Annotated in this window: 40 protein-coding genes and 1 pseudogene (1 of these 41 running past the window's edge); 29 read left to right on the forward strand and 12 right to left on the reverse strand. The window is 53.8% G+C overall.

Annotation, left to right across the window (positions count from 1 at the left end; all coding sequences use genetic code 11):
- The first annotated feature begins 1,219 nt into the window (after positions 1-1,219).
- Positions 1,220-1,375: a hypothetical protein gene (locus FH603_RS19580; RefSeq protein ID WP_186739395.1), complete on the forward strand. Its 156-nt coding sequence runs from the start codon at positions 1,220-1,222 to the stop codon at positions 1,373-1,375.
- Positions 1,376-1,732: 357 nt separating this feature from the next.
- Here the strand turns inward: FH603_RS19580 and FH603_RS19585 are convergent, their stop codons facing one another.
- The gene (locus tag FH603_RS19585) at positions 1,733-4,822 is read right to left on the reverse strand and encodes a glycosyl hydrolase (RefSeq protein ID WP_186739396.1); all 3,090 of its coding nucleotides are present in this window, start codon (positions 4,820-4,822) and stop codon (positions 1,733-1,735) included.
- Positions 4,823-5,281: 459 nt separating this feature from the next.
- On the opposite strand from FH603_RS19585, the pseudogene FH603_RS29290 reads away from it, so the two are divergent.
- Positions 5,282-5,951 (forward strand): annotated as a pseudogene (locus FH603_RS29290) (integrase core domain-containing protein).
- 412 nt (positions 5,952-6,363) lie between these two features.
- Here FH603_RS29290 and FH603_RS19600 read toward each other — a convergent pair.
- Together FH603_RS19600 and FH603_RS19605 are read right to left on the reverse strand one after the other, a co-directional pair.
- The gene (locus tag FH603_RS19600; RefSeq protein WP_186739397.1) at positions 6,364-8,046 is read right to left on the reverse strand and encodes a hypothetical protein; all 1,683 of its coding nucleotides are present in this window, start codon (positions 8,044-8,046) and stop codon (positions 6,364-6,366) included.
- 13 nt (positions 8,047-8,059) lie between these two features.
- Positions 8,060-9,307, reverse strand: coding sequence for a hypothetical protein (locus tag FH603_RS19605; protein ID WP_186739398.1), 1,248 nt, complete (start codon positions 9,305-9,307; stop codon positions 8,060-8,062).
- A gap of 252 nt (positions 9,308-9,559) precedes the next feature.
- Here FH603_RS19605 and FH603_RS19610 point away from each other — a divergent pair, with 252 nt between their 5' ends.
- Positions 9,560-10,183, forward strand: coding sequence for a hypothetical protein (locus FH603_RS19610; RefSeq protein WP_186739399.1), 624 nt, complete (start codon positions 9,560-9,562; stop codon positions 10,181-10,183).
- 4 nt (positions 10,184-10,187) lie between these two features.
- On the opposite strand, the gene FH603_RS19615 is transcribed toward FH603_RS19610, so the two are convergent.
- Complete coding sequence (locus FH603_RS19615; RefSeq protein ID WP_186739400.1) at positions 10,188-11,576, reverse strand: Nramp family divalent metal transporter; 1,389 nt, start codon at positions 11,574-11,576, stop codon at positions 10,188-10,190.
- Positions 11,577-11,695: 119 nt separating this feature from the next.
- Between FH603_RS19615 and FH603_RS19620 the strand changes: the two genes are divergently transcribed.
- The 3 genes from FH603_RS19620 to nfi all read left to right on the forward strand — a co-directional run bounded on the left by FH603_RS19620 (position 11,696) and on the right by nfi (position 15,194).
- The gene (locus FH603_RS19620; protein ID WP_186739401.1) at positions 11,696-12,829 is read left to right on the forward strand and encodes a helix-turn-helix domain-containing protein; all 1,134 of its coding nucleotides are present in this window, start codon (positions 11,696-11,698) and stop codon (positions 12,827-12,829) included.
- Between the two features lie 76 nt (positions 12,830-12,905).
- Positions 12,906-14,447, forward strand: a complete 1,542-nt coding sequence (locus tag FH603_RS19625; protein WP_186739402.1) for a S41 family peptidase — start codon at positions 12,906-12,908, stop codon at positions 14,445-14,447.
- Between the two features lie 60 nt (positions 14,448-14,507).
- Positions 14,508-15,194: a deoxyribonuclease V gene (gene nfi, locus FH603_RS19630; protein WP_186739403.1), complete on the forward strand. Its 687-nt coding sequence runs from the start codon at positions 14,508-14,510 to the stop codon at positions 15,192-15,194.
- A gap of 57 nt (positions 15,195-15,251) precedes the next feature.
- Here the strand turns inward: nfi and FH603_RS19635 are convergent, their stop codons facing one another.
- Both FH603_RS19635 and FH603_RS19640 read right to left on the reverse strand, forming a co-directional pair.
- Positions 15,252-15,545: a chaperone modulator CbpM gene (locus tag FH603_RS19635; RefSeq protein WP_186739404.1), complete on the reverse strand. Its 294-nt coding sequence runs from the start codon at positions 15,543-15,545 to the stop codon at positions 15,252-15,254.
- A 10-nt stretch (positions 15,546-15,555) separates the two neighbouring features.
- Positions 15,556-16,458 (reverse strand): DnaJ C-terminal domain-containing protein, encoded by a 903-nt coding sequence (locus tag FH603_RS19640; RefSeq protein ID WP_186739405.1) that lies wholly within the window; start codon positions 16,456-16,458, stop codon positions 15,556-15,558.
- A 208-nt stretch (positions 16,459-16,666) separates the two neighbouring features.
- Here FH603_RS19640 and FH603_RS19645 point away from each other — a divergent pair, with 208 nt between their 5' ends.
- Positions 16,667-18,697, forward strand: coding sequence for a hypothetical protein (locus FH603_RS19645; RefSeq protein WP_186739406.1), 2,031 nt, complete (start codon positions 16,667-16,669; stop codon positions 18,695-18,697).
- Between the two features lie 4 nt (positions 18,698-18,701).
- Here the strand turns inward: FH603_RS19645 and FH603_RS19650 are convergent, their stop codons facing one another.
- The 3 genes from FH603_RS19650 to FH603_RS19660 form a co-directional block, all read right to left on the reverse strand.
- Complete coding sequence (locus tag FH603_RS19650; RefSeq protein ID WP_186739457.1) at positions 18,702-20,522, reverse strand: glycoside hydrolase family 2 TIM barrel-domain containing protein; 1,821 nt, start codon at positions 20,520-20,522, stop codon at positions 18,702-18,704.
- A 170-nt stretch (positions 20,523-20,692) separates the two neighbouring features.
- Positions 20,693-21,109 carry an NAD(+)--rifampin ADP-ribosyltransferase gene (arr, locus tag FH603_RS19655; protein ID WP_394366361.1) on the reverse strand — a complete coding sequence of 139 codons (417 nt, stop codon included), beginning with the start codon at positions 21,107-21,109 and terminating at the stop codon, positions 20,693-20,695.
- 874 nt (positions 21,110-21,983) lie between these two features.
- Positions 21,984-22,415, reverse strand: a complete 432-nt coding sequence (locus FH603_RS19660; RefSeq protein WP_186739408.1) for a hypothetical protein — start codon at positions 22,413-22,415, stop codon at positions 21,984-21,986.
- 424 nt (positions 22,416-22,839) lie between these two features.
- Between FH603_RS19660 and FH603_RS19665 the strand changes: the two genes are divergently transcribed.
- The 8 genes from FH603_RS19665 to FH603_RS19700 all read left to right on the forward strand — a co-directional run bounded on the left by FH603_RS19665 (position 22,840) and on the right by FH603_RS19700 (position 33,891).
- A complete protein-coding gene (locus tag FH603_RS19665) occupies positions 22,840-23,535 on the forward strand; it encodes an RNA polymerase sigma-70 factor (RefSeq protein ID WP_186739409.1) in 696 nt (231 codons plus the stop codon).
- On the forward strand, positions 23,532-24,533 hold the full coding sequence (locus FH603_RS19670) for a FecR family protein (protein WP_186739410.1): 1,002 nt from the start codon (positions 23,532-23,534) through the stop codon (positions 24,531-24,533). The genes FH603_RS19665 and FH603_RS19670 overlap by 4 nt, the downstream gene beginning before the upstream one ends.
- A 34-nt stretch (positions 24,534-24,567) precedes the next feature.
- Complete coding sequence (locus tag FH603_RS19675; protein WP_186739411.1) at positions 24,568-27,993, forward strand: SusC/RagA family TonB-linked outer membrane protein; 3,426 nt, start codon at positions 24,568-24,570, stop codon at positions 27,991-27,993.
- 13 nt (positions 27,994-28,006) lie between these two features.
- A complete protein-coding gene (locus FH603_RS19680; RefSeq protein ID WP_186739412.1) occupies positions 28,007-29,476 on the forward strand; it encodes a RagB/SusD family nutrient uptake outer membrane protein in 1,470 nt (489 codons plus the stop codon).
- 71 nt (positions 29,477-29,547) lie between these two features.
- Positions 29,548-31,260, forward strand: coding sequence for an FAD-dependent oxidoreductase (locus FH603_RS19685; protein WP_186739413.1), 1,713 nt, complete (start codon positions 29,548-29,550; stop codon positions 31,258-31,260).
- A 255-nt stretch (positions 31,261-31,515) separates the two neighbouring features.
- On the forward strand, positions 31,516-31,914 hold the full coding sequence (locus FH603_RS19690) for a response regulator (protein WP_186739414.1): 399 nt from the start codon (positions 31,516-31,518) through the stop codon (positions 31,912-31,914).
- Positions 31,915-32,186: 272 nt separating this feature from the next.
- Positions 32,187-33,260, forward strand: coding sequence for a saccharopine dehydrogenase family protein (locus FH603_RS19695; RefSeq protein ID WP_186739415.1), 1,074 nt, complete (start codon positions 32,187-32,189; stop codon positions 33,258-33,260).
- Between the two features lie 151 nt (positions 33,261-33,411).
- The gene (locus tag FH603_RS19700; protein WP_186739416.1) at positions 33,412-33,891 is read left to right on the forward strand and encodes a D-Ala-D-Ala carboxypeptidase family metallohydrolase; all 480 of its coding nucleotides are present in this window, start codon (positions 33,412-33,414) and stop codon (positions 33,889-33,891) included.
- An 85-nt stretch (positions 33,892-33,976) separates the two neighbouring features.
- Here FH603_RS19700 and FH603_RS19705 read toward each other — a convergent pair whose 3' ends face one another.
- Entirely contained in the window at positions 33,977-35,353 is a 1,377-nt protein-coding gene (locus tag FH603_RS19705) for a PQQ-dependent sugar dehydrogenase (RefSeq protein WP_186739417.1), read from the reverse strand.
- A gap of 149 nt (positions 35,354-35,502) precedes the next feature.
- On the opposite strand from FH603_RS19705, the gene FH603_RS19710 reads away from it, so the two are divergent.
- From FH603_RS19710 to FH603_RS19725, 4 genes are all read left to right on the forward strand, one after another.
- Positions 35,503-37,188, forward strand: coding sequence for a PA14 domain-containing protein (locus tag FH603_RS19710; protein ID WP_186739418.1), 1,686 nt, complete (start codon positions 35,503-35,505; stop codon positions 37,186-37,188).
- Positions 37,189-37,224: 36 nt separating this feature from the next.
- Positions 37,225-37,563 (forward strand): tRNA-binding protein, encoded by a 339-nt coding sequence (locus FH603_RS19715; protein WP_186739419.1) that lies wholly within the window; start codon positions 37,225-37,227, stop codon positions 37,561-37,563.
- Positions 37,564-37,603: 40 nt separating this feature from the next.
- Positions 37,604-39,655: a plastocyanin/azurin family copper-binding protein gene (locus FH603_RS19720; protein WP_186739420.1), complete on the forward strand. Its 2,052-nt coding sequence runs from the start codon at positions 37,604-37,606 to the stop codon at positions 39,653-39,655.
- Positions 39,656-39,748: 93 nt separating this feature from the next.
- On the forward strand, positions 39,749-40,327 hold the full coding sequence (locus tag FH603_RS19725) for a hypothetical protein (RefSeq protein WP_235985236.1): 579 nt from the start codon (positions 39,749-39,751) through the stop codon (positions 40,325-40,327).
- 26 nt (positions 40,328-40,353) lie between these two features.
- Here FH603_RS19725 and FH603_RS19730 read toward each other — a convergent pair whose 3' ends face one another.
- The gene (locus FH603_RS19730; RefSeq protein WP_186739421.1) at positions 40,354-41,106 is read right to left on the reverse strand and encodes a LytR/AlgR family response regulator transcription factor; all 753 of its coding nucleotides are present in this window, start codon (positions 41,104-41,106) and stop codon (positions 40,354-40,356) included.
- On the reverse strand, positions 41,103-42,866 hold the full coding sequence (locus FH603_RS19735; protein ID WP_186739422.1) for a sensor histidine kinase: 1,764 nt from the start codon (positions 42,864-42,866) through the stop codon (positions 41,103-41,105). Before FH603_RS19735 ends, FH603_RS19730 begins: the two co-directional genes overlap by 4 nt.
- Before the next feature lie 298 nt (positions 42,867-43,164).
- On the opposite strand from FH603_RS19735, the gene FH603_RS19740 reads away from it, so the two are divergent.
- The 10 genes from FH603_RS19740 to FH603_RS19785 all read left to right on the forward strand — a co-directional run.
- Positions 43,165-44,550, forward strand: coding sequence for a M28 family metallopeptidase (locus FH603_RS19740; protein ID WP_186739423.1), 1,386 nt, complete (start codon positions 43,165-43,167; stop codon positions 44,548-44,550).
- Between the two features lie 162 nt (positions 44,551-44,712).
- Positions 44,713-46,224 carry a vanadium-dependent haloperoxidase gene (locus tag FH603_RS19745; RefSeq protein ID WP_186739424.1) on the forward strand — a complete coding sequence of 504 codons (1,512 nt, stop codon included), beginning with the start codon at positions 44,713-44,715 and terminating at the stop codon, positions 46,222-46,224.
- A 442-nt stretch (positions 46,225-46,666) separates the two neighbouring features.
- Positions 46,667-47,935: an aminotransferase class V-fold PLP-dependent enzyme gene (locus tag FH603_RS19750; protein ID WP_186739425.1), complete on the forward strand. Its 1,269-nt coding sequence runs from the start codon at positions 46,667-46,669 to the stop codon at positions 47,933-47,935.
- A gap of 36 nt (positions 47,936-47,971) precedes the next feature.
- Positions 47,972-49,963, forward strand: coding sequence for an alpha/beta hydrolase family protein (locus FH603_RS19755; RefSeq protein ID WP_186739426.1), 1,992 nt, complete (start codon positions 47,972-47,974; stop codon positions 49,961-49,963).
- A gap of 112 nt (positions 49,964-50,075) precedes the next feature.
- A complete protein-coding gene (locus tag FH603_RS19760; RefSeq protein WP_186739427.1) occupies positions 50,076-50,540 on the forward strand; it encodes a hypothetical protein in 465 nt (154 codons plus the stop codon).
- 250 nt (positions 50,541-50,790) lie between these two features.
- On the forward strand, positions 50,791-51,975 hold the full coding sequence (locus FH603_RS19765; RefSeq protein WP_186739428.1) for a pyridoxal phosphate-dependent aminotransferase: 1,185 nt from the start codon (positions 50,791-50,793) through the stop codon (positions 51,973-51,975).
- Between the two features lie 116 nt (positions 51,976-52,091).
- A complete protein-coding gene (locus FH603_RS19770) occupies positions 52,092-53,663 on the forward strand; it encodes a flavin monoamine oxidase family protein (RefSeq protein WP_186739429.1) in 1,572 nt (523 codons plus the stop codon).
- A gap of 37 nt (positions 53,664-53,700) precedes the next feature.
- Complete coding sequence (locus FH603_RS19775) at positions 53,701-54,708, forward strand: Hint domain-containing protein (protein ID WP_186739430.1); 1,008 nt, start codon at positions 53,701-53,703, stop codon at positions 54,706-54,708.
- Between the two features lie 266 nt (positions 54,709-54,974).
- Complete coding sequence (locus FH603_RS19780) at positions 54,975-56,417, forward strand: DUF1800 domain-containing protein (RefSeq protein ID WP_186739431.1); 1,443 nt, start codon at positions 54,975-54,977, stop codon at positions 56,415-56,417.
- Positions 56,418-56,453: 36 nt separating this feature from the next.
- Positions 56,454-57,671: the 5' portion of a DUF1501 domain-containing protein gene (locus FH603_RS19785; protein WP_186739432.1), read on the forward strand. 15 nt of this gene lie beyond the right edge of the window; 1,218 of the gene's 1,233 nt are visible here — the first part of the coding sequence; the start codon lies at positions 56,454-56,456; its stop codon lies off the right edge, out of view.

The following is a 57,671-nucleotide window of genomic DNA, read 5'->3' on the forward strand; positions in this document are numbered from 1 at the left end:
ATGGCATTGCTCTGCGCTTTTTCCGCTCTCTGGAGAAAGTCTACGTCCTCGTGTATTTTATCTGCATACTTCATAGAACAAAAATACGCTATCTGTGATTTGAATTAGTATTATATAACGGATATAGAAAATGTACAAAATTTAGATTTATCAAAACCTTGTACATTTTACAGAAATCTCTTGAAGAATGGATGTCTACTTTAATCTACCTAAAAACATTTAAGTTCATGATTAGACGCTTGTTATTGATTTACTGCATGGGTTGCCTACTGACGTCGTGTGTATCTAATTATATTGCTTGGAGTACTAATGATAACATAAAGAAAGTAACACTTGGCATGAGCAAAGAGCAGGTCATCCAGCTTTTAGGCAAGGATTACATAGTATCTTCCTCCTCTAAGGATGAAAGGGGTAATCAAATCGAAGTGCTCGCCTACAAGAGTGCCGTTTATGAAGAATACCGGCTCAAGTTTGTCAATGCTCAGTTAACCGAGTGGAACCGAGAGTTTACAAATAAGTATCTCGTAAAAGACCCTTCTTGAAAGATTAATAACAAATTTCTAGGAATCGTATAATTTAGCCGATAAGTATAAAATTTCACTCTCCTTTAGTTGTGTCGTAACTACAGTGGCTGTTGGAAAAGTTGGTGGAGACCTTTACTGGCAACCAAAACCGGTTGTTTGGGGAGTGGATTTAGCGTAAACTTGGTACATCTGCCAGACGCCATGACGCACTGTTCAAGTTTTGCAACAGCCACGCCACTTTTACAACAAAAATAGAAGTAAGGCTATGACTAAAGATCAATACAATTTTAGAGCTAGATGGTTTTTGGCCACCACGATTGTATTAACATTCATTCTAGCTCTTAACTGGAAGGCCATTACTGTATTTGTCGCTCAGGTAGCTCCAAATGTAGTAGGCTATTATTGGATAAGCTATGCTATACTACTCAGTCTATGGGCTGTCGGATTCTATTTTGCTATAAAGGGCCTGTTAGCCAAGCAGTAGAACCCGCAAATTGAATTGATTTAAGTTTTGCAGTTATACAGACTCATTACCAATTCTATCTTAAATCTTATTATATAAAGTTAGTGGCTGTTGCAAAAGTCTCAGAACTATTTGTTGAGCCAGCTATGATCCCCAACGATGAATAGTTTTAGGCCATGAAATAGCAGGCAGAACCGTTCGGTCAAGCGTCTAACCGACTTTTGCAACAGCCATGCCACGCCGTACAAACGCCCAATGGCAGGGAAAAGCCGGCGGTGATTTCGCCAGCCATACCTGCCGTGGCCAGAGTATTGGCTACGACAACTCCGGCCAGACCCCGGCTGGTGTTTTTAAAAACTCTCTTCTCGATAGCTGGTTTTGGGATTGATTCATGGTGCTGGATTAAGAGGGTAATGGCCTAACCGCGTTGAATAGGGTATATTTGTGAATGGTATTAGAAGCAGTTGGCTGCAAACATTGTGGGCAAACATGACAAGTTAAACCGCACCGGCCTTTCGGTTTGAGGGCCGGTACGGTCTGTCGTGGTCCATGACACCACAATCGGCATATTTATCATTCAGTTTTTCTTCGCCGATAAACGCAGTTAAGCCACTACCCATATCTTGATTGAGGATGTATTTAGTATGACGGGATACGATTTTTTACCTCCCCCAACCAATGCGTTGGACCGCCCCTACAGGAGCCTCCTCAAGGGTGGTCTGACGCATTGGTTGGGGGGAATTGGTTAAGGTTTGATGATTTTTACGGTTAAAGACTCATTTAGCGTATTGACACGTAGTAAATAGATGCCGGGTCTTTTGCCCAAAGGCAGTACATGATGCTCTATTTGAGCGGCCTGATCTACCTTTTTTTCAAGTACGGTTGCGCCGTTTATGGTAGTTAGCGTCATCCACACCGCAGCCCCCGCTGCACCCTGAATGTACATCTGGGCATTTTCTCCGACCACTGGATTTCCCAGCACTGAAACCTGTAAAGGAGTCGTATTTTCTTCAGCTGCCAGACGTGAGCTACTGAGCACAGCCGGTTCGGCCCCAAATACCAATTGATCTCTGTAATAGATCGTTACGTGACTATTGGTATCCATCGCTGCCGTTGGCTTATACGAATAGTCGTTGTCCTCGTTGAATGTAGACCAGTCTGCTTTAGCAATTCGATATTGAATATCGCCGGTATTGCTTGCTGGATATAGCATGCCTACCGTTGGCTTGACATTTAGTTGCAAATAGGTATCGCTCTTGCTTCGACCCATGTTCCGCATAAACTGACCTGTTACGTTGGCGTTGCCCAGCTTGGCGTAGTCCATGAAAAAATTCAGATTCTGCGTTCCTTCGGCCGTAAACCAGTAGCGCACCGATAAATCACCGTAGGAAACGGGTACGTTACCCTCGTTAACAATGCTCATAAATGTGTTGATCGAGCCGTTATTCGTTGCACTGTTCCGGTTCTGCGTCAGTGCTTTCAGTTTCACGACCGACGGAACCACATCGGGTTCAATACCCCAAATCAATTGCGCTACACCATCTGAACTGGTACGGTATAACGTGATGTGGTTGTTGATGACGAAAGTCGTTGCCGCCTGATATGAATAGTCGTCTTTCTCACTCAGGTTCTTATAATCGCTGTTGACAAACCGTGATTGGATTAATCCTGAATTACCAACCGCCAGATTACCCGCCGACGGATCAAAGCTGTATTCGAGATACCCAGTAGCGCCGTTACGTGGATATGGGAGGGCCACATACCTGGTTTTGATTTTGTTGCCGCCGACTTGGGCGTAATCAACGTAAGCATTGATACCCGCGTAATTTTCAGCCGTAAACCAATACCGGACCGTAAGCTCACTATACGGGACTGGCGTTGATCCTTCATTGATCAGCATCAAATTTGGCCGGATCGTCGTGTTGGTAGCATTGCCTTTGTCGGCATCCTGATACTGCACTTTTAGCGTAACGATTGGCCGCCAATCCGGGAGTTCATCCCGCGTGATCACATCCTCATCCATGAATACCGCTTTCAGGAGATCAATCGGCTGTTTTTTGATATAATCCGTTCCTGTCCAGACCGCAAACCAAGACCACCATGTAGCAAATCCACGAATTTTGTCGGGGTTTGGCAGATTACCCGTTTCGGTTAATGCCACAAGTTTTTTACCGTTGAACTGCGCTTGTGCATTCGCCCAGTTGCCACTCAAGTTGGCCGTTGGGTCCGCATAAATATCTTCGCCAACTACATCAACGTATTGATCACCAGGGTACCAGTCGGGATTGATTGTATCCGTACCCGTATATACCCAGATCAGGTTATGCAACTGGTGGTAATTGGTCAGTCGATTATACATCAATTGCCAGAGATCTTTGAACGGACCCGCCCCTTTCGCTCCCCACCAGAACCAGCCGCCGGGGGCTTCGTGCAGCGGGCGCCAGAGAACTGGTACGTCGGCCGCCTGAAATTTTTTGAGTTGCAGCGCAATGGCGTCGATGTCACTGAGCAAGAGTTGGTAACGGGTGCTGTTTTTATCGGCCAGAGCAGCAGCCAGATCGAAGGTCGTAGCCTCGGTATAAAATCCCCGCCACCAGAGTTGATCGGGTGCTTGATTGATCAGATCGGTCGGCGCATTCCAGTGCCACATCAGACTGATGATCCCCCGACCTTCGCCTTTCTTCGCCCAGTCAATAATGGCTTCGCTGCTACGTATGGGCGTCGTGCCGAACTGCACCCGGCTGGGCGAATAATCGATCAGGTCGAACGAACCAATAGCCGGTTCTTTCCCCGTCTTTTCCAGGACATATTCTACATCATCCTGTTGACCCGACAGTACTTTACTGCCATACTGGTCAACCAGATACGAAAACAGTCCCTTCGTCGACAGCGTAGCCTGCGCATCGACCAAAATTTTAGGGGGTTTGATCGGCAAAGAGGGCGTTGTTGGCGTCAGTTGAATGTAGTCGATGTCGAAGTATCCCCACCCTCGATAAATGGTGATCGTGTTCAGACCCGCCGTCAACAGAAATTTTCCGACGTTGGATGATCTATATCCACTAAGCGTTTCTGTTAAGGTAGCGTTTCCTTTCTCTTCATTCACCTGAAAGTCAATGCCTTTATCACCGTTAGGAGACGCGTAGCCGATGGACAGATCGTATAGTCCCGCCGTGGCGTTGAACGTAATACTCACCTGATCCGTCGCGTTATCTAAGCCCGTTACGTAGCCCGTTCCCGAAAATCCAGAAGCGGCACTTGCCACATCCACGCCCGTCAGATCGCCCGCTTCGGCTTCGGCCCGCCCATTGACCAGTGGCACGACGGTGGGCGGTTTGACCGAGGCTGGCGTGAGCACAATAAAGTCGATGCCGTAGTAACCCCAGTTCTTGTTGATGGTAATAGTGTTCTGCCCGTTTAGCAGTTGAAACGAACCAATCACAGCAGCCCCAAAGTTAGTACCGGTTGCTTTCAGATCCTGTTCGCTGGTTGAACCGTTTACCGTCAACCGGGTCTTTTTATCGTCGTAAGGTGAGTAATACCCAATGGTGAGTTGATAACTTCCTGCCGGAGCTGAAAACGTGAAGACCATGTTATCGCCCCCGTTGCTGTCATCATCGAATCCCCAGGCATAGCCCGTGCCGGAATAACCAGGTTGATCCTGTACTATCTGCACGCCATTGAGTGCCACACCCTGGGTAGCTTCGGCTTCCAGTTTAATCGGATCAGCGGCAAATACCAAGGAGGTACTGTTCAGCAAAACCATCAGGAAAAGAGCGAGAATCGCTGTCAGCTTTCGAGTCGTTAACAGAAAATGATTTAGTAAAAAGGTTTGCATACCGTTTGAGGTAAAAGTTAGGAATAGGAAAAATAGAATTTTATTTAGCAAAAGTAGGACTAGCCAGGATGGAGATAGAATAAGGAAAACCCTACTTTTTTAAAAATTAGGGGAAACCCTATATGATGAAGTAAAACTTAACTCCTTTATTAATTATTAAACTAGCAAGTACATTACCATGAAGTGCACGATTATTGCCTTTCTGAACTTATCATTCGTGCTGCCAGGTAGCTTCTTGGACGTATGCAATCTTCAAGCATAAATTGCTCGGAACCCCATTGACCCACTGGCCAAAAAGGAAACCGATGCTCTTTATTACAACTTACATCGGCTGGCTAAAAAGCTGATGTCCCCCCAGAAAAGCGTTCCAGTAGAAAGTAGAGAAAATCGGGCGATTTGGATTAACTTAAATCAAACAAATCGTCATGAAGAAAACGAAGTTCAACGAAGCGCAACGGGGTGGCCCGAGCCATCGTCTTTGCTCTCAAACAATCCGAGACTGGAGTAGCCGAAGTATGTCGCAAAATGGGCATTAGCGAGGCTACCTATTACAATTGGATTGGATCGCCGAAGCGAGAAGAAATATGGCGGATTGGGTGTTGCCGAACTGCACCGATTACGCCAGCTGGAAGAAGAAAACTGTCAGTTGAAACAGCTAGTGGCCGACCTGAGCCTGGACAAACAAATGCTTCAGGATGTGCTCAAAAAAAAGCGTTAACAGGGCCGCCCTTTAGGTTTGTGGTGTAGTAAGATTTCAAGATTTGGTAGTTTACCCAAAAGTAACAGGGAGGGCTTCCCTACAGGGCCGCAGAGGTTTTTATCTCAAAGTTTCTGGACAAGTGGGCTTATGATAACAAAGTGACCCTGGACTTTTCAAGATCTGGAAAGCCAACGGATAATGCGTTCATCGAGTCATTTAACGGTAGTTTCCGGCAGGGTCGCCTGTGCGGATGAGTGCTTAAACGCTCACTGGTTCTTATCGCTGGATGATGCTCGGGAAAAAATTAAACACTGGAGGCAAGAATATAACAGCTTCCGACCCCACAGCTCTCTTGGTAGCTTAACCCCAGATGAAGTTGGAAAGGGGAAGGAAAAGTCAACAAATGAACGTCCGATCCTCAATCTTTGACTGGAACGCTTTTCGGGAGGACCTCAAATCCCAGAAAAAGTCAGCTAGGCTTGTTCTCATTTGTGGGGATTCTACCTCGAGTAATTCTTTGACTGGCTGCAAGAAGTAACAAGCCAATGGAAGCACTAACATCGCCGAGGGAATATATTTTCCCCGCTCAATGGCAATAAGGGTTTGTCGGAAAATCGCCTGCGGGCCCTGGCTAACCGAGACACCCATATAATTTATTGCCAATCTGGTTTAGCCACGTAGTTGCCCGTTGATATAGCCCGGCCGTCATTACCCGCAGACAAAGGATACACTCAGCTTTTTCCTTCGCTTTATTAATGGGTGAATAAGTCTATAACGTAGACCGACTTATTCACGGTTCTACAACACGACTGCCCCATGTTGACGATAGAGAGCCGTTTGTTTACAGCAACGGGTCGTTCACCTGGGTGTCGAAAACGCCCGTCAGCACCTGCCCGTTGCGCTTTACCTGCACCCAGATCCGGTAGTGGCCGGCGCGGGGAAACGCATACGGGAACTCAACCATGTTGTTCACCGCCATGGTATGATTCATCGGCGGCATAGCAGCCATCAGTAGTTTATTCTTTTCTCCTTCAGGCAAGGTTTTCAGGCGGGACACATACCGATCGATACTGTCGCGAAAGCGCTGAGCATCCGGATACTGAAAGGTGCGGGCCGTGTCGGCAAGACGTCCCGTAAGCGACCCTTCGGCGGCCATCGAGTAGGTGCCAACCGGGTGCAGGTGGATATACACTGAGCCATCCGAACGCAGAATGACTGCATGGCCACCCATACCTAGATAAGGCTCCAGCGGGGCCGCTTTCCCGGCCGCATCGGCAACGGCAAACTTCAGATTGTACAGCTTACCCGATTCCAGCACCGCCCCGGGCTTATCCATCCAGAGCATCGACGAGCCATCGGCCAGTTTGGTACTCGCGCCCGGTTTGCCGCAAACCACCATGTCGTTATCCAGATGCGGGCCATTTTCGGCGCCGGCCTTCACGCCCATCGGTGTGGCTACAAGCCAGCTATCGTCCGTATCGAGCGGTAGGTAGGCCGACGATGGCTGGCCCGGCACCTGAATGGTGTCGGTCAGGGTTTCGGCGTAGCCCGACCGGTACACGATATCCGAAAAGAGCAGATACGTACCGGCGGGCAATGGAGGAAGTGTGGCGTTGTAGGTCAGCGTATCGCTCCGGTTGGGATGCAGGTGCGCAAACGCATCGAGACCCGGCGTCCGTACCACAAACGTATGCATCAGCTTGCCGTGGTCGGGAATGACAAAGCTTATCTGTCGGCGTTTCTGCCAGTTCGTACCAAAGCCAGTCGTATCCAGCCGAATCGTGAGTTGTTGCCCACCGGCCGCCGGTACCACGCTGGCTTTGATCGGAAGCGGCCTGTACAGCTGCTCGTTCTTGTACGATTCGGCCGAACTGGTCCACCACGACCGCCAGCCAGTCAGCAGCAGCGCCAGCACAACGGCACCAACCCCCATCCCCACTACCCGCCGGCGTTTCAGCGTTGGTGGTGGGGTCTGGCCGGGAGCGGCAATACCGTCGGCATTGCTGGCACCGATAATGGTGATCAGCATGACAATGAGCAGTAGACCCATCAGGGCCAGCCCGATCCCGGTTCCCTGGGGCATGGTCCGAACGGCAGTAGCAACGGCCATAACCGGAACCACAACCTTTACAGGCCCGTCAGGACCAGCTATAGCCAGTTCGACACTGGATGAACCCGATTCCATCAGCCATACATCGCCTTCATAACGGTTCGCGTCAAGGCGCGTCAGTTCATCGTACGTTGGTGCCCCTTTGTCGCCCGAATCGAAGTAGATAGGTCGCGCTTTAATCCGATTCACGCGCCCCTGTTCGACAAAGACCGTAACGGTTGCGGTGCCGGGCACGACATCGGGCGGCTGAATACTTACGAGCACCTGATAGGTACCCGCTTTTCGCTGGACGATAACGCCCGAGCTACCCACGTGGGCATCGGCATTGATTGACCCCGCGACGAAAAGGAGAAGCATATAGAGCCGTAGCAACCACACGGCCCGCTGTTTATTCAAATAGTTTATGGCGTTCATGCTGATTGTTTTCTTATCTGGCTATCCGTTTCATCCAGTCCCCCCAGAACAAACCAATCCGGGCCGACAGCGTGGCAAATACCAGCGCCTTCCCGAAACCAAGGGCGAAGTCAGCCACCGGTTCCAGATTCCAGGGACCATAATCGTAGCGGTACTTCCAGTCGACCGGACTGTCGTATGACCAGGTATAGGACAGAAAGAACCCGTTCCGGGCGTAGGGCGATTTGAGCAGAAACTCACCAAACGGCCATTGAACCGCCAGCAGAATACTCATGAACACAACCGCCAGGAGTCCGGCCAGCACCCAGTCGTTGAGCTTGCGGCCCGTCAGCGGGTTGTCGAAACGGTGCATCAGCCAGTCCATCGCAAAAGCGGGTATGACCAACAAGGGCGGGAAAAGAAACGGCTGGTAGGTGGTGATCGGGTTCAGGACCGGTCCCAGCCGGGGTGTTGCCGGAAAATATTGGAGCACCCAGCTTGGCCCCAGCAAAAACAGCATGAACAGCAGCGCGATGGTCGTTATCGGCCAGCGCAGCAACGACGCCCGGCCTACGGCCAGCAGGTAAAGCGGCAGGATAATGGCCGCCGTCATATAATAAGCCACTTCATGCGTTTCATGCCGGCCCATGGACTCGGCAAACAGAGAAAACAGCATCGTGAGCAGCAAACCGGCCGATATGGCAAAAAGCCATTTCAACCGGCCTACCCGGCGGCTGGCGATGGCATCCTGTACCGGGGACTCCATCCGGTACTTGTTCTGTAACGCCAGCACCCCCACAATAGCGCCAAACTGCACCGTCATAATACCGATGGCCAGAATGGTGTGGGGCGGGGTCAGAATCTCAACGTCGAGGCCGTAGGTATTATGCCACCAGTCATCGAACGGGGCCGAAGTCAACATGGCCAGCGCACCCCACACGCAAAACATAGCCCCCAGGGGCGCATAGAAAACACCCCAGAACGGTACCGATACCGCCCGGCCAGGATGATTCCGGTTCAGGGTAAGGCTCAGGATCTGATAGGCCGAGAACAACCCGGAGACGACGGCACCGACATAGATGACCAGGTGCGGAGGAGCAAACAGGCCGTCACGACCGATACTCATATGCCACATAATGTCCCAGAGCAAGCCCATTATGACGCAGAACGACGAGAACACGACAGCATACACGTACACGGGGATGCCTAAGCGCCAGTCCGTTGCGGAAATATCCGATGAATCCCGGGCAGGCTGGAATGAAGAAGGAATAGCCGACTGCATGAGAAAAAAGTTTGTTTGAGGAATGATGCAGAAAAGTACAAAAAGGTTGCGCCCTATGATTGAAAAAAGCAAAGTGAATGGTAATAAATCGGGGTTGAATACGCTATGCATACTGCTATCAACCGTAAGGAAAATACCCTTTCTGATGAGCCAGTTGGCCCGGGAACGAATCATTTATGAGTTAACGGGACAACAAAAAGACTGATTTACAGCGTTATTTGTAGACACGCTCTATATTACCCATTCATTCAGATGTCGTCACTGCTCACTTTTCTCCGAAATAAATCCGTCCAGACAAAGAGTATTATTCTGGGAATTAGCTTGTTGATGAGTGCCTGCATACCCGATTTTCTGGTATCCAATCCCGATTGGGTCGTTATCGAAGCCGGGGATCATGAATCACTGCCCAAACGTAAAGTGGGCGTACTCTTCAGCCCCGGCGAAGTGTCGGCTACGGTCACCTTCGACAGTTCGTGTATTTACGACCTGGGGAAAGTAGACGAGCAGGACTGGAATAAAGTGATTGGGCTGGGTTTCGTAGGCTCCAAGAACCAGGATATTACCGTAGGTACACCACCCCACCAGATCGATGGTGCGCGGGTAGGCTGGCGGTGGAACCCGGCGCGGGGCCGCATCGACCTGGGAGCCTACGCGTATGTCGATGGCAAACGCATCGATTTCAAAGTGGGCGAAACAGCCCTGAACACCCCCACAAAACTGGTCATCAAGATCGATTATAACCGCAAGATGTACCAGATTCTCGGTGGACAACCCATCCCATTTACGCACAACAAAACGTTCGGCTACAAGACCGGGCTTTACTTCGGCGGCAACCAGCCCGCTCCGCATCAGATACGGGTCAGAATTGTTGAGTAACGGCTTAGCCCATCAACTGCCAGACACCGTAAACGCTTACGCCCAGAATGGCCAGCACACTGAGCCAGAGCCACAGGTCGTAACCCAGGGTCGGCTTGAGGCTTCCGGGCAACTCACGGTACCGGAATTGCAGCGCGGCCCAGATCACGACCAGCAGCAGCACCGAGGTAGCCGCCCCGCCCAGCAACACCATCAGCACGGGCAGTTTTATCACCAGAAACAACACACACCATAAGGCCGGGAAACCCCACGACAGGGTAGCCAGCGTCTTTTTTCGCACGACCGGATCATCGAACCGGACCCAGCCCAACTGCCCGAACGCATCCGCAAAAATCCGCGACCAGCTCGCCGTAGCCGTGAACAGCGTTGAGTATAGCACAAAGAACGCCCCCACCAGAAACAACCCTTTCGCGCCCGGCCCCAGCGTAACCGTAAACAGGCGCGACAGCGTTTCAACCATCGCGTACCCTTCCGGAATGTGTCCGCCCGCGTGTAGCAACGACGCACCCAGCAGGTAAAAAGCTGCCGTCACGGTGGTATAGACAACCATGGCGCACAAGGCGTCGAGCGTCATGACCCGAATCCAGCCTTTGGCCCGCTCAGCCCAGACGGCCGTACCATCATTTGGGCCCGTGTAAGCTGCGTACCCTTTTTCAATGCACCAGTACGTGTAATACATGATTTCGTCGCCCCCAACGCCGGTGATTCCGAAAGCCGCAATAGCCACACCTACCGTAGCTTTCGGCAGTGAGAACGTTAGCCCCCCGGCAAGTTCGGCTCCACTGATGGCATAATCGGTACGCTGCAGCAACAGTAGCGATAACAGGATAAGACCGGTAAACAGCAGGATCATGACCAGCGACCCCCGCTCAACCCAGTCATACTGCCCGCCATAGATGAGCAGCCCCGCCGAAGCCGCCGACAGTATAGCCCAGAGCGTCGTGGGCACCGCCGGAAAAGCCATGTTCAACACCAGCGCCACCCCGCCCACGATGCCGCCCACCTGTAACACTTTCAACGTCTGCAAACTGAGCCACAGCCAGATGGTCCAATGGCCGCGACCCAGCCGGAGCCCCGGCAAGCGGTTGAGCGACTGCATGGTGGGCTTGCCGGTATAAATAGCATTTTTACCGAACTCGAGCTGGAGCGCCACCTTCACGAAACAACTGACCAGAATGACCCAGAACGCAACGAAGCCCGCTTTGGCACCCAGCGCCGTTGTCGCGATCAGTTCCCCCGACCCGACAATGGCCGCCGACAGGATGAAGCCAGGACCGAGGTGGCGAAACTGTTTAAGAAACGTAGTTGGTGCCGATTGAATACGGTCGGTCGTGAGGGCGTACAGGTCGGGGGGCGGTAGCGTTGCGGGGGTATTAGGCTGATTCACAGGCATAGGAGCGACGAGTTGACTGACGTGTATCATTGAAAGGACATCCTACTAAATTCATACGCAGAATTGGCCGATGCCGCCTAAATTTGGCAACAAACCAGGCTCACTGGATTACACTCCGTATGACGATCTCCCCCTTTGATCTGATCTTGCTCCTCGGTTCTGCACAGGGATTTATTCTGGCGACGCTCCTTTGGATCAACCAGAAAGGCAACCGCTTATCGAACCGGCTGCTGGCTGCGTTGATTGGCCTGCTGGCGTTGATGAGCTTGGCCGTGGGCATACCCGTTGCTAACCGCTGGGTGAGTTTTGCGCTGGATTTACTACCCCTCATCATGGCCATGCCCCTGGGGCCGCTCATCTATTTTTATATAAAGTCCATGCTCGATCCCACGTTCCGGCTGGGTCGGCCCGAACGGCTGCATTTTTATCCGGTCGTGCTGGATTGGGGATCAAAGCTGATTGGCTGGGTGTTTGTTTCCGGTTGGCTTCTCGGTTTTTTTCGACCAGAACAAGGACCAGTCTGGGGCCATATCATGAATGAATATGATACGTATGCCGACATTCCCCGCTGGCTATCGGTAACGACCTATCTGCTTATCACGAGACACCTGTTAAATCAGAACCAGCCCACCGACAACAGCGGACAACAGCAAAATCTACGCTGGCTTCGGCAATACGTCACTGTCTTTCTGGTTTTTCAGACAATCTGGCTCATCCATCTGGTACCCTACATCATTCCTGCTTCGCGGGGTCCGCTGCTGGATCGCTTTGGCTGGTATCCGATCTATATTCCCATTACCATCATGATCTATTGGTTAGGGCTGAAAGGCTATCTGCATGCCCGAAATAGCCCGGTCGATGGAACGGCTCCCAAAATCGGTGCTATGTTTATCCCCGCCGAAACCGTTGAAAGGGCAATCCGTTCGCTAACGACGGCCATGCAAACCGACAAACTCTACCTGGACCCGGAGCTAACCGTCGAGAAGGTTGGACGGCACGTGCAGTTGCCACCCAAGACGGTGTCGTTCGTGCTGAATCATCATCGCCAAAAAAGCTTCAATACATTTGTTAACGAGTACCGGATCGAGGCTGTCAAGCACCGGTTGGCCGATTCGGCCAGCGAGCGTCTGACACTGACAGGGGTTGCGTTCGAGTGCGGGTTCAATTCACAGGCTACGTTTCAGCGGGCCTTCAGGCAGGTAACAGGCCAGTCGCCGAAACAATATATCGGGCAGCAGACAGCAGCATCCTGAAAATCACCGCTCAAATCTGGATTTGAGTAGATTGACGCGTTGCTTTTGGCCTGTTTTGGCATAAAATCAACGAAATATGAAATCACTCATTTCCTTTTTACTCGTATGCCCCTTCTGGAGCAATGCCCAGCCCGGGACTGATTCGTTGTCCACCAGAATCCTGCAACCGGCCGATATGCAGACCGATTTCCGCTACCTGCGCCGACTGCTCGAAGAAACACATCCGGCTCTGTATCGCTACACTCCTAAAGCCCAGATGCAGGCTAAAATGGATAGTATTGACCAAAGCCTGAGGCAACCGACGCCGTTCTACGCGTTTTTCAAGACGGTGGCTACCCTTATGGCTGACATTCGTTGCGCCCATACCCACGCACTGCCTCAGAAAAACTGGCGTGAGCAGTTCAACACTACCCAGCGAACAATACCTTTTTTCCTGTTTCCCTCCCAAAGCCGCCCGTTCGTCCTGTTGAATGGAACCACTGACCAATCAATAAAACCCGGCTTCGAATTACTGACCATCAACGGCCAATCAATGGAGGCCATACGGCAACAACTGTTTCGCTATTACTGGGCGGACGGATACATCGAATCGTCCAGATCAGTTACGCTGAAAGGAGAACTATTCGCCTTGTTCTATTACTGGTTCATCGGCCAGCCCGATACCTTCGCGCTCACGTTCCGTAGCCCGGCGGGTGATACCGTGCGATTCGAGACACCTGCGAAGCCATTCGGCTCCTCATTAAAAGTTATGAAAAAGAACCCCGTCAATAAACAGATGGTGGCGTGGTACATTACGAAAAAAGAAAAGCACCCCTGGCGGGTATATTTTCCCGATACACTCGCCAGCACAGCTTATCTGCGGCTCGACGGCTTTGGGGGTGAAGGCGCGAAAAACGGAGCACAGGCGATTACCGTTTTTCGGCAATTTATGGACAGGACAATGGCTAAAATTCAGAAGAAGCAGATCGAAAACCTGATTGTCGATGTCAGGAGTAATACGGGCGGCTGGGACAGTCAGGGTATCGAACTGTTCACGTACCTGATGAAAACTGACTCGGCCGTACCTTACTACGCCCGCCAGCATAGTGTTACAGATAGTTCTGAGTTTATCCAGTTCTCCGACCTCTCCGAAGCGGACCGGAAGAATGTTAAGAACGAGTTGATTCCTGAGCCTGATGGTACGTTCACGCTTAAACAAGGCAGCGACACTCGTGAGCCGAAACGCTACTCACCCAAATCCAATCGATTCCGGGGCCAGGTGTACATTCTGATGGATGGGGCCAGTGTGTCTACAGCGTCAGAGTTTCTGGCCGTGGCTCACGCCAATAAAGTAGGTGTGTTCATAGGCGAAGAATCGGGCGGAGCCTACGAAGGTGGTAACGGCAGCAGTTTCATCAATCTCGAACTGCCAAAATCGGGGATACAGGTCAGTACGCCGTTAGTATACTACAACAACGCGGTACCGGAACCCACCATAAAAGGTCGTGGTACGATGCCTGACCACAACGTGCCTCTTACAATCGACAATGTACTGAACCATACTGCCCCCCATTACGATTTCGTACGGAAGCTTATTCAGCGTCAACTACCAGCAGCGCCTACGAAGGCGACAGAATAAATTTCTTATCCAGTACGTGGCAGGTGGCGTTAAGGTAAAACAACTATTAATGCCCTACGCATGGCCAACTACCAACACCTCCACGACTGGAACCTGTCTCCTACCGAGGCTGTGATCCTGCAAAACCAGTTACGTACTCAGGTTCGTATACAACCGCTGACAACAACGCCCAAAACCATTGCAGGCTGCGATATATCGTTTAACAAGTTTGAGGAAACGGTCTACGCGGGCGTTGTGGTGATCGATCTGGAAACGATGGAAACCATTGAGGAAGCGGGCGTGGTCAGCACGGCGCCGTTCCCGTATATTCCGGGCCTGCTGTCGTTCCGCGAGATCCCATCACTACTCGAAGCCTGGGCAAAGCTAACCATCGAACCGGACGTGGTCATGTTCGACGGCCATGGCACCGCCCACCCCCGCCGGATCGGGATTGCGTCGCACGCGGGCCTGTTTCTAAATCGGCCCACGTTCGGCTGCGGCAAATCGGTGCTGGTAGGCAAGTATGAGGAACCGGCTCTGGAACGCGGCAGCTGGTCGCCCATGACACATTACAAGGACGTTATCGGGGCCGCCTTACGGACAAAGAACAAGGTTAACCCGGTCTACGTCTCGCCGGGAAACCTGATTGATCTGGAAACGGCCATCGCGCTGACGTTACAATGCGACGGCGGCTACCGTATTCCTGAACCCACCCGCCGGGCACATAACCTGGTGAACGCACTACGGAAAGGGGAAAAGGTGATGTGATAGGGGTGTGAGGGGTGTTGGGTTCTGGAGCATCAGCCCGCACCCGGCCTCACCGCTCTACCCCTCGTAGAACCGCAGCCGGTTTTGCAGGGAGACGACCTCGCTTTTGAGGTTTTCGAGTTTATCCAGCAGGTCGGAAACAACGTCCAGATCATCGGGATGAATGTCAAGCTCCTGATGCAGCCGAACAAGTTTTTCCAGTTGCGGCAGTTGACCGGTTTCGACGTAGAGCGAGTCTTCGATCGTTGTGGTGACGATCAGATCCTGGCTGACGAGGGTTTCGACAAAGGTGATCTCGACATTATGATAGACACAAAAGTCGCGGACGAGTGTCAGGTGTTGAGGTTGCATGGGGCGGAGGTTAAAGAGTTGACAGTTGCCGGAATAGTTCTTTTTGCGCGTCGGTCAGGTTCGTAGGCAACGTTATTTGCCAGGTAATGTACAAATCGCCGAAGGAGCCTTCCTGCTTATAAACAGGAAACCCTTTTCCCTTCAACCGGACCTTCGTCCCCTGTTGAGTCTCGGGCTGAACGGTCAGTTTCACCTTCCCATCCATCGTTTCTACCACCCGACTGCCACCCAGCAGAGCTGTATAGAGGTCGATCTCTTCATTGACATACAGATCGTTGCCCATCCGCTTGAACCGGCTGTCGTCGGCGATGACGAAGGTGATATACAGATCGCCCGCCGGGGCTCCGTTAAGGCCCGGCGCGCCGTAGCCTGCCAGTTTTATTTTCTGGCCGTTTTCAATGCCGGCGGGCACCGTGATGCGGATGTTTTTCCCGTCCAGGGTAAGCGTCTGTTTGTGGGTTTGGTAAGCGTCGCGCAGGTTGAGGTGGAGTTCGGCCTGGTAATCCTGCCCCCGGAACTGAGTCTGGCGCCCCCCGCTCCGGTCACCGCCCCCCTGCCCGAACATGGACGAGAGAAAATCAGAAAAATCAGCCCCACCGAAGCCCTCCGAAAAATCGTCGCCGGAACTACCCTGTGTATACGACTGACGTTGCTGTTGCTGCCGACGCGCCTGTTCAAATTCCTCGGCATGTTGCCAGTCTTTTCCATACTGGTCGTATTTCTTCCGCTTCTCCGGATCGCTTAGAATCTCATTGGCCTCGTTGATCTGCTGAAATTTTTTATTGGCGTCCCCGTCGTTGGGGTTCAGGTCGGGATGGTATTTCCGGGCCAGTTTCCGGTAAGCTTTTTTTATGTCTTCGTCCGAAGCTGTTTTGGTGAGGCCCAGCACAGCGTAGTAATCGATAAAGTCCATACGGTATGAGCATTTCTAGTGGATACAAAGCCGATCTATCAACAGAAAACGGTGCGTTTCACTGAAACAGCTACCGGCTGAAAGGTACAACCGGATGGTATACGTCAACCAATTTGTTGGCTGTTTTTATGGATAATTCTCTCAAAAACCGGGTGATGATCCCCGCCAGAAAGACTATCTTGCCTCACAACGTCAGTCCAACGTTTTCGTGCAATCGTCTACCCCGCCTACGTTTTCGCAACAGGCTCGAAACTACATCATTGCGTTTTACCAGACCCAGCGCAACGCCTTTGTCGTTATCATCACCCTGCTCATTGGTTTTTATGTCCTGAACGTGCCCGATCAGGCCGAGGACATGATACAGGCGGTGATCGATACGGGTATCACCAGCCGCCTGTTTCTGTACATCATGCTCAGCGTGTTCGTCTGGAGTTGCGTCGTATACTGTTGTACGCGCATGATCCTGCATATTTCGCCCGTTGGTCTGCGGCTGAACGATGCGGCAGACTGGCTGCTGCGATGGCTCCCCAAATTTGGCGGTATCCTGCCTACGCTCATACTGACCTTCGCGTTCTGGCAACCGGCCCATCTGCACTCATACCTGCTCCTGCTCGAAAGTGGCCTGATGCTGGCCCTTTTCCTGTGGGTAGAACGGCGCGTGCCGGTTTTCAGGCTGCCCCGGAACTGGAACTTCTCCAATCGGTATACCAGCTTCAAACAGGATATCCGGGAGTTGTGGCGCCATCCCCTGGGTCGGCTAACGCTTAAAAGCGGCTTCGTCCTGACCGGCTTTCTGCTGCTGCTGTTCAGCCTGCCGGTAGAGTGGGAAATTGCCCGGCGGCTCCGTCCAACGGCGGTCGTCATTTTCGGCATCTCGCTGCTTACCTTCTGGGGCAGTCTCATCGTGTACTTCAACGATTACCGCTACCGGCCGCTGGTCCTGATCGTAGGTGCTTACCTGATCGTGATCAGTGCCTGGAACGACAACACCGCCGTTCGGCGAGCCATTAACGGGGTGCCGCCGATTAGAGACCGGCCAACTGTTGAAGAACACTTTGCCCGATGGGTAAAAAATCGACGTCAGGAAGATCGGGACACCATTCCGCTGGTGCTGATCGCGGCCGAAGGCGGAGGAACGCGCGCGCTGAACTGGACCGCCGAAACGCTCATCCGGCTCGACTCCATCATTCCGGGCTTCAGCCGACACGTATATGCACTGAGTGGCGTCTCGGGCGGGGGCGTCGGTACGGTATTTTACACCGCTTTTCTGCGCGACATACCCCAGCAGCAACGCATCAGCCACTTCGACCGGTTCAGGAATATTATCCGGGACGATTACCTCTCGGGGGTGTCGGCAGCCCTGCTTTTCCCGGAGTCGATACAGCGGGTTTTACCCGTTGCCGTTCCCGCTCTGGAACGGGGTAAGTGGCTCGAAGACTCCTGGGCCGACTCCTACCGCGATAACCTGGCGCTACCTACGCTCGACCAGTCGCTGACCCAGCTATACCAGACGCCAGCGGGCTATAACTACGATTTGCCATCGTTGCTGCTGAACGGAACCCTGGCCGAGTCGGGCCAGAAAACCATCACCTCCAACCTCAAGCTCAACCCGCGCTACTTCAACGATGTGGTGTCAACGATCGACGTACTCGGTGCCGACGTGCCGCTAAAAACGGCCGCGTCCCTGTGCAGCCGGTTTCCGGTGGTTACCAACGGCGGGCTGATCCAGAAAGACACCGTTGACCAGCGCGGGCGTAAACGCCCATACGGCGGACACGTGGTGGATGGTGGCTATTTCGACAATTCGGGTGTTGAAACCTGTATTCAACTGCTCAACAACCTCGTTCCGTCTATCCGGCGGCTGGATACGACCGAGCGGGTCACGATCATCCCGTACATCATCTTCATTCAGAACAGCAATACGGTTGGTCAGCTATCCAGAAAGCGGTCTATGCTTCAGGTGTTACGGATACCGCTGCTCGGCTTTTTCAATGCCTGGGACAACGGGTCCGTCACCCGCGACAACATGTTCAACTCGTTCATGGATCGGTTCACCAACCCAAAAACCAATTACCTGACCCTGCGTCTGGCCTACAACGCGAACTACCCGCTCGGCTGGTTCCTGTCTGACAGCGTAGCCCGGGTCCTGAGCCAACAGGCACAGGACTCCATCAGCCTGCGCAACCGCGAACTGGTCCGGCTCAAGAACGCGTTTGTCAGGACCCGCCCTGTTCGGTGATCGTTTACCCGTTTGCGCGCGATGCCAGCAACCCGGCGGGTACCATCAGCTCACCCGTCTGGAAGTCGATGAGCCCGTTGCGTTCGTCTTCGATGTTGGTCGCCTGGGTATACACGTCTCCGGCGATACTGCGCTGGCGTAGTTCCTGCTTGAATAAACGAATGCGGTCGGTACGGTCGTCGGCATCGGTCGGACCGCCGTAATCGGCAAATCCAAAGCCGCCCCACTCGCTGACGAGCAGCGGCACCTGACGCCGGTAGAAAAACGGATCGCCCACAACCATCGGAAAAGCCGCGACACCGTCCAGCTCACCCCGCGTCAGGCGGTCGAGCAGGTCACGCCACCGGTCGATGTCGGGCGTGTACAGGTGAGCGGTCATCAGATCAGACTTCAACCGGCCTTCGCAGGAAACATGGTGCCAGCCATCATTGTCGACAACCAGAAACTGTGGATGGTGTATCTGCATGTAATGGTACATATCGGTGATGTAGCGCCGGGTTTCGGCATTGGTAGCGATATCCTGAGCGCCCCAGTCTTCATTGTAAAGGCTCCATATAACGATAGACGGATGCGTTTCCATCAGCGCCAGCATCCGTACCAGTTCAGTCTGGTGTTTCTCGCGGCTCCGCATGTTGGAGCTGTGCGGGCTGGGCACTTCTACCCACAGCAACAACCCCATCTCATCGGCCAGGTTATAAATTCGGGGGTCGACGCCCGCAATATGGACCCGCACCAGGTTACAGCCCAACTCGCGCATGGCGTGGAAATGACGCTTTATCTCCTCCAGTGTGGCCGTACCCGGCTGATACAGAATACCATCCAGGTAAATGGATTTTCCGTTCAGATAAACGCAGCAACCCCTGGCTTCCACCTTGCGTAAACCAAAGTGGGTTTCGATAGGTGCTCCGTAGCCATCGGCATCAATAAGCTGCCCTACCAGCCGGTACAGGGTAGGCGACCCCGGTGACCATAGTTCGCTCCCCGGCACTTCAATAACCACGCGCTGCTGTTTCTGACCCGCTTCCAGCTGCAACGAAAAATCAGACTGGGCCAGTGGCTCCGTATGCCCTTCGCCCCTGGCAAATACCTGCAATCGAATGGTATACAGACCGGGGTCATGGATGCGGGTGGTCAGGTTTACCCGTACCAGCTCGTCCTCCACCATACTCACGATGCCCACCCGCGAGCGCAGGCGGTTACGGCCAACAGTTTCTATCCAGACGCTGCGAACCGCGCCCGTCGACGTCTGGTACCAGATGCCGCCCCGTTTATAGACGTGCGACTCCTGTTTACCCCGTGGAATGTCGGCATCCATCGAATCGGCAATACGTACGGTCAACCGGTTAACAGGCCGTAGGTTCTCGGCATGAAGTTCATAGGAAAACGAGGTGTATTCACCGTAATGAACAGACTCACCCTCAATCGTTTCCAGTAGAACACCGTTGAGCCAGACCCGGGTTTCGTAGCCGCAGGCACCAAACGTAAGCTGAAACATAGACTTACCGTTGGCTACACTTTCCAGCATCGGCATGTCAAATTCCCGCTCATACCAGACCACTACAGTATCGTGCCACGATGTTTGGGTAGCGTCTTTGGCTTCGGCCAGGTGTTCTTCGACGGTGCCGGGCCAGTGGGCGGTTCGCCCGTAGGTATGCCCCAGGTGCCAGCCTTCGCTCATACCCCGGTCGTTGATATCGAGCGCGAACTGCCACTCGCCATCGAGCAGCAAAAATGAATCGGGTCGATTAACGGAACGTGGCAGCGACGGGACTGCTTCCACAGCAGTTGTCTCTACGGTGGCCACGGAAACGGCGGACGCGGCCATGGTGGTCGGATTCTCTTCACGGCAGTCTGTCAGGCCGTGGTTCAGCGTTTGTAACTCCATACGCTACTAACGATCATATATGCATGGCGGTTTGATAAACTTATTTACAGTTTTCTGTTGGCATTGTAAGTCAGGCAGTAAATTCTCAACGACATGATGAAGCGGCTTACTCAGTCCTCGATTGCTTCGATATCGAGTTGCTTCAGTCGCTCAAGATTTTCCTTCATAGCGTTGAGCTGCTCGGGGGGATGTCCTTGCCAATCCGTAACCTCTCCAGTAACCCGAAGTGGATGCCGGGAGCGGTATGATTTTGTTGGATTGCCCGGATATTTCTTGTCGGTCAAATTGGGGTCGTCCTCAATCGGGCCAGTCGGCTCTACACGGTAAATTCTGCCGGGTTCGTCGCCCAGAGCCAGTTCAGCACCCCAGGTAGCGGCATCCAGGGTGGCCGTCAGGTATACGTAGGACGCCTTCTTCCGCTTCCCGTAATTTGAGTTGAAACCGGCCTCAATCAAGTCGCCCGGCTTCAGGTTGGCCTTGGTTCCATGATAAAACCCCAGTGAACTAAGATCGTGAGCAGAGGGCATTGATTCCGCTTCGCTACTGTTTGCTTTCATTGTCGAGTGGTTTAGGATCTATCCCGCTAAAATAGTCATCCTTACTAGGTAGACGGTCAACATTTTACGTTGAACCTGTTTGGGATTTCACGTTGGCCCGTGTTTCATTCAGCAAGGCGGTCGGTTGTAGCCTGGACGGCTACGTCCGGGACTGAAATGGGAATACGCTTACCCGGACGTTATTGACGGAGTTATTTGCAATGCACCCGCAACGGGAGTGAAATAAGACTAAGCTACCCGGACGTGGCCGTCCAGGCGACTCCACGTCCTGCCAGTAAGCCTAAACCGGTTCAATTAGAGCAGCTTTCCGATTTTGTTGGTTTCTTACTGACGGCACCACTCAGGTTGGGACCGGACTATAGGCATGCCGCTGTAAGGGCGGCTAAACAAACATGAGTCATCCCGAATTTTAACGAATCGTTATACTTCGGGAAAACCTTACCCAAAAAGCGGCCTGGTTCCGGCACATCTGCGGGGGCGTGGCATTGGGTCAGGGGACGTATTGTCTGGGGAGATCTCCAGCCTTGGTCAGCTAGCCCCGTAAGGGCGACCTGTCACTAGTTGGTAGCGCTCCTATCCTCTCTAAAGCGCCGTAGGTGCGACCTAACTGAACTGGATTAGGTCGCACCTACGGCGCTTTACGGGCCTACCCCTTCTTTCTTTTCTATTGACATGTCGCCCCTACAGGGCTTATCTGTAGAAAAAAAAGAAGTGTATACCCGGTAGGTCAAGGGCCTTAACACCACACGCAATACCCTTATTTTCACTCCAAACTTTAAACAGGTAGCGACTTTTAAAATTCGGGATGACTCATGTTTTGGGAAAGTAACTGTGTAACGTGAGATCAAGTCGTAAAAATCGGTTTGGCAATAATCGTTAAAGGCTTCTCGAAATCTCCCGGCATCTCAACTCCCGTCAGCAAGGTAGCCGCTGTGATAAATTTGAACGTACTCTTCGGATCGCTGGGATCATCCTCATACTGAACCTGTAGGGAAACGGGCTTTTCACTGGAAAGGACCTGGTAAAACCCGGCAAAAACACTGCGGTCAAAGAAGATAGCCAGGCTGATGGGGTTGAAATTAAGTCCACCCAGATTTCCGATCTGGCCGATGTTGGGGGCATACGGATTTTTAGGAAAGAACAATACAGTTGCTTTGTAACGAATCCCATGCGATTGGTCGGGACTGACGAGTTGCAGTACAAACGAGTTTTGGGTAGCGTTTTGATCGAGTTGAACGGTGTAGGTTTCGATCTCAAATTTTACTGATTTAGCCATGATCTAAAAAGAGTTTATGGAGTTGATGTAGACTTAGTCGTCTTATGATCATACGGGGCAAACAACCCTAGCTGCTTTTATAAATCTGATCGATCTAAATCAGCCTGAACCGCCTGTAATGTAGGTCACTACAGGCAATGGGTTGCGTTTAAGGGGTGCCAAAACAGCCCCTTTACTCAGAATAGTGATTGGAAACGATAGCTTTTTTACCATTCCAAACAAATACGTAGCCGCTGAACCAGATTCCGGGCATGAGTCAATACATCAACTCGTCAAACGATAAAGATTAGTTAGACTTAATGGAGAGAAGCCAGCTGGATTATAGACCACATATCGAAATAGTAAAAATAAATCTTAGAATTGACTAAGGGATAAAGCTCGTTTTGCAGACTTAGTAGTACATACGTTATGGCTGCTCCTGTCAATGGCTGAAAACTTAGTTGATAAACATGTTTCTATTCGTCCGTTTTGCGAACCAGATACGAATCCGGTCGTACTCGACGAAGAGTTTCTGATAAGGCAGACATTTGCCGTGGATGCCCGACGGGGGTACGAACTTCTTTTCCGGCGCTATTACCGAGCGTTATGTAGTCATGCTGTGCGCTTTGTCCATTCCCGCACGATTGCCGAGGACCTGGTTAGCGAAGTTTTTTTTAGTTTCTGGAAAAACCAGGTCCAGCAGCACATTACTTCCTCCTACCAGGCTTACCTCTACGCATCGGTGCGTAAGCGGGCCTATACGCATTTAAGGGCCGAATTTCAGTTGGAGTCCCTGACACATGACCCCGATGTGCTGAGTACGGCAGGCTCTATCGACCCGGAGCAACTGCTTGAGTATACTGAACTTTATCAACGTATCGAGGAAACCGTACGAACGCTGCCCCCCCAATGCCAGCGCGTTTTCATCATGAGCCGGTTTGAAGGAAAAAAGCACCGCGAAATCGCGGACGAACTGAAACTATCAACCAAAACGATTGAAGCCCATTTAAACCGGGCGCTGTCTCAACTACGCCGTACCCTTCAGATGGGCCTGTTTTGCTGGCTGACACTGTTCTCTCCCCCGTTACCTATTCCTTCATCGGGCTTTGTGGCGTCAACCAAAATAGGCATTTACTCATGAGTCAGATTATTACAAAAGAGATACTGGTTGAGCACTTTGCGGGTCGCTCCACGGTCCTGCAACGTACGATGATCGCCGACTGGCTGCAGCAGCCCGCTCATCAACAGCAATACATTGCCTGGCTCGATGAATGGGAACGTCATCACCCACAGTACCTGGCTAACGACGATGCGGCCCTGAGCAGGCTTCTGGATAGGATAGACGTCTGGGAACAGCGGCAACCCGACCAGACAGAAACCCGTGTGGTCGTCCTACGTCCTTTTTCGGGGTACACCCCCTGGCTGGTGGCGGCCACGATCGCCCTTTGCCTACTGGCCGGGCTCTATGCCGGGAAACAGTATGTGCTATACCAGACCATTGAAACGGGCTTTGGTGAAACCCGGCGACTTACTTTACCCGATGGGTCCCGCGTTACGCTTAACGCCCACTCAACGTTGCGGCTACCCCGCTTTGGATTTGGTGAGAAAACACGGGCGGTGTTCCTGACCGGAGAAGCCGCTTTCGCGATACGCCATACGCCCACCCACGAACGCTTTGTGGTGCATACCAACCGGGGCGTCGACGTTGTGGTGCTGGGAACCGAGTTCAACGTATACAACAGACCGACAGGCACGAAAGTCGTGCTTAGCAAAGGGGCCATTCAACTGAATTATGCGCAGGCATCGAAAGCGATCCGGCGGTTCCGGCTCCAACCCGGCGATTTGGTGAATGTCGATCCATCAGGCCAGCTGACTAAAAGCCATACCGAACAACCCAATATCAGCACCGCCTGGTGCGATAACCGATTTATTTTCAACAGCACGACCGTCCGTGAAATCGCCGATCTTCTCCGGGACACGTATGACCTGCAGGTGGTATTAAAAAGCCAGCACCTGGCGAAACGTACCGTTACCGGCTCCTTCGAGGCAAAGAACGCCGACGAGTTTCTTCAGGTGGTGGCCGGGCTACTGGAAATCAACTACAGGCAACACGGCAATACCGTAACTTTTTTCGATTAGTACCTGCTCCTTCTCCCCCTTAACAACATCTTTTATGCGTTTATATTTGTACCCTGGTTCGCTACCCGTTTTGGTATTGGGTGCGCTGCTGATCGGTTTGCAACCCGCCAGTGGTCAGTCGTTTGCGTTGGCCCGGCAACAGCCCCAGTCAACACCTGCTGCACCCGGCGTAGCCACCCGACGCCTGGCTGACGTACTCAACGACTTGAAAGCTCGCTACCAGACGGATATTCTTTTTGAAGATCGCACGCTGGCGAATCTGAACGTTCCAGCCAACGCACTGGGCAGCACCATCAGTTTGGAGCAGGCACTCGGCCGGTTGCTAAAGCCCTTTAACCTACGCTACAAACAGGTCAAACCCGGTACGTGGGTCGTGCTGACTCGCCGGCCATTAGTTCCGCCGGCCACGGGTCAGGATCAGAGCGCACAGGTAACCGACCCTACCCTGTTCAGACAGGAACCGGCACCCGTTGACCACGTTTCGTCCGCAGTGGGGACAGCCCGGCCGGAAGAGGTAATCATTACGGGTACAGTGAAGGCTACCGACAATGGAGAGGTCCTCCCCGGCGTGAGCGTCATTCTGAAAGGAACCAGCCGGGGTACCACCACCGATGCCAACGGGCGGTACCAGTTGAGTGTGCCGGAACCAACAACCGGGCCAGCTTCGCTCACGCTGGTATTCTCTTTTGTCGGTTACGTCAGTCAGGAAATAGCGCCTGGAAACCGCCAGTCGGTCGACGTTCAGCTGGCCCCCGACGACCAGACGCTGAGTGAAGTAGTGGTCGTTGGCTACGGCACCCAGAAAAAAAGTGACCTGACAGGATCGGTGGCTTCGGTGAAAGCAAAAGACCTGAATGCATTACCTCAAACCACCGTCACCCAGGCCTTGCAGGGCCGGGCAGCGGGTGTGCAGGTCACCCAGAATTCGGGGCAGCCGGGGGGAACTGTCACGGTTCGAATACGGGGCAGCAACTCCATTGTCGGGGGCAACAATCCGCTTTATGTGGTCGATGGCTTTGCGCTGTCCGGAACCCCGTCGGCCCTTAATCCCGCTGATATCGAATCGATCGATGTGCTGAAAGACGCATCGGCAACGGCCATTTATGGTTCCCGCGGGGCCAATGGCGTCATTATCGTAACCACCCGCCGGGGTAAATCAGGGAAGGGGCAGATCGATATCGACAGCTATTACGCTGTTCAGCAGCCCATCAAAGAAATTCCGTTGCTCAGTGGCCGCGAGTTTGCTGAACTGGCCAATGAGCGGGCCCTCAATGACAAACTGGCCCCCTACTTTACGGCCGACCAGATCAATAGCTTTGGCGAAGGTACCAACTGGCAGCGCGAGCTCTTCCGGACCGCGCCCATGCAAAACCACGTACTGACGTTTTCAGGAGGTAACGACAAGCTTCAGTATTCAGCCTCTGCCAACTACCTCAATCAGCAGGGCATTGTGCAGACTTCAGACTACTGGAAAGCCGGTGCCCGCGCCAATATCAACCACAAAGTGAATAACCGGCTTAATTTGGCTTACTCGATGATCGTAAGCCGCACGAACCGGAATCAGATTAGTGGCGAAAATTCGAGCCGGGGCGACGGGGTAACTTCAGCCCTGCTGGTAGCTCCGCCCACGGTATCGCCCCTCGATGCCAACGGCAACTACAGCAATGTGGTGCCCTATACGTTTAGCCCTAACGTGCTGCGAAACCCGCTGGCACTGGCCAGAGAAGTAAAAAATCAGAACCAGCGGGACTATACGCTGGCAAACATAGCGCTGACCTATCAGCTGGTGGAGGGACTTTCGGTACGGACATCGATTGGTATTGAGAGTGATAAGGCGAAGGGAAACTTTTATTCATCGCGCCGGCTGGCTGATATCACCCCAACGGGTTCGGCTTCCCAGTCATACGCCGATCAGCTTAATGTGCTTAATGAGAACACGCTTACCTACACCCGAACCCTGGCCGAACGCCATAATCTGACAGCGTTGGGTGGGTTCACCTACCAGACACAAACCAATCAGAACTTCTCGGCATCGGCCACCGGGTTTGCCAACGATAACCTACAGTTCTATACGTTACAGGCGGGTAGCACCCCCGGTATTCCAACATCGTCTTACAGCGACTGGTCGTTACTTTCTTATCTGGGACGCGTTAATTACTCCTTCGCCAACAAATATTTACTGACGGCCAGCATTCGGACTGACGGCTCATCCCGGTTCGGAACAAATAACAAATGGGGCTATTTCCCATCGGCGGCCATCGGATGGCGGTTGATCGAAGAGCCGTTCCTCAAGGATGCCCGGTGGCTGTCGGATCTAAAACTGCGCGGTTCGTGGGGAAAAACGGGAAACACCGGCCTGAATCCCTACCAGACGCTCAATCAGCTGAACCCCTACCAAACGATCTTTGGCAATGAGCTGACAATTGGCTACGCGCCCGGCACTTCACTCTCCAATCCGGACTTAAAATGGGAATCCACTACCCAAACGAATATTGGGCTGGACGCGGGATTTCTGCAAAACCGGCTGCAGCTGAATCTGGATTTTTACATCAAGAACACAACCGATTTGCTGGCCACCGTGCCGCTGCCACCGGGGTCGGGCTACAACCAGACGACCCAGAACATCGGCAGCATTCGCAACGCCGGCATAGAACTGTCGGTATCGGCCAACGTACTGCGCGGACCCGTTCGCTGGGACGTGTCGGCCAATGGATCGGCCAACCGGAATGAAGTGCGGCAGTTATCCGGCGGCAGCGACGTGTTCGGCACTGCGCTGAGCAACCCGCTTGGGGTACCGGTTAACCTGGTACGAGTAGGCCAGCCTGTCGGGGTATTCTACGGGTTCAAAGAAAACGGCCTCGACGAGCAAGGGGCCATCCGGTTTGTCGACCTAAACGGGGATGGGCTCATCAACGACAATGACCGAACCATCATTGGCAACCCGAATCCGAAATTTACCTACGGCTTCAACTCGACCACGTCATGGAAGAATTTCGACTTTACTTTTTTCCTGCAGGGCGTCCAGGGCATCGATGTGTTCAATTTCAACACCGCCAGTTACGCGAACAGCTTCAATTTCGGCGAAAATCAGTTGAAGGACCTGTATGACAACCACTGGCGGGCCGATCGTCCCGACCCCAACGCGAAGTACCCCAAGATCAGTGTGAACACCCGGTTTCGGGCATCGGATCGTTACGTGGAAGACGCTTCGTACCTGCGATTGAAAAACGTTCAACTGGCCTATAACCTGCCCGCTGCCCGCCTGGGCCTGACCTGGCTTCGTTCAGCTCAGATATACCTCAGCGCCCAAAATCTGCTGACCTTGACCCGCTATACATGGTATGATCCAGAGGTAAGCACCCAGGGAGGCACCCAGAGTGGCGACGTCAGCCTGGGTATCGATCAGAACAGTTACCCAAACACCAAACTCACAACGCTCGGTGTGCGCATCGGCCTTTAGCCTCTTTCTAGTCATGAAACGATTTCTCACAGTAGTTGCCGGCCTAAGTTTGCTGGTCCTGCCCGGATGCCAGGACATTCTGACCGAAGTACCCCGGGCTAACTTGTCCCAGGCTAATTTTTACCAGTCGCGGGCCGATCTGGTAGCGGGGCTGAATGCCGTTTATGCCATAATGCGCAACCCTAATTACTACGGAACGAATTATCCGGCTCAGTTGGAGGGGATGACCGATTACGCCATCTCGCGGGGTACCCAAACACCGGTCAGCGAATACATGGGCCTCGACGGCACGAACATTGCCCGGACAAGCGCTATCTGGAGTCAGGCCTATCAAGCCATCAACGCATCCAATATTGTGCTCAAAGCCACACCGGGCATTACTATGACCGACGCCGAACGCAATGCACTATCCGGTGAAGCCCGGTTCCTGCGGGCGCTTAATTACTACAACCTGGTGCGGAACTTCGGCGCGCTGCCCATTCATACCGAACCCACCGAAAACCTGAATCAGTTAGGGGGTGAACGAAAACCGGTAGCAGACGTGTATGGGCAGATTATTGCTGACTTACTGGATTCAGAGAAAACGCTGCCCGCCACTACCCAGCAACCAGGACGACCAACGGCAGGGGCCGCCAAAACCCTGCTGGCCGATGTTTACCTGACCAACGGGCAATGGGCCGAAGCCCGCGATAAAGCCGACGAGGTCATTCAATCCAAGGCCTATGCGCTCGTTGAGGTGGCCACCGCCAACGACTTCGAGAAACTGTACGGGGCCTCGCTGGCAACCACGACCGAAGAGATTTTCTACCTCAAATATGCCCAGCTTGCCACCCAGGGATGGAACTATGTAGCCTACCTGTATTCGGCCGACAACCCCAACGCACCGGGTGGGGTTCGGGCGCACCTTAGCCAGCCTACTTTACCGCTGATCCAAAACTGGAACGATAAAGACCTGCGGAAAAGCTTCAACCTTTTCAGTACCTACCTCAACCGGTCGGGTGTGCTGACCAGCTTACCGGCAGCTGAACCACTCGGATTTCGCAAGTACAAAGATCCCAACGCCGTGAACGTAGGCAGCGACTGTCCTGTGCTGCGCTATGCCGATGCGCTGCTGATTTATGCCGAAGCGGCTTCGCAGGCCGGTAATGGCCCAACTCCACTGGCGATCGAACGGCTCAATATGGTACACCGGCGGGCTTATGGCTACCCGTCAACTACCGCGTCCCCCGTCGATATTCAGGCTGCGGGCCTATCGGCGAATGCCTTCCGGGAGCTGGTCCTGACCGAACGTGCCTACGAATTTATGCTGGAGTTCAAACGCTGGTACGACCTTAAACGGCTGGGTACCGATCGGTTGAAAGCAATCATCAAAACTGCCAAAGGCAAAGATGTAGCTACAGCGCACCTGCTCTGGCCTATTCCCATCCAGGAAATAAATAACAATCCTGACATCGACCCCGACGATCAGAATCCCGGTTACTAAGTAGCTATTTCCGGGGCGGTCCATAAGTAGCTTATAGCTTCTGTTCCTTTTCTCTGCTCAATTCGTACACAATGACCAATCATTTTGTCTCGTTTATCGCCTGCCAACGTGCCCGCTTCGTTGGTTTATTTAACGGCCGTACTTTTTCCTACAGCCTTATTCTTCTCCTGATCGCCCCGCTGGCGACCTATGCATCGAAACCCGCTGCGGCACGGCGGGCCGATGTCATCATCTACGGCGGTACCAGCGCTGCGGTAACGGCGGCCGTGCAGGTAAAGAAAATGGGCAAGTCCGTAATTATCGTCTCACCCGATAAGCACCTGGGTGGATTGTCTTCGGGCGGGCTGGGATTTACCGACACAGGCAACAAAGAAGTCATTGGCGGGCTGTCGCGCGAGTTCTACCAGCGCCTGTACCAGCATTACCAGCAGGATTCGGCCTGGAAGTGGCAAAAGAAAGAAGAGTACGGCAACAAAGGACAGGGTACACCGGCCATCGATGGCAACTCGCGGACCATGTGGATTTTTGAGCCTCATGCCGCCGAAAAAGTCTTCGAGGATTTCGTGAAGGAGAATGCCATTACGGTCTACCGCGACGAGTGGCTCGACCGCTCGGCCAGGGGGGTCACTAAAAAAGCGGGCGCTATCCAGTCGTTTCGTACGCTGAGCGGCCAGGTTTACGAAGGAAAAATGTTTATCGATGTGACCTACGAGGGTGATCTGATGGCCGCAGCGGGGGTGCAGTACCATGTTGGTCGGGAGGCCAACAGCGTGTACGGTGAAACCTCAAACGGCGTGCAACCGAATGTATTTCAGCACGGACACTACTTCAAGGCCAACGTAAGCCCCTACAAGACAGCGGGTGACCCGGCGAGCGGCCTGCTCCCCGAAATTGCGACCAGCGGACCCGGCGAGAAAGGTGCAGGTGACAAAAAAATTCAGGCGTATTGCTTCCGGATGTGCTTCAGCAACAACCCCGACAACCGCGTGCCTTTCCCGAAACCGGCGAACTATGACCCGGCCCGCTACGAACTGCTGGGCCGCGTATTTGACACGGGCTGGCGCGAGACGTTCCAGAAGTTCGACCCTATTCCCAACCGAAAGACCGACACGAACAACCACGGGCCGTTCAGTTCTGATTATATCGGCAAAAACTATGACTACCCCGACGCTACCTACGAACGACGGAAAGCAATTATCCTCGACCACCAGCTGTACCAGCAGGGATTGCTGTATTTCATGGCTAACGACCCGCGCGTACCGGCCGATGTTCGTGAGGACATGAAGCCCTGGGGACTGGCGAAAGATGAATTTACGGACAACGAAAACTGGCCGCACCAGATCTATGTCCGCGAAGCCCGACGGATGCTGGGTGTCTTCGTAATGAAGGAAGCCGATGCGCTGGGCATGACCGATGTACCCGATCCTATTGGCATGGGTTCCTACGCCCTTGATTCCCACAACGCCCAGCGGTATGTCCGGTCCGACGGCTTTGTCCAGAACGAGGGGGATATCGGCGTTTATCCCAAACAGCCCTACTCGATCGCCTATGGGTCTATTCTGCCTAAAGAAAGTGAATGTAAAAACCTGCTGGTGCCGGTTTGCGTATCCAGTTCGCACATCGCCTATGGGTCGATCCGGATGGAGCCCGTCTTCATGATTTTGGGCCAGTCGGCCGCCACCGCTGCGGTTCTCGCTATCGACAACAAGGTTTCTCCCCAAAAACTCCCGTACACCGTCCTGCGAGAAGCCCTGATGAAAGATCGGCAACGGCTTACTCTGTAATTAACGGCTACCCGGGTTCTTTGTAAATCAATGGATTCAGGCCGGCTGGAATCATTCCCGAAATTCAGGACACCTGTACCGGGGTTGATGGTCCGGAAAAATCGCCTGTTAGTCAATAGCTTGCTGTCGATGCTAGCCACAATTCAGGTTAAACAGCTATCGAACAAGCCGGGCGCTACATCCTGTTATTGTGATCGCTCCTTAACAACCCATTGATTTAACCGTTGATAAGAGAGGAAACAACAGGAAGGAAAAATGAATGGGGCTAAACAAGTCGTTATTATTGATGATGACGACGATGATTGTTCGTTTTTACAGTTAGGATTAGAGCAGTGGAGACCAGGCATATCTATCAACCGGTTTGTGTCGGGCGATGAATTTATCAACTCCCAGTTATGGCAGGAACCCCATAATAAGTTCAACGTTATTTTATTGGAGTTAATCTTGCCAGGTGAGGACGGCTTAGCCTGGTTGAGGCAATTTCTCGCCCATGAGTGTTGCCAGGGCACACCGATCGTTATGTATTCCTGCTTGGGAGTAGATCCGGAGTTGTGTAAACAGGCGGGCGCGGCAGAATACCTCCATAAACCCTGTAGCATGCTTGAACTGAAACAGGTGGCCGACAGGATATGGACCAACTGGCTGGCCGATTAGCTACACCTCATAAAAAGTGTCTTTCATCTATGCTGACCGGGGAATAACACGAAATCGTTGCAAAGTCATTTTTGTGTAACGCTGGCATTCATGTGCTGGCATGGGTACCGGGTCTTTACTCCCAGCCTTCTCCTGTATGGCTATAATCAGCAGGAGCACGATAGTGGGGTTGTCCTTCTAGTCCATAATTCGCGTTAACTTAGTACGAATGGAGACTACCCGCGCTAACACCAATAGCGAATCCGGGTAGGCGGCACCTTTTTCCTGTAACCATGAACCCAGCGACAACGCCTTCCTTTTTGCTCTATGGGGCCAACGGCTATACCGCCCAACTCATCATTGATCGGGCCGCGTCGTTCGGGCTAACGCCGATACTGGCCGGGCGGAGTTCGGCAAAACTTAAACCGTTAGCGGAAAAACACGGCTTGCTCTACCGTATCGCCGACCTTACCGACCCGGCCGCCCTCGACACGCTCCTGCTGGATATTCCTGTCGTACTCCACTGCGCCGGACCTTTCTCGAAAACTGCCGCCCCCATGCAGCAGGCCTGCCTGCGAACGGGAACCCATTACCTCGACATTACGGGCGAGATCGATGTATTCGAGCACGGTATGAAACTCCACGAGGAAGCAGTCCGTCAAAACATCATGCTTATGTCGGGCGTGGGGTTCGATGTGGTGCCTACCGACTGCATGGCCCGCTACCTGCACGATAAACTCCCCGACGCTACCCATCTGCAGTTGGCCTTTGCGAACGAAGGGGGCAGCCTGTCGCATGGTACAGCACAAACGGCGCTGGAAGGCCTGGGTGGGGGCGGGAAAATCCGGCGTAACAAACGCATCGAAACCGTACCGAACGCCCATAAAACGCTGACCGTCGATTTCGGTACAGGAAAGCCGTTGGTATGCATGAGTATCCCCTGGGGCGACATTTCAACGGCTTACCACACCACCGGTATCCCCAACATTGAAACGTTCATCGGGTCTACGGCGGGTCAGGTCCGGCTGGCAAAGCTGGGTAATTACCTGGGCTGGCTACTGAGTAACCGATCGGTAAAATCGTTCCTGCAAAAGTGGATTACCAGGCGCATCACCGGTCCCGATGACGGAAAACGACAGCAGGGCCGTACGCATATCTGGGGAAAAGCGTGGAACGCCCAGGGTAAAACTGTCGAGGCCCGGCTGCACGGCCCGGAAGGCTACACCCTTACGGCCCTGACAGCGTTGACCATCAGTCGGAAAGTGTTCGATGGCGACTGGAAGCCGGGATACCAGACCCCGGCCGGCCTATACGGGGCAGACCTGATATGTCAGCTTGACGGTGTAAGTCGGGAAGATTTGGTGTAGACCCTTCCAATCGGCCTTTTTCGGTGGCCCGATTACCAGTCAGTTTACCGTTGGCTAAAAGCCGTTCAATCCCTGTGGCATATAGCCTAATTTGGCTATAACTTTCTGATAGTTAAACCATTATCCTGATCGATAAGTAACTATCAACGCCATGAGTATTGCCAACAGAAACCTATCTACCCATTTTACACTCCACGAAATGCTGACAAGCCAGACGGCTGTGCGTTTCGACTTTACCGAGCAGTTCGATCCACCCCGAAACGTCGTACAGAATCTTGAACGACTATGTCAGGAGGTGCTGGAGCCGCTTCGACTGGTGGTCAACACACCCATCCAGGTCAACAGCGGTTACCGCTGCTTCCGTGTCAACCAGATGATCGGCGGATCGCCTAAAAGTCAGCATATGGTTGGCCAGGCCGCCGATATTGTTGTGGTCAGTAGCGATGTGGAGACCCTGTTCCAGACGATCCGGGCTGTTGGATTACCGTTCGACCAGTTGATTCAGGAATTCGATCGCTGGGTGCATGTTTCATTTCGGGACAGACCAAGACGTGAGGTATTGCGGGCTACCAAAACCGCCAGCGGCAGGACCCTGTACACCCCGGTCCTGACCAGTCCCCTCTTGGCGTAGAGCGGCCTATACCGAAAGAGCCGCTAACCTGACAGGCAGATTAGCGGCTCTTTTGGTACTGTATAGCAGCACCAGCAGGCTGAACTTATTTTTTGGCATACATCACCCGCCAGACCTTGCCCTTCACCGAATCGGTGATATAGAGCGATCCATCGGGGCCCTGAGCCAGACCCATTGGCCGGGCTTTGGCATCGCCGGGGCTGGCCAGATCGGGTTTGCCCGCGTTGGCGGTATCGCCCGGCTTGGCCGGTTCGGCCACACCCGCAAAATTTTCGGCAAACACTTCGTACTTGCCCGATGGCCGGCCGTCTTTACCAAACGGAATGAAGGCAACGAAATAGCCGCCCTGCTTCAGCGGAGCCCGGTTCCAGGAACCGTGGAAGCAAATGAACGCGCCATTTTTGTAACGGGCCGGGAATTGACTACCCGTGTAGAACAGCAGATCATTAGGTGCCCAGTGGCCAGGAAATGCCATAATAGGCTTCTCTTTGCCCGCGCACCGATCCTGTGTTTTGCCATCACCACCATACTCAGGAGCCAGTACCTTCTTGCCCTGGCTATCGTCGTTGTAGCAGTAGGGCCAGCCGAAGTCATTTCCTTCTTTCACCATCAACAGCTCTTCATTGGGCAGTTCGGCGCTTTGCTCGTTGGTGTACAGACTTGGGTACAACGTAGCCAGCATATCGCGGCCATGCTGGAGCGCATAAAGGGTATTGTTGGCCGTGTTCCAGTCGAGGGCTACGGCGTTGCGGATACCGGTTGCGTAGCGCTTACCGTCCGACTGTTTCTGGTTGGGCTTGTTGGCATCGAAGATCCAGATGCCCCCGTAGTTTTCCAGGATCGGGCAGGGGTCCTGCCCTTTCGAGCCCTGGGTCCGGTCTTTTTCCTGACAGGCGTTGGACGGAGCACCGAAGTTGACATACAGTTTACCATCGGGCGAGAGCGCCAGCGACTTACCCGCATGTTGCCGTTGAAGCGTTAGCCCCGTTACGATGGTTTCGGGCTGCGTCGTTTCCATCACTTTGCCGTTGGTAAGCTTGTAGCGGAACACCGCCGTATCGGCCGATGCATAGAGATAGCCGTTGTAGATGCCCGCACCCGTACCGGGATAGGTACCGAACGTAACGGTCTGGTCGGCACGACCGTCGCCGTCTGTATCGCTTAACTGAACGATACCTTTTCCGTCCTTGAGCCGGTCGAGCTTCACGAACAATGTGCCAGTCGTGGGGTCAATGGCAGCATGGCGGGCTTTGCCCAGATTATCGGCAAATACCAGTGCCTGAAATCCGCTGGCGAGTTTAAGGCCGCCGTTATCCGGGTCGGGGGCAATGGACGGGCGGGTGGTTGATACCCTTCCTGACTTGGCAGACGCTGATTTTACCGGCTTAGCGGGTAGTGTCGTGCCCGGTCCTGCCAGGGCAAGGGTTGTTGTTACTGTAACTAAAAATACAATTGCTTTCATGGTTAAACGTTGCCTGGATGGCGTATTGCGCCGTACAACACCCGGTAAACGGGAGGCAACGAACAAAAGTTTTTGTTGCCTGTCAGTAGACAACCCGGCTTCTGTATTTTTGATACGTGTACGAGTAGCCATTTCTACACAAAAGGTCTATGAATAAACAGATTACATCCTTTTTTCAACGGATTGCCCCCTTACTGCTCGCCTGGCTTCTGGTGGTGCCGCTCTACGCCCAGCAGGAGCTGCCAGCCCTTCCCCCGGCGCAACTCAACCGGCCCGCTGGCTGGCAATTGGTCGGGGCTGTTTCCACAACCGCCGATGGGGCGTCGCTAAAAACCCAACCCGGCAGCACCATCCTGACCGGTGCTGGCGAACCACTCACCCTGCTAACCCCCACCGATGATTTCCGGCTGCGGTTCGACATGCTCCTTTCTGCCAACACCGATTTTGTTCTGACCATGCCAACGGGACAGGCCATGTCGTTTACCGGGACGCAGGAGATGGCCCGCCTGACCAAAGCTCCCGGTCTCTGGCAAACCGTCGATGTCTGGTACAAAACCGGGAAAGGCCATGCCCTTCTGGAAAAACTCGCGCTCAACGGCGTGACGGTGCGGGAAAGCCAAACCCTGAACAATGCTAAATCCGGTCCGTTGACCATCATGGCGAAAACCGGAAGCGTTGCCATCCGAAACATAGGTTACCGGGTCATGTCGCCCCGGCTTGTGGCGCAATGGAGTTCGCCGGTTAGCTATACAATCGTAGAAGGCGGCTACGTAACCAGCCGCATTGTTGCCCAAAGCAAAAAAGTGCTCAAGCAGGACACGGCCTCCCTATTGACGTACGAAGTGTCGTATGGCCAGCCGCGTCAGCATTCCATTCTCTTTTCGGGCAAACTGACGGCTCTGCAGGCGGGCGACTACCAGTTCGAGCTGAACCAGGGTGGCGTTGGGGGTGTCTGGATCGATGGCAAAGAGATCATTCCAACCGACCACCGCGAACTGGGACAGTCCAGTTTCGGAACAGCCAACCTCACGGCCGGGCCGCATACGGTAGAAGTCTACTTTTCGCGCTCCTGGTTCCGGCCCGGACTGGGGCTGTTTGTGTCGCAGGCAGGTACCCGTTCGCAACCGCTTCATTCGCTTTCGTCCTTGCCGGAGCCCGATCCCGTTGCGGTTGTTAGTGTGCAGCCCACCACAAAGGCCGAACTGATCCGGTCGTTCGTACAGATGCCGGGCGAAAAAACGAAGCGCACCCACAGCCTGTCGGTCGGTTCGCCGGAGGGCCTGCATTATACCGTTGACCTGAACCAGATGGCGTTGCTGCAAACCTGGAAAGGTGATTTTGCCAACGTTACCGAAATGTGGTACGAGCGGGGCGAACCCCAGCTCCTGAGCCCGATGGGCGTAACCGTTCGGCCACCGGCCCAGTCGCCCCTGGTGGTGCTTACCAACGAAACAACAGCCTGGCCCGACAGTCTGGGCGAAAACGTGCTGCAATACAAAGGGCTCACCGTCGACAAACAGGGTATGCCCACCGTGGAGTACACACTGGCCGGTACCACCGTGACGGATGCGATCCGGCCGGACGGTAATGCGCTGGTTCGGACCCTCACGCTGAAAGGCTCACCCGACGGTACGCCCTACTGCCGGGTAGCGGCCGGTACCACCATCGACGAAGTCGGCAAAGGGCTGTACGCCGTTAATGACCGTAGCTATTTTGTTCGCTTCGACCCGAAAGCCAAAGTAAAACTGCGGCAGAGCAACGGGAAACAGGAGCTGCTGCTACCCATCGACATGAAAAGCGGGGCCGGAACGGTTCAGTATTCGATTGTCTTTTAAACCGGCTCTATCCCTGACCTTTCGCCAGCAAGTACCATGAATGAGCCAATCACCTGGGCCGATTTCGAGAAAGTAGAGATTCGCACCGGCACCGTTGTGGCCGTCGAAGCATTTCCACAGGCCCGCAAACCAGCCTATAAACTAACTATCGACTTTGGCGAGCTTGGCACCAGACGAACGTCGGCACAGCTCACCAAACTGTATCAGGCCGAGGAACTGGTTGGTAAACAGCTCGTGGCGGTGGTCAATTTTCCACCCAGGCAAATTGCCACGTTTATGAGCGAATGCCTGGTACTGGGTGCCGTGGCCGACGACGGTACCGTAACGCTGCTCCAGACCGAACGGCCAACACCCAACGGCTTACGAATAGCCTGACACGCATCTGTTCGTCAAGACAAAAAATAACATGCCCATCATGAAAAAGCATTTATTGATTACTCTTTTGGTATCCGTTGCGATACTGCCCCTTTCGGCTGCCTTTGCCCAGCGCCCGGCTACGGAAGAAGATTACTACCGAATTGTGACCCTGCCGATTCCCGAAAACATCAAGCTGGAAGTGGGTGGTCTGGCTCCCCTGCCCGATGGGCGGCTGGCAGCCTGTACGCGCCGGGGTGAGGTCTGGATTATCAGCAATCCCTACATGCAGGGAAGCCGCGTACCGACCTACAAAAAGTTTGCATCAGGGCTGCACGAACCGCTGGGCCTGATGTGGCATCCAAAAGGTTATTTGCTCTGTACGCAACGGGGCGAAGTCACGAAGCTGATCGATAATGATGGCGACGACGTGGCCGACGAGTACCGCTCCTTCTACAAATGGCCGATCTCGGGCAATTACCACGAGTACAGCTACGGCCCGGTGCTGCTGCCCGACGGCGACATGGTCATTACGCTCAACCTCAGCTGGATCGGCTACGGGGCCAGTCTGGCAAAGTGGCGCGGCTGGATGCTTAAACTAACCGAAAACGGAGAGATGACGCCCTGGGCTACCGGCCTTCGCTCACCGGCTGGCTTCGCTGTTCTGCACGATGGCAGTATTTTCTATACTGAGAATCAGGGCGACTGGGTTGGCTCCGGCCGGATGACGAACCTGACCAAAGGGGCTTTTGCGGGCAATCCGGCGGGTCTGCGCTGGTCCGGTGAGCCGGGCTCGCCCTTATCGCTGAAGCCGGAAGATGTACCCAGCACGGGGAAACCCATGTTTGAGGTAGCGAAAACCGTTAAAGAGCTGAAAGTGCCCGCCGTTTGGTTTCCGCACACGCTGATGGGCATTTCAACCTCTGATTTCAAGGAAGACACCACCCGTGGCGCTTTCGGTCCGTTTGCCGGGCAGCTGTTCGTGGGCGACCAGGGGCACAGCAAAATTATGCGGGTAGCGCTCGAAAAAGTCAACGGCGAGTGGCAGGGGGCCTGTTTTCCCTTCCGCGAAGGGTTCCAGTCGGGCATTATCCGTACCGTTTGGGGGCAGGATGGCTCGCTGTTCGTGGGCATGACGAGCCGGGGCTGGGCCGCAACGGGAAAAGACCCGTATGGCATTCAGCGGTTGGCCTGGACGGGCAAAACGCCCTTCGAGATGAAAACGATCACCTCCAAACCCGATGGCTTCGAGATCACCTTTACCGCCCCCGTCGACCGGAAAACGGCCGAAAGCCCGGAAAGCTACAGCCTGAACAGCTTTACCTATAAATACCACAAAACGTACGGAAGCCCTATCGAAAATACGCGCCCGGTGCCCATTCGGGGCATTGTCGTTGCAGCCGATGGCCTGAGCGCCCGCATCGTTGCCGATACCGCCTTGCGCGAAGGCTACATCCACGAACTAAAAGCCGAAGGTGTCCGGTCGGCGGGAAACTTGCCGTTGCTGCATCCAACGGGCTACTACACCCTCAACGCCATTGCGCCGGGCGAGCGCGTTACCATGGCCGCCCGTACGGCAACGAGCGAGTCTGGCCACGCCAGCCACGCAGCTATGATGGCCTCCGCATCGACAAAGGCGGGGGTACCGGCCAAGACGAAGGGGACAGTGAGCAAATCGGCCGTAGCCGCGGCAAAATCCACCAAACGCCTGATCGATCAACCGGCCGACTGGACCAACGGCCCCGACCAAACGCTGACGGTAGGCACTAAACCCGGTTTGAAATTCGATACGGATAAACTGGAAGTAAAAGCGGGCAGCCGCATCAAGCTCGTGTTCAATAATAACGACGACATGCTGCACAATTTTGTCATTACGAAGCCCGGTGCCGCCAATGCCGTGGGGGATGCCGCCCTCCGGCTCAACCTCAACGGCCCAAAGATGAATTATGTACCCGCCACGCCCAACGTCCTGTATCACACCAATATCCTCCAGCCCGAAACGGCCGAAACCATCTATTTCCTGGCTCCCGCCGAACCGGGCGATTATCAGTTCGTGTGCTCTTTCCCCGGCCATTCGTCATTGATGCAGGGAACCCTGAAAGTAGTGAAGTAGCGCGAACCTCCCGTTTGTCTATCCATATGCCGGTTGAATGGGTTAATCTCATACAACCGGCATTTGTGCGGTAGCATAAATAGATTGAATTACATGATTCCAACGTTCCTGCTGATGAATCCCAAGAGAACGCCATTGAAACTATACCTGATTACCGGACTAAGTCTGCTGCTCTTCAGCAACCTAACGTACGCTCAGCGCCAGCGGGCCGACACCGGACATTACCGGACAGAACCTGTTCCGGCCCACCTCATGCCCATTGAGCGAGCCTATGGCTCATCGTCGCTGGGAAGCGTCTATTTTTACGGCGGCAAACGACTCTCTTCCCCCTACTCGCTGGAAATTCCTTTCTACGAAGTCGGCGACCCGGCCATTACCCATCACTTCAAGGTGTTCAGGACCATGACGACCCTCAGCCGCTTTACGGCCCTGCTGCCGCTGGCCTATATCCTGATCCAGAACAAGCGAAACAATGGTACTTACTGGAGTATCTACGGCGGGTCTATTGTGGCTTCGCTTACGTTCAGTATTGTTGGCAACGTACAGGTCAACAAAGCCGTTACGCGGTACAATGAACTACTGCGGCAACCTCGGGTGGGCCTGTCGGTGGCACCCGTGCCGTTAACGGGTCGGCCAGCCATTGGCGCGGGCGTAGCATGGCGATTCCGGTGAGGTTATCCAGGCGGCAGACGCCCTTATCAGCGCGCCCGCAGCACGGTGAGCTGTTTGAGAAGGCCCGGCCGCGTGTCGGCCGGAATGGGTATGGGCCGGGGTCCGTTGGCCGTACCCTCGTCGAAACTGGTCAGAAACAGCTTGTTCCCTTCGATATAGGCCAGATACTGGAGGTTGACAACATACGACCGCGACACGCGGTAGAATGACGGAAGGGTCAGGCGGGTAGCTATGTTTTTCAGGTTGTCTGTTACCACGAACGGATCTTTCCGGTTCCGGACAAACAGGCAGGTGAAGTTGGTGCGGGCTTCGGCAAACACGATATCAGATTGGCGAACGGGAATCAGCCGCCCATCGTCGGGAATCAGCAAATGGTCAGGTAATAAACTACTCGGGGCATGCAGCGACGGCGTGCGCTCGATAGCCAGATCGATCTGCATGATCAGGTCGACCGGGCTGAAGGGTTTGCTCAGGAATCCGACCGGACGAAGCGCTTTGAGCTGCTTCAGGGTGGTTGCGCCGGTCTGACCCGTGATGAACAGAAAAGGAATCCGATCCTGCTGCATGAGCATACGGGCAATGGCTATGCCGTCTTCCGAACCGGGCAGGTGCACGTCGAGCAGCGCCAGATCGACGGGTTGCTGCTGACTGATCCGCACGGCTTCGGCCAGCGTCCGGGCCACACCCACTACGCTATGGCCTGCCTGCTGCAACGTAACCGTCAGCAACTCTACCGTTAGTTCATCGTCCTCAACAATCAGTATTTTCAATGGCTTCATACGTCTGTAACCGGAAATGCCAAAGCAAAGTGGGTTCCCTTCTGGTTCGTGAATTGGTAGCTGCCGTGTAGCTGTCGGGTCTGTAGCTGAATAAGCCGCAACCCATAGGTAGTAGAGACAGTAGACGGGGCAGGCATCGTAAAACCAGGCCCGTTATCTGTCACCACCAGTTGCAATATACCATCCCGAACGGTTACTCCTATATGAATCGATGGGTTAACAGGACTAGACAGTGCATATTTACAGGCGTTCGTAACGACTTCATTCAGAATCAGTCCCATCGGCAGAACCTTGTCGGCGTGCAGGTGAACAGGAGCCAGTTCATACACGGGCCGAATATGGGTCAATCCATAGCCTGCCAGCACTCCCGATACGACCGCCGGTATGTACTGCCGTAAATCGACATCGACCAGTTGATCATCCCGATCGTAAAGCTGCCGGTGTAGCAGGGCAATGGCCTGAACGCGGAACTGGCTGTCTTCGACGGCCCGTTTGGCTATTCCATCACTCAACCGGACAGACTGCAGGCTAAGCAAACTGGACACTGCCTGCAGGTTGTTTTTGATTCGATGGCTTTGCTCCTTCACCAGGCTGGCGTTCTGCCGGCTGATTCGCCGGTTCTTCCGATTCAGCCGAAAAAACACCAGCCCCGCGCCAATGGCCACCGCCAGCAGGCCCGACATCGCGTAGTTCAGGGTATGCTGAACAGTCAGGCTGGCTGCCCGCAGCGCAAGCTCCTTTGCCTGACTCTGGATACGGGCCTCGCGCTGCTCTGTCTCATAAACGACCGTAAGCTGCTCAATAGCTCCGTTACGGGCGGCGTTCAGCGCAGCATACCGTATATCCATTGCTTTTTTCTGATGGGCAAAGGCCCGTTTCCAGTCGCCGGTCAGTTGATACAGGCGGGCACTGAGTGTTTCTATATCATCCAGCAGACCATAGTCGGTCAGGTGCCGCGTCTGGTACTGCCTGCGGGCTTCATCGATCAATGACCGGGCCAAACGAATCTGGCCAAGACTCAGATGCGCACTGGCCAGTTGAATCCGGATATAGGCCGTGTTGTATTCATGCCCGATCTGGTCATACAACAGCAGCGCCTTTTTCAGATACAGGATGGCCCGGCCGGGGTTACGCAGCAGTTCAACCGTTCCAAAAGCCTGTTGCAGATGGGCTATGTCGGCGGGGCGGTTCAGCGTTTGGGCAAGGGGTTCGGCCTGCCGGAGGTAGTCAATGGCCTTGTCGAGCGAACGGGGGTCGGCGGTACGGGCGCTTGCCAGCCACTGGCCCCGGTAAATACCCGACAGGGTAACATAAGTCGACATCAATCCATGAACCGACCCAACCTGGCGGTGGGTAGCGAGGGCCTGCCGGGCATAGGCCAGTGCCTGACCGAACTGGAGCTGCGTTGTCTCCAGTTCGGCCAGGCGCAGGTATAGTTTCCCCAGATTTTCGGTAGCCCCCCGAGGCTCACGAATCCGTAATGAGCGCATGAACCAGTACTTGGCCGTTACAAAATCGCCCATGCCCGAATATCTTTTTCCGATCAGATAAGCCGCTTCCGATACCGCCACCGAATCACCTGCCGCCACCGCCCGCTGACATTCGATCAGGTTAACCTTCAGCTTCTGGTGCAGGCCTACCCCTGTTTTGGCGCCTGTTGCTGTAACGCCAATGGCTGAATAGGAAACTGACGGCTGAGCCCGCAACCAGGGACTGACAAAGAGCCCGCCTATACTTATCAGGGTGCCTATAAGATTCATACTCTACAAGATACACTAATTTTATTCCACCGATCATATGGCTTGCTAGCAACAAGTTCCGGGAATAACCGCCTTTATGGAGAGAATAAGGGTACTGATGGAGATGGCATTGCTAATAGAGGATATTTCATTGATATTTAACCAGTCAGTACCGAAAAAATGGACTGGTCAGGCATCAATTTTCCCTTTTCAGCTTTCTATCCACACCTTTTTTTAAAGAACCTCTCGACTATGAAAAGCGCAAACCCGCCCCGGTTTGCGCTTTTTTGTTAGTTTCGCCTAGCCAATCCCCAATTCCATGATCAACAAACGTTTAGTTTCTCTCCGCATAGGCGGAGCTTTACTGTTTTGTCTACTCCTTTCATCCTCGCTTCATGCTCAGGTTATTGCCAACCGCGACCCACAAATTGCCGACCTGGTCGATCTGATTTCGGCCGACAGCTTAAAAGCGCACGTCGACGGGCTCGTCAGCTTTGGAACGCGGAGTACGCTGAGCGACACTAAAAGCCCTAAACAGGGTATCGGGGCCGCCCGCCGGTGGATACTGGGCAAGTTCAACCACTACGCCAAAAGCTCGGGCGGACGTCTGACCGCCACCATCGACACCTGGACGCTGCCCGCCGATGGCCGGCGGGTTGACGTGCCGACCGAAATGGGCAACGTGATTGCCACCCTCAAAGGCACCGATCCCAACGACAAGCGTGTGTTTCTGGTGCAGGGCCACCTGGATTCACGCGTGACGGGCGTCATGAACCGCACGGCCGTAGCCCCCGGTGCCAACGACGACGGGTCAGGTACGGCCGCCGTTATCGAACTCTGCCGTGTATTGAGCAAGGCCGGCTTTCCCGCTACGATCGTGTTTGCCGCCGTGAGTGGCGAAGAGCAGGGCTTGCTGGGAGCCGAACATCTGGCCGAGCAATACCTGAAGCAGAACGTCAACATGGAAGCGCTGCTCAACAACGATATCATGGGCAGTAACCACTCCAACGAGACCAACATTCGGGACAACACCCGGTTGCGGATTTTCAGCGAAGGGCTGCCGGGCAACATGATGAAAGACACGACGGGCCGAATCGCCCAGATCCGGCAGTTCGGCAATGAGAACGACGGCAAAGCCCGCACGCTGGCCCGCTATGTGAAAGAAGTGGGCGAACGCTACGTCGACAATATGGAGATTGTACTGATCTACCGGAACGACCGCTACCTGCGCGGTGGTGACCATACGCCGTTTGTGCAGCGTGGCTTTGCGGCCGTTCGCCTGACCGAGATGAACGAGAACTACAACCACCAGCACCAGGACCTGCGCACCGAAAACGGCATCGAGTACGGTGACTACGCGAAGTTCATGGACTTCGACTACCTCCGCAAGAACACGGCGGTCAACCTGGCTACGCTGGCAAACCTGGCCAAGGCCCCCGCCGGACCGCAGGCCCCCACCATCGAGGTTCGCAACCTGACGAACTCAACGACCCTCTACTGGAAAGCACCGGCAACGGGAAAGGTGAAAGGCTATTATGTGATGATGCGGGAAACCAGCTGGCCAGTTTGGCAGAAAAAGTTCTTCACCACCAAACTCGGGATGACGCTGCCCTATTCGAAAGACAACTATTACTTCGCCATACAGGCCGTCAGCGAAGACGGTAACGAAAGTCTACCGGTGCTACCCGTCCCGAATTTACGGTAGTCGATACCGCTACATTGAAAAGCCACTCCCGGGAGTGGCTTTTTTTATACCCTCAGCCGGGTTGTTTCCATCCGGCGAAAACCTGCGACTAAGCAATGTAGTCACTCAAAAAGAGTGCTTCGGCTTTCGTTACAACACGTCTATCCACACCTTTTTAAAATCATGACAGACCCTATCCTGTATTGGAATGCCGTCGCGCTGGACGCGAACCGCATCAGCCATACAAATGAAAAGAAAGAGCAGACGGGTCCGGTTCTCAGCTCCCGGGCGCTGGCCATTGTTCATCTGGCTATGTACGATGCCTACATCGGCATTGACAACCCGGCGGGGCTATTACCGTACATCGCGCCCCAGCACCCACCGGAACCCGGTGCGCTGGTTGACGCTGCCGTAGCCGCAGCCGCCCACGCTACCTTATCCGCTTTGTTTCCCAGCCAGAAGGAATTTTTCGATGCCAAACTAACCGAAGCGGGCGGTACCATGAATCCGGGCCATGCGTTCGGGCTGCAGGTAGCCAGAGCAATACTGGCTGACCGAAAAAACGATCCGGACGCCGGGTCTGTTGGCTATGTACCGTCGCAGGAACGGGGCCATCACAAAATCGACCCTGACAACCCGAATCAGGGCTTTTATGCCCCTTTTTACGGTGCCCGATCCAAAGGCTTTGCCATTACCAGCCGGCACGAACTGGATGCTCCCCCCTTCAACGACCCTGAATACGATGAAGCCGTGCGGCTGGTTCGTGAGAAAGGGATTGCTCCCGAGTTAATGGGCACTTTACCCATTGGCAGCACCCCCCGAACGCCCAACGAAACGCTGGTCGGCCTGTATTGGGGCTATGACGGGGCAGCCGGTCTGGGAACCCCACCCCGGCTGTACAATCAAATCATCCGTCGTCTTGCCATCTCCCGCGCAAATACGCCAGCTCAGAATGCCCATCTGTTTGCGCTGGTGAATGTAGCTATGGCCGACGCCGGCATCCTGGCCTGGGATCAGAAGTATTTCCATAACCTGTGGCGACCAGTCGTAGCTATCCGCGAACATGATGAGTCGATGGGCATGGCCACCGAAGCGAAAAATGAAGTTAAGGCAGGTTGTGATTCATCGTGGCTACCGCTGGGCGGTCCGGCGACCAACTCAATCAACCAATCGGTCGTGATGCAGAAAACGTCCACTACCTTTCCGTTCAACCAGATTGTAACCGAGCGCCCTAAAAACTTCACGCCCAATTTTCCGGCCTACCCGTCCGGGCATGCCACCTTTGGTGCAGCCGCCCTGCACATAACCCGCCTTTTCTACGGCGATCTGGACAAGCCAGCGGGCGCGGCAGAAAACCCACTGGTTGGCAACCGCGAAGGCGATACACTTTTCGACGGCCTTAATTTTGTGTCCGAAGAGCTGAACGGTGTCAATCAGGACAACCGGGGCACTATCCGCCCCCGGCACGTCCGGAGTTTCCCCGGCGGGTTGTGGCGCATGATCGAAGAAAATGGCCTGAGCCGGGTATTCCTTGGCGTACACTGGTTATTCGACGCGTTCGTCACTACCGATGGCACGATGAACGGGCCTTTCGACACGAACCGGAATATTGGGGGTGTACCCCTGGGCTTGACCATTGCCGAAGACATTTTCTTAACGGGCATGAGCAAGTCTGCAGTAGGCGCCAGAGCCTAGCCGATCAATCTTTCTTTATAATAAAAAAGGTGGCTGGTTTCGACAGGCCACCTTTTTTATTATACCCGTATCAAGTCTTCTCCGTCATGTGCTATTGCAACCAGCACCAGGGGCTTTTCCCACTGACAAGGTTGGTCGTATGAACCCTGCCAGTGGGCAAAGCCTCTGGTGCTGGTTTGTTGGGGTATTTAGTGATTAGACAGCATGAGCCAGTCGTTTTTTCATAACTTACGATCACTTATTCTGTACAGGAAAAACGTCATAATGGCAAGGAACAGTTGCCGATATCACTCGTGCCAATTTACCAGCCCACAGCTAAAGCTGTGGGTCTTAATAGCACGATATTAATCAACGGTTTGTCCCCCGGTTTTAACCGGGGGCTGGTCGTTTTTTCAATCGACCCTTACCTAAACCAATCATATAACCCGTTTTTAAAGCAGCTATGGCCAATCTCTCCAAACGCCAGTTCTTAAGATCCATCGTCGGTACAGCGGCTTTATCGACCTGGGCGGGTCTGGACGAGACACTGGCAAAGGTGGCGTCTGTACCACCGGTAGCCCTGGCTCAGGAGGAGGATTTCTGGGCCAGCATCCGAGCGGCCTACCCCGTCACGAAAGACTTTATCCAGCTCGAAAATGGGTACTATTCGCTGGCGGCACAGCCCGTGATGGATAGCTACCTGAAACATATTCAGCAGATAAACTCGGTGTCGTCCTACTACATGCGGACGCGCCAGGTCGACGATAAACGCGAATCCCAAACCCAACTGGCAAAACTAGTAGGCTGCTCGCCCGACGAACTGATCATCACCCGCAATACCACCGAGTCGCTGGATACGGTCATTGGCGGACTGACCTGGAAAGCGGGCGACGAAGCCATTATGGTGCAACAGGATTACGGGGCCATGCAGGATATGTTCAAGCTTCAGGCCCGGCGACACGGGATTGTGAACCGGACCCTGTCATTGCCCAACCACCCCAAATCGGACGCGGAGATTGTGAGCCTGTACGAAAAAGCCATCACGCCCAAAACCCGACTGCTGATGGTGTGCCACATGGTCAACATCACGGGCCAGATTTTGCCCATTCGTCAGATCACCGAAATGGCCCATAAACACGGTGTTGAGGTACTGGTCGATGGAGCGCACGCCTTTGCCCAGTTGAATTACAAACTGGCCGACCTCGGTGGTTGCGACTACTACGCCAGCAGTTTGCACAAGTGGCTCGGTACGCCCCTGGGCGCGGGGATGCTGTATGTCCGGAAGGATAAGATCGCTGGTATCTGGCCGATGTTTGCCGACAGCAGCGTAGCCGATACGGATATTCGGAAGCTCAACCATACCGGAACGCACCCGGTGGCTACCGATCTGGCCATCCAGGATGCCATCAAGTTCCACGAACGTATTGGCATCGAGCGTAAAGAAGCCCGGCTGCGCTACCTGCAACGTTACTGGACCGATCAGGTACGGCATAACCCGAAAATCATCCTCAACACACCCGAAGACCCCGCCCGTTCCTGCGCCATCGCCAACGTAGGAGTAGCCGGAAAAACGCCCGCTGAACTGGCTAAAATCCTGTTCGACAACTACAAAATTTTCACTGTCGCCATCGACTCGCCCCCGGTACAGGGCGTGCGGGTAACACCCCATGTCTACACAACCACTGCCGAACTCGACGCCTTTGTCAAAGCGCTGAACGAACTGGCTGGGTAACAATACTCACTGATCAAAAGCTTAATCAATTAGTGTATGAACCGAATACTTTTCCTCTTTTTCTTTACCTGCTCAGCGCTCGTGAGCGTCGCCCAAACGCCTGCGAAAAAGCGGCCGATCAACTCGAACGATATATATCGCCTGCAAACGCTAAGCGACCCGCAGGTATCGCCCGATGGCAAATGGATTGCGTACGGTTTGTCGACGGTCGACACCACAAAAGATAAACGTAGCTCCGATGTCTGGATGGTAAGTTACGATGGCAAGGAATCCATTCAGCTAACCAACAGCCCCGATCCGGAAGCGAGAGCACGCTTCAGTCCCGACGGCAAATACCTGTCGTTCATCTCCTCGCGGCAGGGCGCTACCAAAGGGCAAATCTGGCTGATGGACCGCCGGGGTGGCGAAGCCAGAAAATTGACCGACCTGAAAACCGATCTCGATGAATACGTCTGGTCGCCGGATGGCAAAAAGATCGCGATGACTCTTCGTGATCCTGACTATGCCGACTCGGCCAAGACCAAAGTTCGCAAGCCTTACGTACTGGACCGCTACCATTTCAAGGCCGATGTAAAAGGCTATCTGGAAAAAGGCTCCCTGCATCTTTATATATATGATGTGGCTTCGAAGAAACTGGATACGCTCACGACGGGTAACTACGACGAAAACTCGCCGGTCTGGTCGCCGGATGGGTCGCAGCTCGCCTTTGTCAGTAACCGGAGCGAAGACCCCGACCGGAATCAGAACACCGACATTTATGTCATCGACGCCAAAAAAGGGTCAACCATAAAGCAGTTGACCACCTGGCCCGGCTCCGACAACAACCCCGAATGGAGTCCCGATGGCAAGCGGATTGCCTACACGCGTTCGACCGCATCGGGCAACTTTCTGATGTACGACCAGCCCGTTCTGGCCGTTATCAGCCGCGACGGTGGTGAGCCTACACTTCTCTCGAAAACACTGGACCGCCCGGTCCGCAATCCACGCTGGGCGAAAGATGGACAATCCATTGGCGTACTGGTGCAGGACGACCGGCAGACTTATGTGGGTCAGTATACGCTCGACGGCACGTTCACGAAAGTGATTAGCGGCAATCGGGCCTTTAGTGAGCTGGAGCCTGTGGCAAGCGGCAGTTGGGTTACCCTCATGAGCGACCCTCAAACGCCCGGTGAGTTGTATGCGGTTGAAAATGAAACGACCCGCCGGCTTACGCATGCGCACGATGCGTTTCTGGCCCCCCTCGAACTGGCAACGGTAGAAGGGTTCACGTCGAAGAGCAAAGACGGTGCGCAGGTATCCAACGTATTGTATAAGCCCGCCAACGCAGCGGCTACCAAAAAACTGCCCACTATTTTCTTCATTCATGGCGGACCCGTTGCCCAGGATGAATTCAGCTTCGACCTGACCCGGCAACTGCTGGCGGCCGGGGGCTATGCGGTAGTAGCGGTCAATTACCGGGGCAGCAATGGCCGGGGGCTCGACTATACCAAAGCCATCTATGCCGACTGGGGCAACAAGGAAGTGCTGGATATTCTGGGCGCTACCGATTATATGGTTGACAAAGGCATTGCCGACCCAGACCGGCTGGGCATTGGCGGCTGGAGCTATGGCGGTATCCTGACCAACTACACCATCGCCACCGACACCCGGTTTAAGGCTGCAGCCAGCGGAGCCGGTAGCTCATTGCAGTTGTCGATGTACGGCATTGACCAGTATACCAATCAGTATGAAAACGAGTTGGGCGCTCCCTGGAAAAACACCGACAAATGGCTGAAACTATCGTACCCGTTCCTGAAAGCCGACCGCATCAAAACGCCGACGTTGTTTATGGCGGGCGAGAAAGACTTCAATGTACCCACGGCGGGTAGCGAGCAGATGTTTCAGGCGCTACGGTCGTTGGGCATACCAACTCAGTTGATTATTTACCCGGGGCAGTTTCACGGCATTTCGGTGCCGAGCTACCAGAAAGACCGGGTTGACCGGTATCTTCAGTGGTTCGATAAGTACCTGAAGCCAAAAACAACGTAGGAATACATTGCATCAGTACGTCTCTTTTTAGCGTACCAGCAGAGATCACTTGTTTTTTCATAACTTACCATCGCTTATTTCGTTACCATTCTGGACCAAAATCAAAAGAAATATGAAGAAGTTACTTTACGTTTTCTGCCTGGGTTTTTCGCTTATTTCTGTTCAGGCCTGTAAGAAAGACACAGTTGAGCCAGCAGCACCGGTTGTAGTAGGTCGTTGGGAAGTAAATCGTGGTCAGTTGAGTGGCTTTATTGCTCCCTATACAAACCTTAATAATGCAGCTATTGACCTCTACTATTACGATTTCGGCTCCTTCGCATCACGCCTTGATATCCGTGCCGATAAGTCATTCACGAATAATCTACGGCAAGGTGGCGAAGTTGTCGATGCTGTCGGGACCTGGGAATACACGAGTCCGACGCTTACCCTTAACTACGACGATGGAGACGATGAAGATTACACCTACACATCGGCGGCAGGCGTAGAAGAATTAGCTGCTGAGGCTCAGAACATAACCTTTCCATTAAGCGCGACCTCTTCTGCATCGGGTCAACTCCGATCTATTTATCGGAAATAAGGTAACACGGCTTCAACGACTCACTTAATCATGTTACGCTACTAATACATGAAGTAATGGCCAAATAAACGTTTGACCCATTATTCTTTTGTAAAAATTCAAAGAGACAAAATAAATTAAAGGTGCTTTCTCCACGAAAGCACCTTTTTTGTTGGCGTTAATGTGTAAATTCACAACGCGCTATCAATGAATAAGTTAGTTTGTAATTTACTTTTATTTAATCTACGATAAATCCAAATCATCCGTCATCATGTCATCAACTTTATCTCGTCGGGACTGGCTTCGTGCCAGCGGTTTGTTAACAGCTGGTCTTACCGCAAGTTTTCATTTTGCTAAAGCAGCGCCCGCTACAACCTACGGGCAGTCGGTGTTTGTCGACGAATTTGCGCCGATAAAAACGGCCGGCATAGACTCGCCACCCGATACCATGCCCAAACTGCGGGCCCGGTTGCTGGCCAACGAGAACCCGCTCGGTATTGCACCCAGCGCGAAGGAAGCCCTTACAAAAGCCGCCGACATTGGCAACCGCTACGCCTGGACGGAGTTCGCCGAGTTGAAGGGGATGATCGCAACCGATGAGGGCGTGAAACCGAATAACATCATGATGTCGCCGGGTTCATCGGACATTCTGATGGCCGCAGCCACCCACTTTGCCAAAGGGGGCGGTACGATTCTGACCAGTGCCATGACCTACGACGACCTCCTGGAACGGGCGCAAAAGCAGGGAGCTAAAATAGTGGCCCTGCCTATGACGAAAGAGTATAAGTTCGATCTGGCCGCTATTAAAGCCAAACTAACACCTGACGTCAAACTGGTTTACCTGGTTAACCCAAACAACCCAACCGGCACTATCCTGCCCGCGTCGGAACTGGAGGCTTTCTGTCGTGAGGTAGCGCCGAAAGTACCCGTATTCCTCGACGAAGCGTATATCGATTTTTACGAACCCGCCGAACGGCCCAAGCTGGGCAAGCTTGTGGCCGAAGGGCATAACGTAATTCTGGCCCGTACTTTCTCCAAAATCCACGGCTTTGCCGGACTGCGGCTGGGTTACGCCATTGCAACCCCCGAGACGCTGAAAATGCTGAAGCCTTATACTAACGGTGAATTTGCCGTGAGTATCACCACGCTTATGGCCGGTATTGCCAGCTACCAGGACAAAGACTGGCAGAACCACTGCCGCGCCGAAAATGCCAAAGCGCGCGACTACACGGCCAAAGCCCTTACCGGCCTGGGCTACGAGGTCATTCCCTCATCGGCCAACTTCATGCTGTTCCCCATCCGGATGAAAACCAAGTCGTTTAGCGAGCAGATGTTCGCCAGCGGCATTGGCATTCAAACCCGCGATTTCAACGGACAACCCTACTGCCGTGTCAGCATTGGGACTATGGATGAAATGGCCATGTTCATTGATGGATTCAAAAAGGTAGTTGGGTAAAGGAAGGAGTCACTAAGTTGGTAAGTCGGTGCGTCGGTCAGTGGCTGACGCATCGGAAAAATACGCTACGTCAGCCACTGACCGACGCACTGACTTACCAACTTACCAACTTAATTATGACACGAAGAGACTTCATAAACGCAACAAGTGCCAGTTATGCCAGCATGCTGGCCTGGGGTATGATACAGCCTGCCCCAGCCTCGGCACTGAATCTACCCGCCAACGGCCAAACCAGAGACGGTAAAGGTCGTAAAGTGATCATCTTAGGGGCAGGCCTGGCTGGTTTGACCACCGCCTACGAACTGGGTAAGCTTGGCTATGACTGCACGATTCTCGAAGCACGGTCGCGCTCCGGGGGGCGGGTCTGGACCGTTCGGGGGGGCACCAAAGAAACCGAACTGACCGGCACCGACCAGACCTGCCAGTTTGGAAACGGCCTGTATTTCAACGGGGGGGCCGCCCGCATTCCGCACCACCACCAGATTACCTTACAGTACTGCCGTGAACTGGGGGTACCGCTGGAGCTCTTCAACGGCTCCAATGAATCGGCTTATCTGTACAACGAAGGCGGAGCAGGTGAGTTGGCCAATCGGCGCATGCGCATCAGCGACTACCACATGGATATGCGCGGGTACACGTCCGAACTACTGGCCAAAGCCCTCGACCAGTCGACACTGGACCAGCAGCTGACTAAGGAAGACGTGGAGAAACTGGTCGACTTTCTGAAAAACGAAGGGGATCTCAATACTGGGCATCTTTACAAAGGCACGAATCGCCGGGGTTATAAAACCAAACGCGACCCCGGTGCGGGTAATACACCCGGCAACCTGACCGATCCCTATGGACTGACCGATTTACTTCGTTCGGGCTTTATGCAGCCTGTTTTCTACAACAATGGCGACTACGCCTACGAGCAGCAGTCAACATTGTTACAGCCTGTTGGTGGCATGGATGCCATACCCAGAGCGCTTGAGTCGAAACTACCCGGCAAGATCATTTTCAACGCCCCCGTTACGGAGCTGCGCAAAACCGAAACCGGCGTTCGGGTCGTGTACACAAAAGACGGCAAGCCCGTTGAGATCAAAGGTGAATTCTGCGTGTGTACGCTTCCGCTACCTATGCTTAAAAACCTGGAATCCGATCTGTCGGGTACGGTAAAACGGGCAGCTGATTTTGTTCCGTACATGAAAACGGGCAAAATTGGTTTGCAATTCAAGCGTCGGTTCTGGGAAGAAGACGACAGCATCTATGGTGGTATCTCCCGCACCAACATGGACATTAATCAGATCTGGTACCCGTCGTTCGGCCTACAGGGTAAAAAGGGTGTTTTGATCGGCTATTATAATTTCTATAGTCGGGCCGAAGCGGTAGGCAACATGCCCATTGCCGAACGCGAGAAAATGGCCCTCACCCAGGGGGCAAAAATTCACCCGCAATACCCGGCGGAGTTCGAAAACTCATTTTCACTGGCCTGGCACCGCATTCCTTACAGCGGGGGCGGCTGGGCTAACTACGACGACGCTACCCGTAAAAAGTATTACCCCTCGCTGCTGGAACCGGATGGAAACATTTATTTCGCCGGTGAGCACACCACGTACCTGACCGCCTGGATGGCCGGGGCGTTTACATCGGCCCTACGAACGGTAGAATCGATTCACGCCCGGGTGGGTGAGTACACGAAAAAGTAATGGTTTTCACGTTTGTGACGCTGACAAAAAATATACTATGAAAAACAACCTGCTCTCATTTTTGCTCTTCCTGGCCTGCGCCACGGCTACCCAACTCCTCAGTCAGCGCGTCGCAGCCCAAACCACGGCAGCTGCGTCGACGGGCATGACGCTTGATCAACTAAAAGCCATCAAGGCCATTAAAATTGCCAACCTCGATAAAGATACCTATTTAAAATCGGGGGCATTCATCCTGGATCGCTACGAAGAACGGCCAGCCTATGTCTTCAATTACACCGATGGCATTACCCGCAAAATCTATCTGTACAAGATTTTTTCGGCTGCCGACACCAAAGACCTTGGCTTGCTGGCCGTTTACCAGAACGGCAAAACCAATGAGGTGAAGCCATTTGTCATTCCCGGCGCATCGGCCGAGCGGACAGCCTGGGATGCCTACATCGACGACCTTAAGTATGTTGGGGAGAAAGAACCCGGTCTGATGTCGACGCTGACGTTCGTACTGTCGCGTGAGATGGCGGGTCTGCTGGAAGGCGGTGGCGGAAAAACGGAAGAAGGCGGTGGCAAGAAAAAAGAAGAGTATAACTTTTGCTTCGCCCCTGACGCGCCTGTGACCCTGGCAGATGGATCGGCCAAGGCCATCAGCGCAATCACTACCGGTGACGTGGTAATGGGTTACAACGCCCAAACCAGGAGCTTTGCACCCACCCGCGTTACCAACGTAGATACCCATCAGTCGAATAGCTTTGCGCTAACGGCTGTGTGGCTGGCTCCTGCCAATGAAATAACGGCCAACGGACGTGGTACACTGGTCGCTCCCATTCAGGTTGAAGCCACGGCGAATCACCCGGTACTGACCGATGCCGGCCGGAAAGCCCTGGGCGACGTTCGGGCTGGCGAGTTGCTGTTCCGCTACGAAAATGGCAAAACGATTCCCTACCGCGTCGTTCGCGCTGAACAGGCCGTTCGTTCGGTGAAGACGGTCTATAACCTGACCACCGAAGCGGGTGCTTACCTCGTTGGCGAAACCGTCGTGCTGGACAAGTAAACGAATTACTCATTTCTTCCAATCACCCCACTCGTCGCTGATGAGTGGGGTGATTCTGTTTTTAGCCCCATTGTTTATCAGGACATTTTCGTTAGTGTATTAAACTACGTGTGCTTTTCTGCTTCTAACATGAACGTGAATCCGGACGTACCAACGCCACCGACGCGCCACCAACGCACTATCGACTCGCTACCGACGCTACGCTGTTGAGGCCCTGACGGGCCTGTAGTGGCTTCACTCTTTTTATACCAAAACCAACCGCGCTTATGCCAATAGCCGACAAGCAGCAATCCATTCAGCATTTGTTCTGGCGGGCCGGGTTTGGCGCTACGCCAGCTGTGATCCAGCGTGAGAGCCACCGGCCTATTCGGAAAGTCGTGCATGACCTGCTACACAGCCATGAAGCCTTTGCGCCCCTGGCCGTTGTCGATGGTGAGTCACCTGTTGACAGGCCCGTGCTCCGTAAGCTGGTACGGGAAGGAACAGTGGACCGGGTGATGCTGAGACAAAAAATCAAAGACGACACGGAGCATTTGCGAGATCTAAACGGACTCTGGATCGAACGAATGGCATCGGGACAGGACGCTCTCCGCGAAAAGATGGCCCTGTTCTGGCATGGTCACTTTGCCTGCCGGGTTCGTAATCCGGTTGCCATGCAGCATTACCTCAATACCATCCGACAGCACGCGCTGGGCCGGTTCGGCGATTTGCTTATGGGCGTATCGAAAGAACCAGCCATGTTACAATTCCTCAATAACCAGCAGAACCGAAAAAATGCCCCCAATGAAAACTTTGCCCGCGAGGTCATGGAGTTATTTACGCTGGGACGCGGCAACTATACGGAAAGCGACATTAAGCAGGCCGCCCGGGCCTTCACCGGCTGGGGGTTTAGCCCTGACGGTCAGTTCCTGTTCCGGGAAAATCAGCATGACGATGGCCCGAAAACCATTTTTGGCGAAACGGGTAACTTCGTCGGTGAAGACGTAATCCGGTTGCTGCTGGCGAAGAAACCAACCGCCCGGTTCGTGACGGAAAAACTCTACCGGTTTCTGGTCGATGATCAGGCTGGCAATTTGGCCACCAACCCCCGAATCGACGCGCTGGCTGATCGTTTTTATAGCAGCGGCTACGACATTTCCGATCTGCTGGAGACCATCCTGACCGCCGACTGGTTCTACGAGCCAGCCTATATTGGCAATCGGATCAAGTCGCCGGTAGAGCTACTGGCGGGTATGCAGCATACGCTGTCCATCACGTTCGAACAGAAACAGTCGGTGATGTTCATTCAGCGAACCCTGGGCCAGGTGTTGTTATATCCGCCGAACGTGGCGGGTTGGCCGGGTGGCCGCAACTGGATCGACAGTTCGAGTTTACTGTTCCGGATGCAGTTGCCTAACATTTTGCTTCAGGCGGGTCAGGTCAACATCAAACCCAAGGAAGACGGCGACGTAAATACGGAACTGCTCGCTCGTCGGGGCAACCGACAGATGAGTGCTACCGTCTCCTGGACCACTTTTGAGCAGGCTTTCGACAACGTAAAAGCCGATAAGCTCCCCGACGCACTGGCGGCTTACCTGCTGCAACAACCGCTTGGTCCAGCCCAGCGGGCGCTGGTTCTGAAACGAGTGAAGCCCGAAAGCACGCATAGTGAACAGATTCGCAGTTTGACAGCCGCGATCATGGCCCTGCCCGAATACCAACTGTGCTGACATTAACGGGTAGACGACCCTAAACATACCAAACGGATGAAACGCAGAGACTTTTTAACGCAATCGGCGCTGACTACGGCAGGGACCATGCTCATCCCCCATTTCCTGAAAGCGTTCGAACTGAACCAACTGGGTGCCGCTCCGGCTTCGGGCAAGACACTGGTTATCGTCCAGCTGTCGGGCGGGAACGACGGGCTGAATACCGTAGTACCATTCCGCAATGACATCTATTACCGCGAGCGGCCCACCCTGGCCATCGCCCGCGACAAGGTGCTGGCTATCAATGATGAAATTGGGTTCAATCCGGCGCTTGAATCGCTTAAATCGCTGTATGACGACGGACTGGTTACGGTTATCAACAACGTAGGCTACCCCAACCCCGACCGGTCGCACTTCCGCTCGATGGATATCTGGCAAACCGCCAGCGACGCCGACCAGTACCTGCAAACGGGCTGGCTCGGCCGGTACCTGGACGCCAACTGTGCAGGTTCATCGTCGTGTCATCCCCACCTGGCAATTGAAGTCGATGATACGCTCAGCCTGGCTCTCAAAGGTAGTAGTGTCAATGGCCTGGCCGTCCTTGACCCAAAGAAACTTTACAATCAAACCCGTAGCGGGCTGGTCGAAAACCTGGCCACGGTAAAGCCCGCTCATGCGCATGACAATGTCGGTTATCTGTATAAGACCCTGGCCGAAACGGTTTCCTCGGCCGAGTACGTATACGATAAATCGAAGCAGTCCGGCGCGGGGGCGGTCCATACTACCACCGGCACCTATCCCGCCAGCGAGTTAGGCAACCGGCTCAAAACGGTTTCGGAGTTGATCCAGTCGGGTGTGAGTACCAGTGTTTACTATATTTCTATCTCGGGATTCGACACACACATCAACCAGCCCGGTCAGCAGGAACGGCTACTACGCCAATATGGCGATGCGGTCAAAGCGTTTATGGGCGACATGAAAGCCAGCAATCGCCTGAACGACGTGCTGTTGATGACATTTTCGGAATTTGGTCGGCGGGTGAAGCAGAACGCCAGCAATGGAACCGACCATGGCACGGCTAACAACGTATTTTTGGTTGGCGGGGGGTTGCCAACGGGTATGCAGCAACGTATCTTCAACGAAGCACCCAACCTCACCAATCTGGACGAAGGCGACCTGAAATACACCGTCGACTTCCGCAGTATCTACGCGACGCTCCTACGCAACTGGCTCAAAACCGACGACGTAGCTATCCTTGGCCGCAAATTCGACACG

Source organism: Spirosoma utsteinense, from assembly GCF_014282275.1.
Lineage (GTDB): Bacteria > Bacteroidota > Bacteroidia > Cytophagales > Spirosomataceae > Spirosoma > Spirosoma utsteinense.

What these genes read in the sequence shown, in the direction of transcription:
- FH603_RS19755 (WP_186739426.1), top strand. Translation starts at nt 47,972, where the DNA reads ATGAACCGAATACTTTTCCTCTTTTTCTTTACCTGCTCAGCGCTCGTG.
- nfi (WP_186739403.1), top strand. Translation starts at nt 14,508, where the DNA reads ATGGCCAACTACCAACACCTCCACGACTGGAACCTGTCTCCTACCGAG.
- FH603_RS19650 (WP_186739457.1), bottom strand. Translation starts at nt 20,522, where the DNA reads ATGGCCGCGTCCGCCGTTTCCGTGGCCACCGTAGAGACAACTGCTGTG.
- FH603_RS19635 (WP_186739404.1), bottom strand. Translation starts at nt 15,545, where the DNA reads ATGCAACCTCAACACCTGACACTCGTCCGCGACTTTTGTGTCTATCAT.
- FH603_RS19780 (WP_186739431.1), top strand. Translation starts at nt 54,975, where the DNA reads ATGCCAATAGCCGACAAGCAGCAATCCATTCAGCATTTGTTCTGGCGG.
- FH603_RS19600 (WP_186739397.1), bottom strand. Translation starts at nt 8,046, where the DNA reads ATGAACGCCATAAACTATTTGAATAAACAGCGGGCCGTGTGGTTGCTA.
- FH603_RS19715 (WP_186739419.1), top strand. Translation starts at nt 37,225, where the DNA reads ATGAATGAGCCAATCACCTGGGCCGATTTCGAGAAAGTAGAGATTCGC.
- FH603_RS19700 (WP_186739416.1), top strand. Translation starts at nt 33,412, where the DNA reads ATGAGTATTGCCAACAGAAACCTATCTACCCATTTTACACTCCACGAA.
- FH603_RS19670 (WP_186739410.1), top strand. Translation starts at nt 23,532, where the DNA reads ATGAGTCAGATTATTACAAAAGAGATACTGGTTGAGCACTTTGCGGGT.
- FH603_RS19625 (WP_186739402.1), top strand. Translation starts at nt 12,906, where the DNA reads ATGAAATCACTCATTTCCTTTTTACTCGTATGCCCCTTCTGGAGCAAT.
- FH603_RS19770 (WP_186739429.1), top strand. Translation starts at nt 52,092, where the DNA reads ATGACACGAAGAGACTTCATAAACGCAACAAGTGCCAGTTATGCCAGC.
- FH603_RS19775 (WP_186739430.1), top strand. Translation starts at nt 53,701, where the DNA reads ATGAAAAACAACCTGCTCTCATTTTTGCTCTTCCTGGCCTGCGCCACG.
- FH603_RS19585 (WP_186739396.1), bottom strand. Translation starts at nt 4,822, where the DNA reads ATGCAAACCTTTTTACTAAATCATTTTCTGTTAACGACTCGAAAGCTG.
- FH603_RS19705 (WP_186739417.1), bottom strand. Translation starts at nt 35,353, where the DNA reads ATGAAAGCAATTGTATTTTTAGTTACAGTAACAACAACCCTTGCCCTG.
- FH603_RS19735 (WP_186739422.1), bottom strand. Translation starts at nt 42,866, where the DNA reads ATGAATCTTATAGGCACCCTGATAAGTATAGGCGGGCTCTTTGTCAGT.
- FH603_RS19750 (WP_186739425.1), top strand. Translation starts at nt 46,667, where the DNA reads ATGGCCAATCTCTCCAAACGCCAGTTCTTAAGATCCATCGTCGGTACA.
- FH603_RS19745 (WP_186739424.1), top strand. Translation starts at nt 44,713, where the DNA reads ATGACAGACCCTATCCTGTATTGGAATGCCGTCGCGCTGGACGCGAAC.
- FH603_RS19660 (WP_186739408.1), bottom strand. Translation starts at nt 22,415, where the DNA reads ATGGCTAAATCAGTAAAATTTGAGATCGAAACCTACACCGTTCAACTC.
- FH603_RS19730 (WP_186739421.1), bottom strand. Translation starts at nt 41,106, where the DNA reads ATGAAGCCATTGAAAATACTGATTGTTGAGGACGATGAACTAACGGTA.
- FH603_RS19665 (WP_186739409.1), top strand. Translation starts at nt 22,840, where the DNA reads ATGGCTGAAAACTTAGTTGATAAACATGTTTCTATTCGTCCGTTTTGC.
- FH603_RS19685 (WP_186739413.1), top strand. Translation starts at nt 29,548, where the DNA reads ATGACCAATCATTTTGTCTCGTTTATCGCCTGCCAACGTGCCCGCTTC.
- FH603_RS19620 (WP_186739401.1), top strand. Translation starts at nt 11,696, where the DNA reads ATGACGATCTCCCCCTTTGATCTGATCTTGCTCCTCGGTTCTGCACAG.
- FH603_RS19720 (WP_186739420.1), top strand. Translation starts at nt 37,604, where the DNA reads ATGAAAAAGCATTTATTGATTACTCTTTTGGTATCCGTTGCGATACTG.
- arr (WP_394366361.1), bottom strand. Translation starts at nt 21,109, where the DNA reads ATGCCCTCTGCTCACGATCTTAGTTCACTGGGGTTTTATCATGGAACC.
- FH603_RS19640 (WP_186739405.1), bottom strand. Translation starts at nt 16,458, where the DNA reads ATGGACTTTATCGATTACTACGCTGTGCTGGGCCTCACCAAAACAGCT.
- FH603_RS19695 (WP_186739415.1), top strand. Translation starts at nt 32,187, where the DNA reads ATGAACCCAGCGACAACGCCTTCCTTTTTGCTCTATGGGGCCAACGGC.
- FH603_RS19675 (WP_186739411.1), top strand. Translation starts at nt 24,568, where the DNA reads ATGCGTTTATATTTGTACCCTGGTTCGCTACCCGTTTTGGTATTGGGT.
- FH603_RS19690 (WP_186739414.1), top strand. Translation starts at nt 31,516, where the DNA reads ATGAATGGGGCTAAACAAGTCGTTATTATTGATGATGACGACGATGAT.
- FH603_RS19615 (WP_186739400.1), bottom strand. Translation starts at nt 11,576, where the DNA reads ATGCCTGTGAATCAGCCTAATACCCCCGCAACGCTACCGCCCCCCGAC.
- FH603_RS19725 (WP_235985236.1), top strand. Translation starts at nt 39,749, where the DNA reads ATGATTCCAACGTTCCTGCTGATGAATCCCAAGAGAACGCCATTGAAA.
- FH603_RS19580 (WP_186739395.1), top strand. Translation starts at nt 1,220, where the DNA reads ATGCCACGCCGTACAAACGCCCAATGGCAGGGAAAAGCCGGCGGTGAT.
- FH603_RS19710 (WP_186739418.1), top strand. Translation starts at nt 35,503, where the DNA reads ATGAATAAACAGATTACATCCTTTTTTCAACGGATTGCCCCCTTACTG.
- FH603_RS19610 (WP_186739399.1), top strand. Translation starts at nt 9,560, where the DNA reads ATGTCGTCACTGCTCACTTTTCTCCGAAATAAATCCGTCCAGACAAAG.
- FH603_RS19605 (WP_186739398.1), bottom strand. Translation starts at nt 9,307, where the DNA reads ATGCAGTCGGCTATTCCTTCTTCATTCCAGCCTGCCCGGGATTCATCG.
- FH603_RS19760 (WP_186739427.1), top strand. Translation starts at nt 50,076, where the DNA reads ATGAAGAAGTTACTTTACGTTTTCTGCCTGGGTTTTTCGCTTATTTCT.
- FH603_RS19680 (WP_186739412.1), top strand. Translation starts at nt 28,007, where the DNA reads ATGAAACGATTTCTCACAGTAGTTGCCGGCCTAAGTTTGCTGGTCCTG.
- FH603_RS19765 (WP_186739428.1), top strand. Translation starts at nt 50,791, where the DNA reads ATGTCATCAACTTTATCTCGTCGGGACTGGCTTCGTGCCAGCGGTTTG.
- FH603_RS19740 (WP_186739423.1), top strand. Translation starts at nt 43,165, where the DNA reads ATGATCAACAAACGTTTAGTTTCTCTCCGCATAGGCGGAGCTTTACTG.